This is a genomic window from Acetobacter syzygii (assembly GCF_000964225.1).
Classification (GTDB): Bacteria; Pseudomonadota; Alphaproteobacteria; order Acetobacterales; family Acetobacteraceae; genus Acetobacter; species Acetobacter syzygii.
This window is the reverse complement of record NZ_BAMZ01000009.1, coordinates 114824-172494: the sequence shown is the minus strand read 5'-3', so window position 1 is coordinate 172494 and position 57671 is coordinate 114824. Positions and strand designations below refer to the sequence as shown.

Annotated in this window: 54 protein-coding genes and 1 tRNA gene (2 of these 55 running past the window's edge); 44 read left to right on the top strand and 11 right to left on the bottom strand. The window is 56.3% G+C overall.

The features are described 5' to 3' along the window. From Absy_RS04635 to Absy_RS04620, 4 genes are all read left to right on the top strand, one after another. Positions 1-681, top strand: the 3' portion of a protein-coding gene (locus tag Absy_RS04635) for a HesA/MoeB/ThiF family protein (protein ID WP_048853551.1). Its footprint begins 87 nt before the window's first position; the window shows 681 of its 768 coding nt (coding positions 88-768); its start codon lies off the left edge, out of view; its stop codon occupies positions 679-681. A 375-nt stretch (positions 682-1056) separates the two neighbouring features. Then, positions 1057-2079: an SH3 domain-containing protein gene (locus Absy_RS04630; RefSeq protein ID WP_048853550.1), complete on the top strand. Its 1023-nt coding sequence runs from the start codon at positions 1057-1059 to the stop codon at positions 2077-2079. A 33-nt stretch (positions 2080-2112) separates the two neighbouring features. Beyond that, a complete protein-coding gene (pyk, locus tag Absy_RS04625) occupies positions 2113-3573 on the top strand; it encodes a pyruvate kinase (protein ID WP_048853549.1) in 1461 nt (486 codons plus the stop codon). A 127-nt stretch (positions 3574-3700) separates the two neighbouring features. After that, positions 3701-4924, top strand: coding sequence for an SMP-30/gluconolactonase/LRE family protein (locus Absy_RS04620; RefSeq protein ID WP_048853548.1), 1224 nt, complete (start codon positions 3701-3703; stop codon positions 4922-4924). A gap of 72 nt (positions 4925-4996) precedes the next feature. Here Absy_RS04620 and Absy_RS04615 read toward each other — a convergent pair whose 3' ends face one another. Continuing rightward, a complete protein-coding gene (locus tag Absy_RS04615) occupies positions 4997-6154 on the bottom strand; it encodes an MFS transporter (RefSeq protein ID WP_048853547.1) in 1158 nt (385 codons plus the stop codon). A 251-nt stretch (positions 6155-6405) separates the two neighbouring features. Here Absy_RS04615 and typA point away from each other — a divergent pair, with 251 nt between their 5' ends. Both typA and Absy_RS04605 read left to right on the top strand, forming a co-directional pair. Then, positions 6406-8226, top strand: coding sequence for a translational GTPase TypA (typA, locus tag Absy_RS04610; protein ID WP_048853546.1), 1821 nt, complete (start codon positions 6406-6408; stop codon positions 8224-8226). A 368-nt stretch (positions 8227-8594) separates the two neighbouring features. Beyond that, positions 8595-8894, top strand: a complete 300-nt coding sequence (locus Absy_RS04605; protein WP_048853544.1) for a hypothetical protein — start codon at positions 8595-8597, stop codon at positions 8892-8894. A 108-nt stretch (positions 8895-9002) separates the two neighbouring features. Here the strand turns inward: Absy_RS04605 and Absy_RS04600 are convergent, their stop codons facing one another. The 6 genes from Absy_RS04600 to Absy_RS04575 form a co-directional block, all read right to left on the bottom strand. Continuing rightward, positions 9003-10265, bottom strand: coding sequence for a D-amino acid dehydrogenase (locus Absy_RS04600; RefSeq protein WP_048853543.1), 1263 nt, complete (start codon positions 10263-10265; stop codon positions 9003-9005). A 136-nt stretch (positions 10266-10401) separates the two neighbouring features. Continuing rightward, a complete protein-coding gene (locus Absy_RS04595; protein ID WP_048853542.1) occupies positions 10402-11421 on the bottom strand; it encodes an NAD(P)/FAD-dependent oxidoreductase in 1020 nt (339 codons plus the stop codon). 173 nt (positions 11422-11594) lie between these two features. Continuing rightward, entirely contained in the window at positions 11595-12815 is a 1221-nt protein-coding gene (locus Absy_RS04590; protein WP_048853541.1) for an NADP-dependent isocitrate dehydrogenase, read from the bottom strand. Positions 12816-13065: 250 nt separating this feature from the next. Further along, positions 13066-13509, bottom strand: a complete 444-nt coding sequence (locus Absy_RS04585) for a hypothetical protein (RefSeq protein ID WP_048853540.1) — start codon at positions 13507-13509, stop codon at positions 13066-13068. A gap of 165 nt (positions 13510-13674) precedes the next feature. Beyond that, a tRNA-His gene (locus tag Absy_RS04580) sits at positions 13675-13750 on the bottom strand. 79 nt (positions 13751-13829) lie between these two features. After that, entirely contained in the window at positions 13830-14990 is a 1161-nt protein-coding gene (locus tag Absy_RS04575; RefSeq protein ID WP_048853539.1) for an aminotransferase, read from the bottom strand. Between the two features lie 241 nt (positions 14991-15231). Here Absy_RS04575 and Absy_RS04570 point away from each other — a divergent pair, with 241 nt between their 5' ends. The 10 genes from Absy_RS04570 to Absy_RS04525 all read left to right on the top strand — a co-directional run bounded on the left by Absy_RS04570 (position 15232) and on the right by Absy_RS04525 (position 28554). After that, positions 15232-15570 (top strand): P-II family nitrogen regulator, encoded by a 339-nt coding sequence (locus tag Absy_RS04570; protein ID WP_025826259.1) that lies wholly within the window; start codon positions 15232-15234, stop codon positions 15568-15570. Positions 15571-15672: 102 nt separating this feature from the next. Continuing rightward, positions 15673-17118 (top strand): type I glutamate--ammonia ligase, encoded by a 1446-nt coding sequence (glnA, locus tag Absy_RS04565; protein ID WP_048853601.1) that lies wholly within the window; start codon positions 15673-15675, stop codon positions 17116-17118. A gap of 205 nt (positions 17119-17323) precedes the next feature. After that, positions 17324-19741, top strand: a complete 2418-nt coding sequence (locus Absy_RS04560; RefSeq protein ID WP_048853538.1) for a glucose/quinate/shikimate family membrane-bound PQQ-dependent dehydrogenase — start codon at positions 17324-17326, stop codon at positions 19739-19741. A gap of 60 nt (positions 19742-19801) precedes the next feature. Beyond that, positions 19802-20050: a hypothetical protein gene (locus Absy_RS04555; RefSeq protein WP_048853537.1), complete on the top strand. Its 249-nt coding sequence runs from the start codon at positions 19802-19804 to the stop codon at positions 20048-20050. After that, the gene (locus tag Absy_RS04550) at positions 20047-20700 is read left to right on the top strand and encodes a S24 family peptidase (RefSeq protein ID WP_048853536.1); all 654 of its coding nucleotides are present in this window, start codon (positions 20047-20049) and stop codon (positions 20698-20700) included. Before Absy_RS04555 ends, Absy_RS04550 begins: the two co-directional genes overlap by 4 nt. A gap of 176 nt (positions 20701-20876) precedes the next feature. Then, positions 20877-22916, top strand: a complete 2040-nt coding sequence (locus tag Absy_RS04545) for a putative bifunctional diguanylate cyclase/phosphodiesterase (protein ID WP_048853535.1) — start codon at positions 20877-20879, stop codon at positions 22914-22916. Between the two features lie 134 nt (positions 22917-23050). Next, complete coding sequence (lepA, locus tag Absy_RS04540) at positions 23051-24856, top strand: translation elongation factor 4 (protein ID WP_048853534.1); 1806 nt, start codon at positions 23051-23053, stop codon at positions 24854-24856. Positions 24857-24984: 128 nt separating this feature from the next. Next, positions 24985-26160, top strand: a complete 1176-nt coding sequence (gene metX / locus Absy_RS04535) for a homoserine O-acetyltransferase MetX (RefSeq protein ID WP_048853600.1) — start codon at positions 24985-24987, stop codon at positions 26158-26160. Then, the gene (metW, locus tag Absy_RS04530) at positions 26160-26759 is read left to right on the top strand and encodes a methionine biosynthesis protein MetW (RefSeq protein ID WP_048853533.1); all 600 of its coding nucleotides are present in this window, start codon (positions 26160-26162) and stop codon (positions 26757-26759) included. Before metX ends, metW begins: the two co-directional genes overlap by 1 nt. Before the next feature lie 496 nt (positions 26760-27255). Further along, a complete protein-coding gene (locus Absy_RS04525; protein WP_048853532.1) occupies positions 27256-28554 on the top strand; it encodes a DEAD/DEAH box helicase in 1299 nt (432 codons plus the stop codon). 55 nt (positions 28555-28609) lie between these two features. Here the strand turns inward: Absy_RS04525 and Absy_RS04520 are convergent, their stop codons facing one another. The 3 genes from Absy_RS04520 to Absy_RS04510 form a co-directional block, all read right to left on the bottom strand. Further along, entirely contained in the window at positions 28610-29440 is an 831-nt protein-coding gene (locus Absy_RS04520; protein ID WP_245614725.1) for an endonuclease/exonuclease/phosphatase family protein, read from the bottom strand. Between the two features lie 67 nt (positions 29441-29507). Further along, positions 29508-30206 carry a carbonic anhydrase gene (locus Absy_RS04515; RefSeq protein WP_048853530.1) on the bottom strand — a complete coding sequence of 233 codons (699 nt, stop codon included), beginning with the start codon at positions 30204-30206 and terminating at the stop codon, positions 29508-29510. 134 nt (positions 30207-30340) lie between these two features. Continuing rightward, complete coding sequence (locus tag Absy_RS04510; protein ID WP_048853529.1) at positions 30341-30958, bottom strand: LabA-like NYN domain-containing protein; 618 nt, start codon at positions 30956-30958, stop codon at positions 30341-30343. A gap of 176 nt (positions 30959-31134) precedes the next feature. Between Absy_RS04510 and folK the strand changes: the two genes are divergently transcribed. From folK to gloA, 20 genes are all read left to right on the top strand, one after another. Continuing rightward, on the top strand, positions 31135-31650 hold the full coding sequence (folK, locus tag Absy_RS04505; protein WP_048853528.1) for a 2-amino-4-hydroxy-6-hydroxymethyldihydropteridine diphosphokinase: 516 nt from the start codon (positions 31135-31137) through the stop codon (positions 31648-31650). A 92-nt stretch (positions 31651-31742) separates the two neighbouring features. Next, positions 31743-32114: a DNA-directed RNA polymerase subunit omega gene (gene rpoZ, locus Absy_RS04500; RefSeq protein WP_025826282.1), complete on the top strand. Its 372-nt coding sequence runs from the start codon at positions 31743-31745 to the stop codon at positions 32112-32114. A gap of 52 nt (positions 32115-32166) precedes the next feature. Continuing rightward, positions 32167-34458, top strand: a complete 2292-nt coding sequence (locus Absy_RS04495; RefSeq protein WP_095351201.1) for a RelA/SpoT family protein — start codon at positions 32167-32169, stop codon at positions 34456-34458. Then, entirely contained in the window at positions 34455-34862 is a 408-nt protein-coding gene (acpS, locus tag Absy_RS04490; protein WP_048853527.1) for a holo-ACP synthase, read from the top strand. Before Absy_RS04495 ends, acpS begins: the two co-directional genes overlap by 4 nt. A 76-nt stretch (positions 34863-34938) precedes the next feature. Beyond that, entirely contained in the window at positions 34939-35742 is an 804-nt protein-coding gene (gene lepB / locus Absy_RS04485) for a signal peptidase I (RefSeq protein WP_048853598.1), read from the top strand. After that, a complete protein-coding gene (gene rnc / locus Absy_RS04480; RefSeq protein WP_245614723.1) occupies positions 35742-36482 on the top strand; it encodes a ribonuclease III in 741 nt (246 codons plus the stop codon). The genes lepB and rnc overlap by 1 nt, the downstream gene beginning before the upstream one ends. 10 nt (positions 36483-36492) lie before the next feature. After that, positions 36493-37392 carry a GTPase Era gene (era, locus tag Absy_RS04475; protein ID WP_048853526.1) on the top strand — a complete coding sequence of 300 codons (900 nt, stop codon included), beginning with the start codon at positions 36493-36495 and terminating at the stop codon, positions 37390-37392. Between the two features lie 119 nt (positions 37393-37511). After that, entirely contained in the window at positions 37512-38249 is a 738-nt protein-coding gene (gene pyrH, locus Absy_RS04470) for a UMP kinase (RefSeq protein WP_048853525.1), read from the top strand. 139 nt (positions 38250-38388) lie between these two features. Continuing rightward, on the top strand, positions 38389-38910 hold the full coding sequence (gene frr / locus Absy_RS04465) for a ribosome recycling factor (protein ID WP_048853596.1): 522 nt from the start codon (positions 38389-38391) through the stop codon (positions 38908-38910). A 62-nt stretch (positions 38911-38972) separates the two neighbouring features. After that, positions 38973-39713: a polyprenyl diphosphate synthase gene (uppS, locus tag Absy_RS04460; RefSeq protein ID WP_048853524.1), complete on the top strand. Its 741-nt coding sequence runs from the start codon at positions 38973-38975 to the stop codon at positions 39711-39713. After that, positions 39710-40543, top strand: coding sequence for a phosphatidate cytidylyltransferase (locus Absy_RS04455; RefSeq protein WP_048853523.1), 834 nt, complete (start codon positions 39710-39712; stop codon positions 40541-40543). The genes uppS and Absy_RS04455 overlap by 4 nt, the downstream gene beginning before the upstream one ends. Positions 40544-40612: 69 nt before the next feature. Continuing rightward, positions 40613-41770: a 1-deoxy-D-xylulose-5-phosphate reductoisomerase gene (gene dxr, locus Absy_RS04450; protein ID WP_048853522.1), complete on the top strand. Its 1158-nt coding sequence runs from the start codon at positions 40613-40615 to the stop codon at positions 41768-41770. Between the two features lie 31 nt (positions 41771-41801). Then, on the top strand, positions 41802-42914 hold the full coding sequence (gene rseP / locus Absy_RS04445) for an RIP metalloprotease RseP (protein ID WP_084596886.1): 1113 nt from the start codon (positions 41802-41804) through the stop codon (positions 42912-42914). Between the two features lie 165 nt (positions 42915-43079). After that, positions 43080-45500, top strand: a complete 2421-nt coding sequence (bamA, locus tag Absy_RS04440; RefSeq protein ID WP_371263693.1) for an outer membrane protein assembly factor BamA — start codon at positions 43080-43082, stop codon at positions 45498-45500. Positions 45501-45504: 4 nt separating this feature from the next. Next, on the top strand, positions 45505-46377 hold the full coding sequence (locus Absy_RS04435; RefSeq protein ID WP_048853520.1) for an OmpH family outer membrane protein: 873 nt from the start codon (positions 45505-45507) through the stop codon (positions 46375-46377). A 2-nt stretch (positions 46378-46379) separates the two neighbouring features. Beyond that, positions 46380-47465, top strand: a complete 1086-nt coding sequence (gene lpxD / locus Absy_RS04430) for a UDP-3-O-(3-hydroxymyristoyl)glucosamine N-acyltransferase (protein ID WP_048853519.1) — start codon at positions 46380-46382, stop codon at positions 47463-47465. A 93-nt stretch (positions 47466-47558) separates the two neighbouring features. After that, entirely contained in the window at positions 47559-47987 is a 429-nt protein-coding gene (gene fabZ / locus Absy_RS04425) for a 3-hydroxyacyl-ACP dehydratase FabZ (RefSeq protein ID WP_306414338.1), read from the top strand. Positions 47988-48113: 126 nt separating this feature from the next. Next, complete coding sequence (lpxA, locus tag Absy_RS04420; RefSeq protein WP_048853593.1) at positions 48114-48971, top strand: acyl-ACP--UDP-N-acetylglucosamine O-acyltransferase; 858 nt, start codon at positions 48114-48116, stop codon at positions 48969-48971. Continuing rightward, entirely contained in the window at positions 48968-49822 is an 855-nt protein-coding gene (locus Absy_RS04415) for an LpxI family protein (RefSeq protein ID WP_048853518.1), read from the top strand. Before lpxA ends, Absy_RS04415 begins: the two co-directional genes overlap by 4 nt. Positions 49823-49862: 40 nt before the next feature. Next, a complete protein-coding gene (gene gloA / locus Absy_RS04410; RefSeq protein ID WP_048853517.1) occupies positions 49863-50252 on the top strand; it encodes a lactoylglutathione lyase in 390 nt (129 codons plus the stop codon). Between the two features lie 14 nt (positions 50253-50266). On the opposite strand, the gene Absy_RS04405 is transcribed toward gloA, so the two are convergent. After that, on the bottom strand, positions 50267-50722 hold the full coding sequence (locus Absy_RS04405) for a hypothetical protein (protein WP_245614722.1): 456 nt from the start codon (positions 50720-50722) through the stop codon (positions 50267-50269). Between the two features lie 102 nt (positions 50723-50824). On the opposite strand from Absy_RS04405, the gene rpmH reads away from it, so the two are divergent. The 8 genes from rpmH to Absy_RS04365 all read left to right on the top strand — a co-directional run. Beyond that, positions 50825-50959 carry a 50S ribosomal protein L34 gene (gene rpmH, locus Absy_RS04400; RefSeq protein WP_081774758.1) on the top strand — a complete coding sequence of 45 codons (135 nt, stop codon included), beginning with the start codon at positions 50825-50827 and terminating at the stop codon, positions 50957-50959. Between the two features lie 24 nt (positions 50960-50983). Continuing rightward, complete coding sequence (gene rnpA / locus Absy_RS04395; RefSeq protein ID WP_048853515.1) at positions 50984-51364, top strand: ribonuclease P protein component; 381 nt, start codon at positions 50984-50986, stop codon at positions 51362-51364. 129 nt (positions 51365-51493) lie between these two features. After that, positions 51494-53260 carry a membrane protein insertase YidC gene (gene yidC, locus Absy_RS04390; protein ID WP_048853514.1) on the top strand — a complete coding sequence of 589 codons (1767 nt, stop codon included), beginning with the start codon at positions 51494-51496 and terminating at the stop codon, positions 53258-53260. Next, on the top strand, positions 53260-53928 hold the full coding sequence (gene yihA, locus Absy_RS04385; protein ID WP_048853592.1) for a ribosome biogenesis GTP-binding protein YihA/YsxC: 669 nt from the start codon (positions 53260-53262) through the stop codon (positions 53926-53928). Before yidC ends, yihA begins: the two co-directional genes overlap by 1 nt. A 39-nt stretch (positions 53929-53967) precedes the next feature. Next, entirely contained in the window at positions 53968-54885 is a 918-nt protein-coding gene (argB, locus tag Absy_RS04380; protein WP_048853513.1) for an acetylglutamate kinase, read from the top strand. Positions 54886-55020: 135 nt separating this feature from the next. Continuing rightward, positions 55021-55869, top strand: coding sequence for a 2,3,4,5-tetrahydropyridine-2,6-dicarboxylate N-succinyltransferase (dapD, locus tag Absy_RS04375; protein WP_048853591.1), 849 nt, complete (start codon positions 55021-55023; stop codon positions 55867-55869). 31 nt (positions 55870-55900) lie between these two features. Further along, positions 55901-57076, top strand: a complete 1176-nt coding sequence (gene dapE / locus Absy_RS04370) for a succinyl-diaminopimelate desuccinylase (protein WP_048853512.1) — start codon at positions 55901-55903, stop codon at positions 57074-57076. Next, positions 57073-57671 carry the 5' portion of a hypothetical protein gene (locus tag Absy_RS04365; protein WP_048853511.1) on the top strand. It continues 25 nt past the right edge of the window, so only the first 599 of its 624 coding nucleotides appear in the window; it begins with the start codon at positions 57073-57075; the stop codon falls past the right edge of the window. The genes dapE and Absy_RS04365 overlap by 4 nt, the downstream gene beginning before the upstream one ends.

The window sequence follows — 57671 nt, the reverse complement described above, 5'->3', positions numbered from 1 at the left end:
TTAAAGAACGCCTCTGTTCTGGTTGTGGGGGCTGGCGGTCTGGGTGCGCCGGTTGCGCTTTATCTTGCTGCCGCCGGTGTGGGCCGAATCGGCCTTGTGGATGATGATGTGGTGGACCTCTCCAACCTCCAGCGGCAGGTGGTGCACACCACGCACTCCATCGGGCAAAAAAAAGTGGAGTCCGCCCGGCACCAGCTTGCGGCTCTGAACCCCGAAATTACGCTAGAAACATGGGACATGCGGCTGGATGGACCAACGGCTCAGGAACTTGTGGCCCGTTATGATCTGGTGTGTGACGGATGCGATAATTTTGCGACGCGCTATGCCGTGAATGCTGCGTGTGTGCGGGCGGGCAAAGTTCTGGTTTCTGCCGCAGTGCAACGGTTTGAGGGGCAGTTAGCCACGTTCAGCCCCGAGCGGGGAGGGGGCTGTTACAACTGCCTGTACCCCGCAACAGATGGTGAGACCACAAGCCTGAGCTGTGGTGAGGCCGGGGTTTTTGGTGCGGTTACAGGCGTAATGGGCACCTTGCAGGCAACGCAAGCCCTTAAGGAACTGCTGGGCATAGGTCAGTCGGGTGTTGGGCAACTGCTGATGTGGGATGCCCTGCGCATGAAGTTTACAACCATGGCGTTAAGCGCGGACCCGGCTTGCCCGGTTTGTGGCGGTGGGCATGGCTGAGTTTTTGGTAGGGCTGGAATAAGTCAGGCAGAGCTGGTGGCGCATCGTTGTGTGCGTGTCGGTCTTGGCAATCCGGAGGTATTGTGGCGCGTACTGGGTGTAAGGGGGAGCGTGGTTATGGTTTGCGACTCCGTGAGTAAATACGGTGTGTTCAACGTACAGGTGCCACTGCGGGTGCGTGCAGGGCTTGGCCTGTCCAGTTTTTTTGTTTGTGCGGTTTTGGCAGACAATGAGGATTGTAAACGTGTCCGGTAAAGGAAAAGCAGGGTTGCGCTTGGTTCTGGCACCTGCTTGTTCTGCTATGGAATGTAAACTGGTGAGCGAAGTGTGCGGAGCCTCTTGCCCCCGCGTCGCTCTCTTGGCAGGGATGCAGCCATGATGTGCATTTGCTCTTCTTTCCGTTTTCGTCTGCTTGCCTGCGCGGTGGGTGGCATGGCTGTTTTTTCTGGCATAACGGCGCCTGCCGGTCTTGCGGCCCAGACCACTCCGTCCGCCGTGCATAAACACCACAAGCACAGTGCGGCGGAGGCTCATGCGGCTACCGGGCATAAAGCTGGTAGTGGCAAGTCTGCCGCCAAAACCAAAGCTGGTACAGCTACGGCAAAGAACGGCAAAAAAACCGCGCATCATAAAAAACATGCGCATGAACATGCTGTGGCGCAGGGCACCACACCACACCACGTGCCAGTAAAGCACCATGGTGCGGCGGTTGCCGCTGGAGCCGCAGCTGCCGGTGCGGCTGCAGGTGCAGCAGGCGTGGCCAATGCCGCCCCGGCTGCATCGCCCGATATGGCGGCCCCAGATGCGGGCGTGCAGACAGACCCGACAAAAGGGAGCGTAACGGGCCTGCCCTTGCCCCGTTATGCGGCCCTGCGTTCGGATGAAGTGAATATGCGTGCCGGGCCGGGGCAGCGTTTTCCCATTTTGTGGGTCTATCATCGTCGCGGAATGCCTGTTCGCGTGGAACGGGAGTTTGATGTCTGGCGTTTGGTAGAAGATCAGACCGGGCAAAAAGGCTGGATGCAGCAGGCCACACTGGCCGGTGGGCGTGATTTTCTGGTCCCCGGTGAACCCGCCGGGGATGAAACTCCCATTCCCACACAGGCTGGTAAGGATGGCGAGAAAGTTGCCCCCGCAGGCCATATGGATGCACGGGTAACGGCGAACATAAGCACGCTGGAAGACGTAAAAAAAATACCTGGAGCGGTGTTGATGCGTGCCAGTGCCGCAGACGATGCGGGGGTTGTTGCCGTATTGCGCCCCGGTACGGTTGGGTCGATCAAGGAATGTGCAGCAGGCTCGGCCTGGTGCAAGGTATCGGTCAAACAATATAACGGATGGGTGCCCCGCCGGGCCATCTGGGGTGTGGATGCGGAGGACGCAATCAGCCCGTCCTGATTTTACCGGCGGATTGTAAGGAGAAACGGATTTATGTCTCTTGTCACAACGCCGGATGTTAAAAAAAACGACTCTGTAGCGTGCCGCACCAAAATTGTGGCTACGCTTGGTCCAGCCTCGTCCGATTATGCAACCATCCGTGACCTTGCTCTGGCAGGGGCGGATGTGTTCCGCTTTAATTTTTCCCACGGGACTCATGCAGACCACGCCAGCCGCCACGCTCTGGTGCGGCAGGTTGAGCACGAGCTTGGGCGCCCCATTGGTATTCTGGCGGATATGCAGGGGCCAAAGCTCCGCGTGGGGCGGTTTGAAAATGGCAGGGTCGTACTGGCTGCTGGCGCCCTTTTCCGCTTTGATCTGTCGGATGCGTTAGGGGATGCAACACGCGTGCAACTCCCCCACCCCGAAATCATCAAGGTTGCTACTCCGGGTAGTCGCCTGCTGATGGATGATGGCAAGCTGTCCGTTATTGTAGAACACACCGGGCCAGACTGGCTGGAAACGCGGGTGGAAACCGGCGGCCCACTCTCCGACCATAAAGGTGTGAATGTGCCAGATGTGGCATTGCCCATTCCCGCCCTGACAGAAAAAGACAAGGTTGATCTGGCCTATGCACTGGAACTGGGGGTGGATTATATTGCCCTGTCCTTTGTCCAGCGGCCCGAAGATCTGGTTCAGGCCCGTGCTCTTGTGGGCGAACGGGCTGCCTTGCTGGCCAAACTGGAAAAGCCACAGGCCGTGGATAATCTGGCGGCCATACTGGAACTGAGCGATGCCGTTATGGTCGCCCGGGGTGATCTGGGCGTGGAACTGCCGCCAGAGAGTGTGCCCCTTATTCAAAAACGCATTATTCGTGAAGCACGTCGGCTGGGTAAGCCTGTTGTTGTGGCGACCCAGATGCTTGAAAGCATGATTTCCGCTCCTACACCCACGCGCGCAGAAGCGTCGGATGTGGCTGCCGCGGTGTTTGATGGGGCCGATGCGGTCATGCTTTCTGCGGAATCGGCTGCTGGCCAGTACCCACGGCAGGCGGTGCAGATTATGAACCGTATTTTGTGGCGGGTGGAGCAGGATGCAGGCTGGCAGGCCCATATGGCCGCAGCCCGTATGGCCCCGGAAGACTATGTGGCGGATGCCATCGCCAGTGCAGTACAGCAGGTTGCTGCCACACTCCATGCACCTGCCATTGTGGCCTATACCCACAGGGGAGCAACCGCGCTGCGGATTGCGCGTGAACGTCCAACATGCCCGGTTCTGGGGGTTACACCCACGGCACAGGCCGCGCGGCGGTTGGCTCTGGTATGGGGGGTACGGGCGTTTGTAAGTGCACCGCATACGCTCTCCACCACAGTGGAACAGATGGTAGCGGATGCGCTGGATGTTGTGGGGCGTGCGCAGGTTGGCGCTCCAGGCGACTCTGTTGTAATTGCGGCGGGTGTGCCGTTTGGTGTCAGTGGTTCAACCAACCTGCTCAGGGTTGCCAAAATTCCCTGAGCGTTATGCGGCTGTCCTTTATATGCCTGTGGTGACAGCCCCCCTGCGGCACGGTATGTGCGGGAGTGGAAGCGGGCGATGGCCGTATTGGCGGCGCATCGACATGCCAAGGCAGTAAGGGGCACAAATGGTCACCTCATTACGGAACAGATTGCTCAGACGGAATGTGCTCAAGGGCCTGTCTGCCGGGTTGGTGCTGCCGTATGCTGCCGCAGCGCGGTCCGCATGGGCGGCGGACCCGAACGCCGCCATAACGGCTTTTCCACCGGATGTGACCACCCAGCCACCACGGCAATGGGGGCCGGATGCTCCACCATCCTACACACCAGACCCCGATGTGGTGGTCATCGACCGCTCGTTCCGCGATCTGGTCAGTGGCAATGCCACCATCCAGCGTGTGTGGAACCATGGCGCATGGATAGAAGGTCCGGCATGGTCAGCGGAGGGGCGTTACCTGTTGTTCAGTGATACGGTAACAAGCCGCCAGTATCGCTATTTGTGGGAAACGGGGGACGTTACGGTTTTTCGCCCCGAATCCTATCATTCTAATGGTAATACGTTTGATTATGTGGGCCGCCAGATCTCGTGCGAACATTTTTTGCGCAGGGTTGTGCGGTGGGAGCACGACGGTTCCGTACACGTTGTTGCGGATCATTTTGAAGGCAAACCCCTGAATTCCCCCAATGATGTAATTGCCCACCCCGATGGGAGCATCTGGTTTACCGATCCGGGATATGGGGACACGGTGGCCGAAGGCCACGCCGATGCAGCTGGGGGAGCCACCAACCCCGATGGTCGCATCCGCTGGCGGGTAGGGGAGGAACTGATAGGCGCTGTGGGCGGGATGCATAAGCAGCCCGACCATACGTTCCGGGTAGATCCTTCCGGCCGGATCGATGTCGTGTTGACGCAGGAGCAACTCCCCAACCCGAACGGACTGTGTTTTTCGCCCGATTTTTCGCGCCTGTACGTTATTTCATCTGGGCGTCAGAGTGGCGCGGGCGGGCATGATGGGGATTTGTCCGTGCATGTTTTTGACCTGCACAAACAGGAACTGCCTCTTTCTAATCCGCGTTTGTTTACAAACATGCGCTTTGAAGGCGTGCAGATGGCTCCCGATGGCCTAAAGGCCGATATTTATGGCAACCTCTGGTGTGGGGTTGGCGGACCATTAGGTTTGTGTGGCGTGTTTGTTTTTAACCCCGATGGGCATTTAATCGGGCGTATCCGGCTGCCACATGGTGTTTCCAACCTGACTTTTGGCGGCCCCAAGCGGGACTGGCTGTTTATGTGCGCTGGAGAATCGCTGTACAGGTTGCAGGTCAATACTCAGGGTGCTGGCCCTGCATAACACCGCACACAGGGCGCGCCTGTTCATTTGCATGGAGCCAATACACAGGCTGGCGTGTTCGACTGTTGCGGGTCAGACGCTTTTTTTCAGCACCAGGGGCAGGAGTGCAAACAGCCCGCAGAGCGTTGCAGCAAACAGGGCCAGTCCATGTGGGCTGGCCTGCATGGCGGCAGCGCTTATGGCAGGGCCAGTAAAGCTGCCAATCCCCCATGCCAGAGAACACAGCGCGTAAATGGCAATCAGGTCACCATCGCGGTAGCGGTTGCCTGCTGCTGCCATGGCAACGGAATACATGCTGGCAAACGCGCCATCCCATACAAAAAGCAGCGGGTAGGCCAAGGCGGGCTGATGAATGGCCACCGGCCAGAGCAACGCTCCCCCACAGGTAAGAAAACCCAAGGTAATAAGCAGATAACGGCGGTTGGTCCGGTCGCTGATCCAGCCAATGGGAACCTGCATAAAGGTAGCACCCAGCAGCATGATGCTGAGCAGCAGGGTTGCGGCTCGCTCGGTCCAGCCGGACTGGATGGCATAAAGCGCCAAAAAGGATGTGGCCGCACCATCCAGCATGGCAATCAGCAGCGTTGCGGCAATGGCAATGGGGGCTAACCACAGGTAGCGCAGCAGCCTTTGCTGCGTTGGTGCAACCGGAGGGGGGCTGGTCATCCATGGTGCCATGATTGCCGCCCCCGCCAGAAACAGAAAGGCAGCCGTACCCCAAAAAGGCAGGTTGCCTTGCCGTCCGGTCAGGGTGAGCAGCGCAGGACCAAGGGCAATGCCAATGGAAAGCAGGGTGCTATACAGCCCCATAACGCGACCACGGGCATGGTTGTCGGTAATCTGGTTCAACCAGCTTTCGGACAGGACCAGAATAACCTCGCAAAAAGCTCCGAGCAGGATACGCAGCGGAAACCATGGCCATATGGAATGGCTTAACGGAAAAAGCAGCAGCGTAGTCGCGCCCCCCATCAAAGCCAGAAAAATGGCCCGTTTGGGTCCAAAACGCAGGGCAAGGCGGGGCATAAACGGGGCAATGGCCAGCGCACCGACTGCGTGCATCATGCTATTGGCCGCGACCATGCCCGCGCCATAGCCCCGGTCGGTCAGGTCAAGCGTAAACAGGGGTGCGCCCAAACCCATGACCAGCCCAAAAACCAGTCCAAGAGCGGCAAGGGTTGCCGTGGGCAAAAATTGAACGCGCGTATTCAATGGTGAGGCGAGACCCGGCATAGGGTTCTTTCAGGCGGAGTCGTAAAGGGAGTGCCGCTTGGCTGGAGCAGAAAGGAGGTGTTTTGAGGCTCTGGTTCTGACGCAGGAATGGCGCAGGTCAACCCCTATGTGGCGCGGACATAAGAATTTTACGTGCATTCTGGTGCTGGGAGGGCTATTTGTGCGGCCACGCAAACACCACAGCGATCGCTGCCCGCCCTTCCAAGCATGGAAGAGGCGGTACGGCGCGCAGGAGCAATCAGGCCGACTTCATGGATATCCGCAATATCGCCATCATTGCACACGTCGATCATGGCAAGACCACTCTCGTTGACGAACTGCTGAAACAGTCAGGCTCCTTCCACGAGCATCAGCATGTTGCTGAACGCGCCATGGACAGCAATGATCTGGAACGTGAGCGTGGTATTACCATTCTGGCGAAATGCACGTCTGTTGTGTGGAAAGACACCCGCATCAACATTATCGACACACCCGGACACGCCGACTTTGGCGGGGAAGTGGAACGTATTCTGAGCATGGTGGACGGCGCGGTTGTGCTGGTCGACTCTGCGGAAGGCGCTCTGCCCCAGACAAAGTTTGTGGTGGGTAAGGCTCTGGCCCGCGGGCTTAAGCCGATTGTCGTTGTGAACAAGATCGACCGTGGCGATGCCCGCCCGGACGAAGTTCATAACGAAGTGTTCGACCTGTTCGCAGCTCTTGGCGCCAATGACGAACAGCTCGACTTCCCCATGCTCTACGCATCTGGCCGTCAGGGCTGGGCTGACCTGGAACTGGATGGGGCCCGTAAGGACCTTAGCCCCATGTTTGACCTGATTCTCAAACATGTTCCAGCACCTGCACTGGACAAGGAAAAGCCGTTCGCAATGACGGCTACAATCCTTGAAAACGACAACTTCCTCGGTCGTGTGCTGACCGGGCGTGTGGAACAGGGCCGTGCCCGTGTGAACATGCCTGTTAAAGTGCTGCGTGCAGATGGTTCGGTGGTGGAAACAGGCCGTCTGACCAAGCTGCTCTCCTTCCGTGGCCTTGACCGCGTTGCGGTTGAAGAAGTGGAAGCAGGGGACATTGTGGCTGTGGCTGGTCTGTCCGAAGCGACTATTCCAGATACGATTGCCGCACCAGAAATTACCGCACCGCTGGAAGCTATTCCAGTTGACCCGCCAACCCTGTCCATGACCTTCCGTCTGAACGATGGCCCTCTGGGTGGTCGTGAAGGCAAAAAGGTAACGTCTCGCCAGATTCGTGACCGTTTGTTCAAGGAAACCGAAAGCAATATTGCTATTCGTGTGACCGACAGCCCCGAAAGCGAAGCGTTTGAAGTGGCCGGTCGTGGGGAACTTCAGCTGGGTGTGCTGATCGAAACCATGCGCCGTGAAGGGTTTGAGCTGACCATTGGTCGTCCGCGAGTGCTGTTCCGCACGAACGAAGAGACTGGTGAACGCGAAGAACCGTACGAAGAAGTCACCATTGATGTGGACGAACCCTATTCCGGCGTGGTCGTGGAGAAAATGTCTCTGCGTAAAGGCCAGATGCAGGATATGCGCCCCTCCGGTGGCGATAAGGTCCGCCTGACGTTCATCATCCCCTCACGCGGGCTGATCGGCTACCACGGCGAATTCCTGACCGACACGCGCGGTACAGGGATTATGAACCGCCTTTTCTTTGGTTATCAGCCTTATGCTGGCACCATTGAAGGGCGTCGCAACGGGTCGCTGATCTCCGCTGAAGATGGCAACACCACAACATACTCGCTGTTCTCCTTGCAGGACCGTGGCACACTGTTCGTGGATGCTGGCGAAAAAGTTTATGTTGGCATGATCATTGGTGAGCATTCCCGCGAAAACGATCTGGAAGTGAACCCGGTCCGTGAAAAGAAGCTGACCAACATGCGTGCATCCGGCAAAGACGAAGCTCTGATGCTGACTCCCCCGCGCCGCATGTCCCTCGAACAGGCTATTGCTTACATTGAAGACGATGAGCTGGTGGAAGTAACACCGTCTGCCATTCGTCTGCGTAAGCGTTATCTTGATCCGAACGAACGCAAGAAGCGCTCCAAAAGCCGCGAAGGCTGATTGGAACAAGGGGCCACGTGTAAACGTGGCCCCTGTTTTTTTGTGCGCATGGCAAGTCTGGCAATATGTGGCACAGATCACTTTTTTACTGCGCTGCTTTGCCTCAAAAATGTTAAGATTACTGCAACTACCAAGGAAAACCGCCCATTCCGGGTGGTTTTTTGTTGGTGGCATATGCAAATATGGCAAAAATACGGCAGTAGTGCGTTGGACACATAATATGTGCTAATATTGCGCAAATTTTAAACGCAGACGGCCAGTTTATGCCGTGATATGCATTAAGTCAGAAACCGGCCTATCGGGTCTACACATCGTTTTCCGAAGTAGAACCCAAAGCATTCTGGTCGGTTGTATTGGAGATTTAAGACATGATTTCTCGTCGTCTGCTCGCAGCTCTTTCCACTGTTGCCCTGATGGGCGTTGCAGCTCCTTCTTTTGCTCAGGAAGCTGCTGCTCCTGCTGCACCGGCAGCTGCCGCACCGACCGCTGCTGCACCCGCCGCTCCTGCTGCTCCGGAAGCCGCTGCACCTGCAGCAGCCACGGAAGAAAGCAAGAAAGCTGAAAAGCACGCCAAGCACGCTGGCAAGCACGGCAAGCACCACGGCAAGCACGCTAAAAAAGCTGCCGAAGGTGAAGCTGCTGCACCGACTGCTGAATCCGCACAGTAATTCTTCCGAACTGAAAAGCAGGGTTGCATAAGCGACCCTGCTACAGAACGGAGGCATAAGTGCCTTAAGTTAAAAGGGCCAGAGAGCTTAAGCTTTCTGGCCCTTTTGCTATGGTCGGTTGTAGCGGTTTAGCGCCAGGTCAAGGGTAGGAATATCGGTTTTGCGGCCGTCAATCATATCAGCAATCAGGCGGCCAGACCCACAGGCCATTGTCCAGCCCAATGTGCCGTGGCCGGTATTCAGCCACAAATTGCCAAACGGCATGGCTGGCCCAATGACTGGGGTACCATCTGGTGTGCAGGGGCGCAGGCCGGTCCAGTACGTGGCGGCACTCAGGTCGCCTCCACCATAAAGTTCGGAAAATGAGAGTTCGAGTGTTTCCCGCCGATCTGGACTGAGTTTGAGGTTGTAACCCGTTAACTCTGCCGTGCCGCCAACCCGAATTCTGTTTCCCAGCCGTGTAATGGAGACCTTGTAGGTTGCATCATTAATGGTGGCGAGCGGGGCGTGGCTCTCGTCCGTTAATGGTAAGGTCAGGGAGTAGCCTTTAACGGGGTAAACCGGCAGATGCAGCCCAAGTGGGCGGAGGAGGCGGGGGCTATAACTGCCTAAAGCCACAATATAGGCATCTGCGCTTAGGTGCCCAGCGCTGGTGCGGACGGACATAATCCGGCTGGCTGTGGCATCCAGCCCCTGAATGGTTGTGTTGTACAGAAAACGCACACCCTTGGCCTGTGCCATGCGGGCTAACCGCTGGGTAAAAATATGGGCATCTCCAGACTGGTCTTTGGGCAGGAAAAGGCCACCTTTAAGCAGGTGGGCAGAATGCCGTAATCCCGGTTCATGCTCCAGAATATCATCCACATTCAGGAGCTGGTGGGGCACACCACATTCGGCCAGCAAACGTATGTCCCGTTCGCTTTTGCTGATCTGCCTGTCGGTACGGAAAAGCTGGATCAGCCCCTGCTGGCGGTCATCGTAGGTCATGCCCGTTTCTTCCCGCAGGGCGTCAAGGCAGTCGCGGCTGTATTCGGCAACGCGTAACATGCGGGTTTTGTTGAGCGCGTAGGACTGGGCATTGCAGTTTTTAAGAAGCTGCTGAATCCAGCGCAGCATTCCTATGTCCAGCCGTTTGCGAATAACCAGCGGGCTATGGCGTGGGTGCAGCATCCACTTCATGGCCTGCCATGGCAGCCCCGGAGCAGCCCAGGGGGACGCATAACCGGGTGAAACCTGCCCCGCATTGGCAAAGGATGTTTCCTGCGCAGGGGCGGGTTGGCGGTCAATGACGGTCACGTCATACCCCAGAGCGTTGAGGTACCAAGCAGACGTAACGCCTACAACACCTGCGCCAAGAATAATGACTTGCACGGCTTCATCCTTATGAGAGGATGGGAGAGGCCCACCCGCCTGAATGGCACTGGAAACTGCTGGTCTTTACCCTTTGGTGGCTTACCCGCAAAAAAGGGGGGTATTATGGCAGATGACCAGCAGATCGGGTTAAAAGCTATGCAGCAGGCACGCCTTTGCTGGTCGAGTATTCAAAATGCAGGGCCTGGTCGGGGTAAATAATGGGGTGAATGGCATGGGCCGTCATGGCCGCTTCGCTGAATCCCTGGAGGATCAGTTTTAGCTTGCCGGGGTAGGTGGCTACGTCCCCAATGGCAAAAACGCCGGGCAGGCTGGTTTCGCAGTTGGATGGGGTTACGGGAATGGTAGAGCGTTGCGTGTCCATGCCCCAGCGGGCTACCGGACCAAGGTCGGTGGCCAGACCAAAGAAGGGGAGCAGCACATCGGCTTCCAGTGTGCGTGTGGCGCCATCCATATCAATAACATCCACACCGGTCAGGGCTCCCTGATTTCCGCGCAGGGCATGAAGCTGGTATGGAACGACTTTTTCAATCCGCCCTGCTGCTACAGCCTCGTCGAGCTGGCGCAGGCTTTCCGGTGCACCACGGAAGCGGTCGCGGCGATGCACCAGATAAAGTTTTGCAGCCAGATCCTTAAGCGAGAGTGCCCAGTCCAGTGCAGAATCGCCCCCACCGGCAATGACGATGCGCTTGTTCTGAAAATCGGCTTTACGGCGGACATAATATTGCACCGCGCCGGTTTCCTCATACGTATCCAGCCCATCCAGAGGGGGACGGTTGGGGCCAAATGCGCCAGCACCTGCTGCAATAATAACCGCTTTGGCGTGCAGGCTGCGCCCTTGGTCCGTAACGAGCGTAAAGTCCCCGCGTTGCCCGCTCAGGCTTTCCACCCGATGTTTGAGCAGGCGAGGGATGCTGAACGGGGCAATCTGGCGTTCCAGATTGCCAATCAGTTCGGCCCCTTCTACCGCTGGGCAGGCGGGAATGTCATATATCGGTTTTTCCGGGTACAGGGCTGCGCACTGCCCGCCAACTTCGGGCAGGACGTCTATAAGCACGCAACGCAGGCGCAGCATGGCGCATTGGAAAGCGGCAAACAGCCCGGCCGGGCCAGCCCCGATAATGGCAACGTCTGTGTCTGCGGGTGTGTCTGACATACGCAGGTTCCTGCTCTTTTGGTTATGCTAAGATACAAAGCCCTGTTTTGCGTCAGCACTGGTTTGGACGCAATGGTAAATGGCTTGTTCGCAAGCATATTTGGCAGGGTCTGTGGGCGTTATGCCAGAGGGTGCAAAAGCAGGCCCGTGGCGTACGGGCCTGCAAGAGTTGCTTAGGCTTTTGCCAGTTCTTTTTTAAGGCGTTCGTCCAACACATCCAGAAAAGGCTGGGTATCCAGCCACTGGGCGTCTTTGCCGACCAGCAGCGCCAGATCTTTGGTCATCTGGCCGCTTTCCACTGTATCAATACAGACTTTTTCCAGTGTGTTGGCAAAATGCACCACGTCGGGTGTGTTGTCGAACCTGCCCCGGTAAGCCAGCCCGCGAGTCCATGCAAAAATGGAAGCTATGGGGTTGGTGCTGGTCGGGCGACCCTTCTGATGTTCGCGGTAATGGCGGGTTACGGTGCCGTGTGCGGCTTCGGCCTCCACCACATCCCCCGATGGGCTGAGCAGGACGGATGTCATCAGACCAAGGCTGCCAAAACCTTGGGCAACAATGTCACTTTCCACATCGCCATCGTAGTTTTTGCAGGCCCATACGTAGCCACCGGGCCATTTGAGCGCGCAGGCAACCATATCATCAATCAGGCGGTGTTCGTAGGTCAGGCCCAGTTTTTCAAATTCGGCCTTGAACTCTTCCTCATACACTTTTGCAAACACATCCTTGAACATGCCGTCGTAGGCTTTGAGGATGGTGTTCTTGGTGGAAAGGTAAACGGGGAGCTTGCGGTCCCGCCCGTAGGAGAGGGAGGCACGGGCAAACCCTTCAATGGAAGCCTGGGTATTGTGCATTCCCAGTGTAACTCCGGGGCCCTGGAAGTCATGCACATCCAGTGTAATGGGTTCGCCTCCATCGTCGGGTACGTAGTTCAGGGTGACTTTGCCGGGACCGGGAATTTTTGTTTCCGCAGCACGGTAGATGTCCCCGTAAGCATGGCGGCCAATGACAATGGGCTTGGTCCAGTGTGGTACCAGACGCGGCACATTGGAGCAGATAATGGGTTCACGAAAAATGGTGCCATCCAGAATGTTACGGATGGTGCCGTTGGGAGAACGATACATTCTTTTAAGACCGAACTCCGCCACCCGCGCCTCGTCCGGTGTAATGGTCGCGCATTTGACCGCCACCCCGTAGCGCTTTGTGGCTTCGGCAGCATCAACCGTAACCTGATCATTGGTGGCGTCGCGGTGTTCAATACCCAGATCGTAGTATTTGAGGTCAATATCCAGATAAGGCAGGATCAGCCGTTCGCGGATGAAGTGCCAGATAATACGGGTCATTTCATCCCCGTCCATTTCCACAACCGGGTTTTTGACCTTGATTTTAGCCATGCTTAACAATCCATTTCCGACATGTTTTTTTTGTTGTTCGCATTGAATGCTGCGCAATATGTATGAGCGTCATGCACTGTATGGATTGAGCAACTTAAAGCACTGGTAAACAGGGCTCCGCATCACATTCCGGACAGGAATGGTCGGTTTAAAATAGATACAGGCCAAAAAGTAGCTTTTATGCCGGGTGGACCGGGTGATCACATTCCGGTCAACTGGAAGTGGGGGGCTTGGTCTGACCCGTGCCCTGCTAATGGGTGGTGTTGGCAGGAACTGGTTGCAAAATAGGATCGAGGGGTGCGTTGATCTGCGCTTTTTTTTGCTGGATTGCCGAATTCTCCTGCTCCTGAATGAGCCCGATCTCACTTCCAAACTGGTCGGGGGTATATAGTCCTTCACGCAGGTGTTGTGCGGCTTCCACGCCTTTGGACGCACCTTCCATGTAAATGGGAGCATAGGGGCCGTAAGCCTGTCGGCCATATTTTTGGGTGGCTCTGGCAAGGCAGTTCATCAGCTTGCCCATATTGTTTGCCGCAACCTGACCGGGGCGTGTCTGGTAAGTGTCCAGACATGTCTGTTTAGCCTGATAGAGTGCCGATTCAGCCTGAGGCGTATTGGGAGGTGGCGCGGAAGCAGCGCAGGCTGTGAGCACGAAGAGCGGGAGCAGGCTTAGGGAAGGGAACGTGCTTTGCATGATCCGTTCTTATGCCATGGTCCGGGTGCAGGAGAACACACCATACAGGGAGTCTGGCCTGATCAACGCAGTTATCTGCATTCATCGGCGCACGTCTGCCAGTGTATCTGGCCCGGATTCATCTGAGCCGTGTGGAATAAATGATTTTTAAGGGAAAACACATGCTGGGGCGAACGACGGGGATCGAACCCGCGACAACCGGTACCACAAACCGGCGCTCTACCAACTGAGCTACGTCCGCCGCACAGCAAGCGGACGTTTAGAGAAAAGCAGGGAAGCCGTCAATCAGATAATTGCAGAAGATGATGGAAAAAACCGTTTTACCGGTTTTTCCATGCTTCCATGCGGTTCAACGCCTCTATCAGCACCTCTGCACGTTTGCAAAAAGCAAAGCGAATAAGATTGCGCGGTGGGTTTGCATCGTAAAAAGCGGAAGCGGGGATGGCGGTCACACGGGCCTGTTCGGTAAGCAGGCGTGTAAATGCCACGTCGTCCAACCCATTGGCGAGGGGGGTAATATCCACCATAACAAAGTAGCTCCCCTGATAAGGCAGCACGTCAAAGCCCAACCGCTGGAGGCCGGATGCAAGGATGGTTCCCTGTGTGGCCATGTCCTGCGCAAGGGTGGTAAAATAGTCCGTATCCTTGCGTAGGCCAAAAGCTACGGCGCGTTGCAGGTTGGGTGGCGTGGCAAACACAAGGTTCTGGTGGGCTTTGGCAATGACTGTGGCAAGGGGGGCAGGGGCGGTTACGTAGCCCACCTTCCAGCCGGTCAGGGAAAAGCTTTTACCAGCACTGCCAATACGCACGCAGCGATTGCGCAGGCCCGGCAGGGACATGAGCGAAATGTGCGGGGTGTTGAAGACGAGATGTTCGTAAACCTCGTCGCAAATGGCAAAGGTATCGTGCTGCTGAACAAGTGAGGCGATAAATGCCAGCTCTTCAGCCGTAAACACCTTGCCGGTTGGATTCATGGGGGAGTTGAGAATAATGGCCTTGGTACGGGCGGAAAAAGCCTGCGCCAGCTCCTGCCGTGGCAAAGCCCAGTCGGGTGCCTGCAGGCGTACAATCCTGGGAATACCGCCTAACTGGCGCACAACAGGCAAATATGTGTCGTAGAGAGGTTCCATCAACACAACCTCATCCCCCGGTTCGATCAGGGCCATAAGGGAGGCTGCCAGTGCTTCCGTGGCACCGGATGTGACCACAACTTCCGAATCGGCCTGCACTGTAATGCCCTGAAAACGCAGGTTAGCTTCCGCTATGGCGGAACGCAGTTCGGGTAGTCCTGTGAGGGGTGCATACTGGTTCTGCCCGTCAAGCAGGGCATCGGCTGCAAGGCGAATCATGTCCTGCGGACCTTCCTGATCAGGGAAACCCTGCCCAAGATTAATCGCATCGTGCTGGCGGGCGAGAGCGGACATGACCGTAAAAATTGTGACAGGAAGGTCGGCAATCTGCCTGTTAAATGCTTTTGTCATTGCAAATTCCCTTGCCCCGCAGGCGGGAAAAGAAGAGGTTATGGACACAACCGGAACAGTCAGGGCGAAAGTTCGGTTTAATGCTTTACCGATACAAATTCGCACCTACCCGATTGCCCGAAGGGGCAAGCCGTGCAAGTGTGTGCGGGTCCGGTCCGTAAGGTTTGTAACGGGCTGGATATAAAAACAAGAGAGTACAGGCCCCCACGTGGGTCCAGCAATGGTGTGTTGACGACGCGAGATGAAAAAGATCGAGGCCATTATAAAGCCCTTCAAGCTTGATGAAGTGAAGGAAGCCCTTCACGAGCTCGGGCTACAGGGTATTACCGTGATCGAAGCCAAGGGTTTCGGACGCCAGAAAGGCCATACAGAGCTTTATCGCGGCGCGGAGTACATTGTTGACTTTCTTCCAAAGATGAAAATTGAGGTTGTCTGTCCTGCTTCCATGGTGGAGCGTGCTGTGGAGGCTATTTCCACAGCGGCGCGTACCGGACGGATCGGTGATGGCAAAATTTTCGTGATTCCGGTGGATGACGTAGTGCGCATCCGTACGGGGGAGCGAGGGGAAGACGCGATCTGACATCCGCCGCATGGTGGCAGACCCAGGCAGGCGCGCACTCCACAATTCCACAGCATGTTTCCGCAAGGTGCGGAACACAACAGGCTTTTAGGTGAAGAGAGCATGGTGAAGAAAACAGCTTCGGCGGGCGACAGCAAGGCTGCTGCAATTGCCAAGGTTTTTGACCTGATTCAGGAACATTCGGTCGAACTGGTTGACCTGCGGTTTACGGACACGCACGGCAAGTGGCACCATACGTGCCAGCACGTCAGCACCATTGAGGAAGACAGCTTTACCGACGGCTTCATGTTCGACGGGTCTTCCATCGCAGGGTGGAAAGCCATTAACGAAAGCGACATGGTTCTGCTGCCTGACGCAACGTCCGCTGTAATGGACCCGTTTTCTGCCCGTCCGCAGCTGATCCTGTTCTGCGATATTATTGAGCCGTCCACCGGACAGCCCTATAACCGCGACCCACGCTCCACCGCCAAGCTGGCCGAGCAGTACCTCAAGTCCTCCGGTCTGGGCGATACGGCCTTTTTTGGCCCTGAAGCCGAGTTCTTTATTTTCGATAACGTCCAGTTTGGTACAGGCCCCAACTACGGCACCTACCAGCTTGACAGCATTGAAGGCCCCGATGCCTCGCTTAAAGACTACCCCGAAGGCAACATGGGCCATCGTCCGGGTGTAAAGGGCGGCTACTTCCCCGTTGCTCCGGTTGACAGCGAAAGCGACCTGCGCGCTGAAATGCTGGCAACAATGGGCGAAATGGGTCTGGCCATTGAAAAGCACCACCACGAAGTTGCGCAGTCCCAGCATGAACTTGGCACCAAGTTTGAAACGCTGGTCCGCTCTGCCGACTTTATGCAGATTTATAAATACTGTGTGCACAACGTGGCGCACTCCTATGGCAAGACCGCCACGTTCATGCCGAAGCCGATCTATGGCGATAACGGCTCGGGGATGCACGTTCACCAGTCCATCTGGAAAGACGGCAAGCCGACATTCGCTGGTAATGGCTATGCAGACCTGTCCGATACGGCCCTGTATTACATTGGCGGTATCATCAAACATGCCAAGGCCCTGAACGCCTTTACCAACCCGTCCACCAACTCCTACAAGCGCCTGATTCCGGGCTTTGAAGCCCCTGTGCTGCTGGCTTATTCCGCCCGCAACCGTTCCGCTTCCTGCCGTATTCCGTATGCGACCAGCCCCAAGGCCAAGCGCGTTGAAGTGCGGTTCCCCGACCCCACGGCAAACCCCTACCTGTCATTCGCTGCCATGCTGATGGCTGGTCTGGACGGGATCAAGAACAAGATCCACCCTGGCGATGCCATGGACAAGGATCTGTATGATCTGCCCCCCGAAGAACTGAAGCAGATCCCAACAGTTGCAGGCTCCCTGCGCGAAGCACTGGAAGCACTTGCCGCTGACCATGAGTTCCTGCTGGCTGGTGGCGTTTTCACCAAAGACCAGATTGAAAGCTACATCACCCTGAAGTGGGATGATGTGTACCGCTTTGAACACACGCCGCACCCGGTTGAGTTCGAAATGTACTACTCCGTCTAATGATAATCCCTTAAGGGGTTTAATGGACGACAAAAACGCGGCTTCCATTTGGGAGCCGCGTTTTTTTGTTTTGGAATAGGAAATGGAAACTTATTCATTTTCTATGTATAAGGTGGTATATTTGTTCGTAAATAATATTGATTGATCCCGGATGATCGTTCTTTTCTAATGGAACGGTGTTTGTAGCTTGAGGAGAGTATCGGTCATGCAAGGCGACCGTTCCAATGTTCTGTCAAAAACCACGGCATTGATCTGCATCGTGCTTGGCATTGTTCTGGCGGGAGCGGGCAGTTGGCTGGCCATACTCGGTGGTTCCGGTTTTTACGTTATTTGCGGTCTGGCGCTTTTGGTAACGGGCGTTTTGTTCTGGCGGGGGCGGCGCGAGGCTCTGTGGCTTTACGCCGCCATAGCAGCTTGCACGCTGCTTTGGTCTGTTATGGAAGCAGGGTTTGACTTCTGGGCGCTTGCACCACGGGGGGATGTGGTGTTGCCGCTGGGGTTGTGGCTGCTGTTGCCTTTTGTTTCTGGCGCGTTGCGGCCGGTATCGGTCTGGAACCGGGTGCCCCTTCTGGTTGTGATTCTGGCTGGAATAGGTGTGTATGGCTACGCGCTGACGCAGGACCCGCAGGATATGGCTGGTGTGCTCCCTCGTGCGCAGGTTGCCTATAATGGCGTGGCCCTTCCGGGAGAGACTTCATCCGTACCGGCGCAGGATTGGCCTGCTTACGGGCGTACGCAGGCAGGGGACCGCTATTCCCCCCTAAACCAGATTACAACAGGTAATGTGAGCCAGCTTAAGGTGGCGTGGATGTTCAGAACCCACGACCTGCGTGGCCCGGATGATCCGGTGGAAACCACGGATGAGGCCACACCGATCAAGGTTGGTAATAAGCTTTATCTGTGCTCCCCCCATCAGTGGGTTTTTGCGCTCGATGCTGCTACGGGCAAGCAGATCTGGCGCTTTGACCCCAAGCTGCTTGTTAATCCGACTTTCCAGCACCTGACCTGCCGTGGTGTCTCCTACGCAGCAACGCCTCCGCTTGTGACGGAGAGTGCGGAAAACACTGCGGGAGTGCCGTCCAGCCAGTGCGCAGAGCGTATTTTTCTGCCAACGAATGATGGACGGCTGATTGCGCTGGATGCTTCCACAGGGAAGGTTTGCCCGGCATTTGGCCATAATGGAGAGGTCGATCTGACCGATGGGATGCCAATGCGCACCTTGGGGTTTTATGAACCCACATCCCCCCCGGTCATCACTGACAAGCTGGTTATTATTTCTGCTGCGGTAACGGACAACTACTCCACGCACGAGCCATCCGGCGTCATACGTGCCTATGACCTGTATAATGGCACGCTGGTCTGGGCGTTTGATCCGGGTAACCCGGACCCCAACCAGCTTCCATCCAAGACGCATCTGTTTACCCCTAATTCGCCCAATTCGTGGATTGTCTCTGCCTACGATGCCAAGCTGAACCAGATTTACATTCCCACAGGCGTGGCAACCCCGGACATATGGGGTGGCAAACGCACGGATCTGCAGGAGCGTTATGCATCGGGCATTCTGGCGCTGGATGCTTCTACAGGCCGTAAGGTCTGGTTTTACCAGACTGTTCATCACGACCTGTGGGACATGGACGTGCCAGCCCAGCCCAGCCTGATCGATTTTAAGCGCGAGGATGGCACGGTCGTACCGGCATTGTATGCGCCAGCCAAAACGGGCAATATTTTTGTGCTGGATCGCAGGAATGGGCAGTTGCTGGTGCCTGCTCCCGAACAGGCGGTGCCACAGGGAGCTGCACAGGGGGATCATGTGTCGCCCACTCAACCGTTCTCGCAGCTGACCTTCCGGCCCAAAACCAAACTAACGGATAAAGATATGTGGGGTGCAACCATGCTGGACCAGCTGGTGTGCCGGATCATGTTCAAAAAACTGCGTTACGAGGGGCCGTTTACGCCGCCGTCCGTGCAGGGAACGCTGGTGTTTCCTGGTAATCTGGGCATGTTCGAATGGGGTGGGCTGGCTGTGGACCCTGTGCGGCAGGTGGCATTTGCCAACCCGATTGCCATTCCATTCGTGTCCCGCCTTGTGCCGCGTTCTACAGACAATCAGGTTATCCCTCCCATGGGGCACGATATTGCCGCAGCAGGAGGGGAGAACGGGTTGCAGCCCCAGTTTGGTACGCCTTTTGGGGTGGAGCTTAACGCATTTCTTTCTCCCTTGGGGATTCCCTGCAAGCAGCCTGGGTGGGGGTATGTGGCGGGCGTGGACCTGAAGACCAACACTATTCTTTGGCAGCATCGGAATGGCACAACGCGGGATAGTTCCCCCCTGCCGTTTGGCTTCAAGGTGGGTATTCCCTCTCTTGGCGGGCCAATCATCACTGCGGGCGGGGTCGCGTTCCTGACCTCCACGGCGGATTATTACATTCGTGCATATGATGTGACGGATGGAAAGATGTTGTGGCAGGACCGCCTTCCCGCAGGTGGTCAGTCCACCCCCATGACGTACGAGGCAAATGGCCGTCAATACGTTGTCACGGTTGATGGGGGGCATGGGTCCTTTGGCACCAAAGAAGGTGATTATATTGTGGCTTACGCCTTGCCAGATGCCGCCCGTAAATAACGGGGCAGAGGTCTGGCGTAAGGCTTGCAGTTCCATGCAGGATCGGTGATCCTGTATGGAATGTGGAATGAGCCTTACCTGGAAACATGCTGCCGTGCTGCCCTTCACAGGGTTTACCTTGCCGGTCAGGGCGGGCGCCCGTGCGGCTTAAAGGATGATCCATGCCTTGAGCGGCTGGAGCGCAAGGGGCTGGTTGGCCGTAATGCGCAAGGTCGGTTTGTTGCAACGGACGAAGGCTTGGCCCGCCATGCCCATGAAGTACTGAAGCAGAAGCGCTCGGCTGCTGTGCCTATATCTTCCAAACCATGATTCCGCAGCCGCAAACCATCTGGCAGACGGTGGATGCACTGGCCCGGGAGCAGGGGTTTACTTCATCGTCTCTGGCTAAAGCGGCGGGGCTGGATGCTACGGCCCTTAATCCGTCACGCAGGGTGGTGGCCAGTGGCGCCATGCGGTGGCCATCCCTGCCAACGTTGCTGCGTGTGCTGGATGTTCTGCAGGTGCCACTTGGGGTTTTTGCCCAGCACATTGCCAACGCCGGTCCATGTCGCATTGTGCCGGACGAGAAGGGGCGGCTGCTCCGTGCCCTTCCGTTTTCCATGCTTGGGCAGAATGGTGTGTTTGATCAGCAGGGGCTGCCGTGTGGTCCGGTGTGGGAGCGGGAAGTCTCCCCCGGTCAATGGTGGACCGAACCAGATGCCTATGTTGTGCGCATGGATGGTGACGGCATGGAGCCGGTTGTGCGGGATGGTGGGTCTGTAGTTGTTGTTCCCTCTCTTCCATTGCGGGAGGGAGACCGGGTTTTGGTGCATGGTCCCGGCCATACACCGATAATGGGGCTACTGCTGGAAATGGGAGCCGGTTTGAACTTCTGCTCTTTTAGGGGAGGGGAGGTGCAACCGCTTGATGCGCTGGGCGAAGGCGTGTGGCTGCACAGGATTGTTATGATGACGGTATGAGCAGCCGCTTAGCGTAAGCCCGTTCTGGGGAAATCAGATTATAAAATAATGTTTTTAAGACTGTGGCAAAATTTCGTTCCTTTGGAGGACAGTTTTGGATACCTTGGAGCAAATTAAAGTAGAATTTTAAGAATATATTGTTTTTTCAGTAAGTTGGGTTGTGGGAAGCGCTTCTGATGATGGTTGTAAGGTGCATTCTTGGCCAGCATAACCTGTGGCTGGTCTGTGTAGCTGCCTTGCTATGCTGTTGTGGTTCTGGTGTTACCGCATCCCTGTTCCGCCATGCCCTGCGCGCCAAAACCAACCAGTGGTATGCGTGGCTTTTTTTGACAGCATTATCGAGTGGCGTTGCAATCTGGTGCACCCACTTTGTGGCCATGCTGGGGTATGGCACAGGTGCGCCCGCCCGGTTTGACCCTTTGTTAACCAGTATATCCCTGCTTATAGCCGTGTTTGGCAGCACCATAGGGTTTACGCTCGCCACCTGCCGTTTTGCCCGGTTTTTGCCCGAAATTGGTGGTGCCATTGTTGGGCTGGCCATTGTTGCCATGCACTACACCGGCATGTTGGCCTACCGTGTGCAGGGCCAGACGACGTGGAATATGCCCTGTCTGGTTATTTCTGTTCTGGCGGCAGTCGTGCTGTGTGTGCTCGCGGTACGTATGGGCGTTAAGGGAGGGCGGCGCGCCACGGCATCTATGGCGGCGGTTCTGGCACTGGCCGTGCTGTCTGTTCATTTTATTGGCATGGCTGCATACCATGTGCAGGTCACATCTCATGCGGCGGCCATTGCAGGCCAGGGGGATGATTCCATTGTGCTGGCGGCAGCGATTGCCATCATGTCTTTCCTGATCGTGGGGGGCGGTCTGGTCAGTGGCATGATTGATGACAGTTCCCGTGCGGACTCGGTGGAAAAGCTGCGGCGTATGGCGCTGAATGATCCTTTGACCGGCCTGCCCAACCGCATGAACTTCCATCAACGTCTTGATCTGGAACTGGACTGGGCGCGGGAGACCAACGGCAAGCTCGCTCTGGTCGGGATTGACCTTAACCGGTTTAAGGAAATTAACGACCTGCGCGGCCACAAGGCGGGGGATGAGGTTCTGCGTATTCTTGGGCGACGGCTGCGTGCCGTGTTGCAGGATAATAGCAGCGAATTTATCGCCAGAACGGGTGGAGATGAGTTTCAGGCCCTTTGCCGCATGACCTCTGCTGAACAGATCAAGGTGTTTTTGCACAGGCTGGAAGAGGTTCTGTTTAAACCCATTCGTTTTGAAGATTCGGAAGTCCAGTCCGGGGCCAGTCTGGGGGTTGCCATATGGCCCGATCATGCATCTGATAAGGAAGCCCTGATCAATAATGCCGATCTGGCCATGTATCGCGCCAAGGCAGATCCGGGGCGTCATCCCTGTTTTTATGAACCGTCAATGGACGAAAAAGTACGCAACCGTCGCAAGCTGGCAGCCGACCTGCGCGATGCGGTCAAGGCCGGGCAGCTTACGGTCTGCTATCAGGTGCAAAGAGTTGTTGCGACTGGAGAAATCCGGGGGTTTGAGGCTCTGGTACGCTGGCAGCACCCTACACGGGGTACTATTATGCCCGATGATTTTATTCCCCTGGCTGAAGAGAGCGATCTGATCCTGCAAATAGGGGAATGGGTGCTTAGGTCTGTGTGCGCAGAGGCAGTGTTGTGGCAGCAACCTTACAAGGTTGCCGTCAACTTGTCGGGCATACAGTTTGTTCATACGGACATTGCGCGTGTTGTGGCCAATGTGCTGGAACAGACAGGGCTGCCACCAGAGCGGCTGGAACTGGAACTGACAGAATCGACCATTATTGCCGATCAGCCCCGCGCCTTGCAGGTGCTGCGCCAGATCAAGAGCATGGGTGTCAGTCTGGCGTTGGATGATTTTGGTACGGGATATTCGTCGCTGGATACGCTGCGCCGCTTTTCTTTCGATCGTATAAAAATTGACCGGTCCTTTTTTGGTGCCGTGCAGGCGAGCGATCAGACGCTGGCGGTTGTCCATGCCGTGCTGGCGCTGGGTAAGGCGTTTGATATTCCGGTCATGGCGGAAGGGATCGAGACAGCCGACCAGCTGAATATGCTCCACGAGGTCGGGTGTGAAGAGGCTCAGGGATTTTTGCTGGGTCGCCCCGCGTGCCTGGATGATGTTGTTAAAAATGGGCAGATCACCATGAATCGGGTTGCCTAAACAGGCGCTTTTTACCCCAAAATAAAGGGGTGCTGGCAGGGCAATGCACCTGTGCGTGAAAAAAGTGTGGGAAAGTGCAGCCCGGAGCATAGGAACAGGCTGACTTTTCTCTTCATTTCCCGTAAAGGGGCATCATGACCGATGTACCCCTTTCGCTCATCCGCAATTTTTCCATCATCGCACATATCGATCATGGAAAGTCCACTCTGGCCGACCGCCTGATTCAGGCGTGTGGAGCCCTGACTGCCCGCGAGATGACCAATCAGGTTCTTGATAACATGGATCTGGAGCGCGAGCGTGGTATTACCATCAAAGCGCAGACTGTCCGGCTGACGTATCCGGCCAAGGACGGCAAGACCTATGTCCTGAATTTGATGGACACCCCCGGACATGTTGACTTTGCATACGAAGTCAGCCGCTCCCTTGCCGCGTGCGAGGGATCGCTTCTGGTGGTCGATGCCTCTCAGGGCGTGGAAGCCCAGACACTGGCCAACGTCTATCAGGCCATTGATGCCAACCACGAGATTGTGCCCGTGCTCAACAAGGTCGATCTGCCTGCGGCAGAGCCAGAGCGTGTTAAGGCACAGATCGAGGAAGTCATTGGCATTCCGGCTGATGATGCTGTTGAGATTTCAGCCAAGACGGGGCTGAATATCGAGGGCGTGCTGGAAGCCGTTGTCACCCGTCTGCCCCCACCTCAGGGTGATGCTGAAAAACCCTTGCAGGCCATGCTGGTAGATAGCTGGTACGATCCCTATCTGGGTGTAATCGTGCTGGTGCGGATTAAGGAAGGCCGCCTGAAAAAAGGCATGAAAGTTCGCATGATGTCATCGGGTGCAGTGCATCAGGTGGATCAGGTGGGCGTGTTCGCTCCACGGATGACGGCTGTGGAAAGCCTTGGTCCGGGAGAAATGGGGTTCATTAACGCGGCAATCAAAACCGTTGCAGACTGTAACGTGGGGGATACGATCACGGATGATCGTCGGCCTGCGGCAACCCCTCTGCCCGGTTTTAAACCCTCCATTCCCGTGGTGTGGTGTGGGCTGTACCCCATTGTCGCTGATGATTTTGAAAAACTGCGGGACAGTCTGGCCAAACTGCGGCTGAACGATGCCTCGTTCCATTATGAAGCAGAAACATCCGCAGCCCTTGGGTTTGGTTTCCGTTGTGGCTTCCTTGGGTTGCTGCATCTGGAAATTATTCAGGAACGGCTGTCCCGCGAGTTCGATCTTGATCTGATCGCTACCGCGCCGTCCGTGGTGTATAAAATCTATCGCACCAATGGGGAGATGGAAGAACTCCATAACCCGGCCGATATGCCCGATGGTTCCTTGATTGAAAAAATTGAGGAACCGTGGATCAAGGCCAACATTATGGTGCCCGATGAATATCTGGGTGCTGTGCTCACACTCTGCACAGAGCGGCGTGGCGTGCAGATCGATCTGACCTATGTTGGCAACCGGGCTATGGCCGTCTATCGTCTGCCTCTGAACGAGGTGGTGTTTGACTTCTACGACCGGCTCAAATCGCTAACCCGTGGTTATGCGAGTTTTGATTACCAGATGGATGGATACGAAGAGAGCGATCTTGTGCGTATTTCCATTCTGGTCAATCAGGAACCTGTGGATGCGCTGTGCTTTATTGCGCATCGCTCTGCAGCAGAAACGCGCGGTCGTTCCATTTGTGCGCGGCTTAAGGAGCTTATTCCACGCCAGTTGTTTAAAATTGCCATTCAGGCCGCTATTGGCAGCCGCGTTATTGCACGAGAAACCATAGGGGCTCTCTCCAAGGACGTAACAGCCAAGTGCTATGGTGGCGATATTTCGCGTAAGCGCAAACTGCTGGAAAAGCAGAAAGAGGGTAAAAAGCGAATGCGGCAGTTTGGTAAGGTGGAAATCCCCCAAAGCGCCTTCCTTGCCGCGCTTAAAATGGAACACTAACAGGGTATTGCCGGACCGGCTTCTGCCAGAATGTGGCCGGGATAAAACCCGGTCTGGCAATGCCAGTGCAACCGGGGCTGACACTGGTTTTTGCCCGGCCTGCCCGGGTTGGAGAATGCAGCGGTTTTATGAACAGTACAGCGCCCCTTCATATCGGTAATCATCCCCATGTCAGTTTTCCCGAAGGGGTGGAACTGGACTGTGGGGTTACTTTGGCCCCGGTGGATATTGCGTATTGTACGTATGGTCGGCTTTCGCCCCAAAAAGACAATGCCATTCTTATCTGCCATGCCTTTACTGGTGACCAGTATGTGGCGGAAACCCACCCGCTGACTGGTAAACCCGGTTGGTGGGGGCGCATGGTCGGGCCGGGCAAGCCGATCGATACAGACCGTTTTTTTGTGATCTGCTCCAATGTTCTGGGTGGATGTATGGGGAGCACAGGTCCACGCTCCTTGCGGACTGATGGACAGGGTGCTCCAGACGAATTGTGGGGAACTGCGTTCCCGCCCATTACCATCCGCGACATGGTGCGCGCCCAGTACAAGCTGGTACGTAGCTTGGGGATAGACCGCCTGTTTGCCGTGGTTGGCGGGTCCATGGGGGGGATGCAGGTGCTCGAATGGGCTGTAACCTACCCGCAGATGATGCTGGCCGTTATGCCCATTGCCACGGCCCCTTTCCACTCCGCCCAGAATATTGCGTTTAACGAGGTTGGGCGTCAGGCCATTATTGCTGACCCGGACTGGCGGGGAGGGCGGTATTGGGAAGCGGATGTTGTGCCCGCGCGTGGATTGGCTGTGGCACGTATGATGGCCCATATCACCTATCTGTCGGAGGAGGCCCTGACCCGCAAGTTCGGGCGGCGGATGCGCAGCGGACCAGCCGGAGGGCAGGGGCCGGAGGGGCCTGTTTCCATGTTTGGTGATATTTTTGAGGTGGAATCCTACCTGCGTTATCAAGGCTCCAGCTTTGTCCGCCGGTTTGATGCCAACTCTTACCTGAGCATCACGCGGGCGATGGACTGGTTTGATATTGCCGCCGACCACGATGGTGAACTGACCTCGGCATTTGTTGGTACGGCGGTCCGGTTTTGTGTTGTTTCATTTTCCTCGGACTGGCTGTTCCCCACATCTGCCGCCCGAACACTTGCGCGGGCTTTAAACCGGGCTGCGGCCAACGTCTCGTTTGTCGAGATCGAGACCGATAAAGGTCATGATGCCTTTTTGCTGGATGAGCCGGACTTTGACCGGACCGTGCGTGGTTTTCTGTGCGGTGTTGCTGAACATGCGGGATTGTCCTGATGCGTCTAGACCAACGCCTGATTGCAGACATGATCGAACCCCGCACACGCGTGCTGGATATTGGCAGCGGGGATGGCACGTTGATCGGCCATTTATACCGTGAGCGTGGGTGTGATGCGCGTGGTATTGAACTGAATATGGAACTGGTCACGCGCTCCGTGGCGCACGGTCTCCCCGTTGTGCATGGGGATGCCGACCACGATCTGGCCTATTACCCCGACCATTCGTTTGATTACGTGGTGCTCCAGCGTACTTTGCAGGCGGTCGAACGCCCAAGGGAGGTGCTCCGGCAGATGCTGCGCATTGGGCGGTATGCCATTGTTTCTTTCCCTAATTTTGGGCACTGGCAACTGCGTCTGCGCCTTTTGCTAGGCGGACGTATGCCCATGACGGCAGTGTGGCACACCCCTTGGTACGAAACGCCCAATATTCACCCCTGCACGATTCGGGATTTTCTCGAACTCTGTCGTCAGGACGGATATATTGTGGAAAAATGGATGGCTGTGGATGAAGAAGGGGAGCGCGCACCTTGGCGGCGCTCCATTCGTTTGGCCAATCTGTTTGGTGAGCAGGCTCTGTTTTTATTACGGCGACGTTAATTTTATATGGTGATTGGTGTTGCGCAAATGTCCGGCTTGATGGGCAGTTCTTAACAGAAGCCTAAAAAATAAGTTAGATTTGAAAAACAGCAATGCAGCCAAACAGGGGCTGCTCTGTGGCGTGGTGTGCAAAAAATATATTAAAAATACTAGTTATATGATAAAAAACATGTATATATCAGATGTCTGATGATCGTGATTTGCAGATGTTGTAACAGTTCTGCGGGCTGCTTATTTTCGGACCAATATGGTACGGAACCCTTGCGGGGCGCTCAGACTGCTTTTATATAATTCTTCCAAGACAGTATGCGCGGGATGCATGATTCCGAAAATTTCTTATTCTGTCTGTAATGTAATAAAATTCATGCTGACCTGTCCGTCTGGTCTGGCTTAGAGACGGTTCTGCTCTGTCATCTATAATTTGGTTTGGTAGTGCGTGACTGACGTTAAGTGTGGATGTGACTGATTTTCAGGTGCATGGAGAGGTTGCCCCTAAATGACTACTTTTTCGGATCTGAAACTTGCCGCTCCCCTGTTGCAGGCGTTGACGGATCAAGGGTACGAAATACCTACCCCCATTCAGGCGGGTTCCATTCCGCATCTGCTTGAAGGGCGTGATCTGTTAGGGCTTGCCCAGACAGGAACAGGCAAGACCGCATCTTTTGCGCTGCCTATTCTGCAACATCTGCACAACAACCCCAAAGCAGCCGCTCCCAAACAGCCGCGTGTTCTGGTGCTGGCACCAACGCGTGAACTGGTTGCCCAGATCAGCGATAGTTTTAAAGCCTACGCACGTTACATGAAGTTCTCGCAGGCTGTTGTGTTTGGTGGTGTAGGGCAAGGGCGGCAGGTTGAGGCCATGCGCCGCGGCGTGGATGTGCTGGTAGCTGCACCTGGCCGTTTGCTGGACCTGATCGGTCAGGGCTACATTGACCTCTCCGGGCTTGAAGTTCTGGTGCTCGACGAGGCTGATCGTATGCTCGATATGGGCTTTGTGCGCGATATCCGCCGGATTATGAGCTACGTTCCCGCCCAGCGGCAGACCTTGCTGTTCTCGGCCACCATGCCCAAGAGCATTGAAGATCTGGCGGCATCCCTGCTGAGCAATCCGGCCCGCGTGGAAGTTGCGCCACCATCCAGCACGGTCGACCGTATTCAGCAGGCCATTATGTTTGTGAATGGCACATCCGATAAACGCGATGCGCTGCTGACCATGGTGGAATCTGATAAGGTTGCCCGCGCTGTTGTGTTTACGCTGATGAAGCATGAAGCCAACAAGGTTGCTGAGTTCCTGAACAAGAACAGTGTGACGGCAGAAGCCATCCACGGCAACAAGTCTCAGGGTGCGCGTGAGCGGGCTATGAAGGGCTTCCGGGCTGGCTCGGTTAAAGTGCTTGTTGCGACTGATATTGCTGCCCGTGGTATTGACGTGGATGAAGTTAGCCACGTGTTCAACTATGACCTGCCGAATGTGCCCGAAAGCTACGTGCACCGTATTGGCCGTACTGCGCGTGCAGGGCGTGATGGTTGGGCTGTTTCTTTCTGCGATGCGGAGCAGCGCGCATGGTTGAAGGATATTGAAAAAACAATCGGGAAATCCATCCCTGTTGTGCGTGATCATCCCTGGCATTCAGAAGAAGCGGAATTTTCCACGCAGCGTCCACCAGTGCTGGGTGGCGGTGGTCGTGGTCGTGGTGGGCCGCCCCGCAATGGTGGCGGTGGTGGTCGTGGTGGCCCCCCCCGTCGTTCCGGTGGGCGTCCGGGTTCTTCCCACAGGGCGGGTGCTCACGCCTGATCGGTGTGACCAAGAAGACCAAAAGGGCCGCTACGGTTTTCGTAGCGGTCTTTTTTTATGGTTGCGGTATGCGCAGGGTAACGGAGACCGGGCAATGGTCACTTAAAGTTCTGGCGCTGTTTTGCGGAATGATCATAACGCGTAAAGAGTCTGGCTGGAGCCATTGTGCCGCAGCACCTCCAAGCAAAATATGGTCAATAAAAAAGCTCCCATTCTGGCAAGGGCTGGCCTGACCACTGGTGACCAGTGTAAGGGGCGTTATATGATTCAAGCCTGTAAAAAGAGGGTCAGTGCGCGTCAGGCGGCGGTTAAAATCGCCTAGTATGGCAAAAGCTTCTTCATTTTGTGCTCTGTCTGATATCCAGTTCTGCAAAGCTTGGAACTGCTGGAACAGAACGGGGCAAGCATGGTGGATTTCCGATAAAGGATTATCCCAGCAGCCGGTTTTGAAATGAACAACCAGAACACGTAAATCCCTGCTGCCCAATTGGAGCGTTATGTCCAGTCCGCTGCGGAGTGGATGGTGTTCGGGTCGGGTTTTAAGCGCTAATGCCGTTACGTCCGGGTTGCGCTGAATATGCAGCCCTTGCCGTGCAGCCAGGGCGGTATGTTGTGGAATATCATCGTGAGATACAAAAATTTGGTATTTGGAGCGGGGGAACAGGCGTGCCAGCGTTGCTGAATCTCCAACCTCCTGCAAGCCGATCAGGTCGGGGCGCAAGCGGGTGGCATATGCGGCCAGTTTTGTGAAATCCTGTGTATTTCTATGGGGAATATCCGTTGGTACACTGGGAGCATTCTGTGCCTGCTCATCCAGTAGCCAGTCCATGTTCCAGGTGCTGAGTCTGAGTGTTTGTGCCGGAGCAGCCCAACTTGCCTGGGCCAAAAAAAAGCCGGTTCCCGCAACGGCCATAAGACCGAGGCGGAGAACCGACCTGCAAAAACCAGATGCTTTATGCGGTTTCCTGTTCCGCCTGTTCTTGGAGTTTTTCAATAACACCACTGATCGGTACGCTCGTACGGGTCTGTTCATCCAGCACCGAAATTTCCCCGGTGCCAATATCGTAGAACCATCCTTGCAGGAACAGCGTGTTACGCGCCAGCCCTGCGGCTACTGCGGGGTGGGTACGCAGATGAGCCAACTGGAGCAATACGTTCTGTTCGGCAAGGCAGCGCACGGTTGCTGGCCCGGCATCTTCTGAACGGAGCGTGTTAAGGGTGGCAGCGCGTGCGGCCTCCGCATTGCGCAACCAACTACGGACTGTGGGCATTTTGTCCAGTCCGTTCTTTTCCGGTTCCAGCAGGGCTTTCATGGCGCCACAGTCGGAGTGACCGCAAACAATAATGGAGGACACCCCAAGCCCCAGAACCGCATATTCAATGGCGGAGGAAACGCCTCCAAGCATTTCGCCGTAGGCGGGGACCAGATTGCCAATGTTGCGCAGAATAAACAGATCACCCGGTTCTGTCTGGGTGATCAGGTTGGGGTTAATGCGACTGTCAGCACAGGCGATAAACAGCGCACCGGGTGCCTGCCCTTTGGCCAGACTGGCAAACAGGGCTTCCTTAGCGGGGAAAACTTCGGTGTTGAAGTGTTCAACACCATGCAGGAGCGAAAGCAGGTTGCTTCTGGCTTCGGAACATGTCGGCATCAGTGAACTCCGGAAAACCTTTACGTTTGGTCTGTGTGGGCTGGCAGCCCACAGCAGGTCTGTATTGATCCAAACGCATGAGGAACAGATACGTTACTGTAGAAAAAGCAAAATTCTGTTTTGTCATATTCCACTTAGCTTAGTGGATCATCCTCAGGTTCGCTCAGCTGGTCCGCCGGGTGGCGGATGGGAGCCGGGTTTGCGCGGGGCCGGCTGGGTTCGGTCTGGCGGCGGGTAAAGTTGGTACCCAAAGATGCCAGCTCAAGGAACTGGTCAGCCTGCCGGCGCAGGTCATCACCGATAAGAGGGGGGGTGGAGCGCATGGACGACACAACGGACACACGGGTTCCCTGCCGCTGCACGGCTTCCACCACGCGGCGGAAATCTGAATCGCCACTGAACAGGATGGCATGGTCGATGTGAGGTGCCATTTCCATCATGTCCACCGCAATTTCGATGTCCATGTTGCCTTTTACGCGGCGCTTTCCAGTCGAGTCTGTAAATTCCCGTGCGGGTTTGGTGACCAGAAAGTAACCATTGTAGGACAGCCAGTCTGTAAGAGGCTTAAGCGGGGAGTAATCCTCCGTGTCCAGAATGGCGGCATAATAATACGCGCGGATCACATGCGTTTTGGCAGCAAAAAATTCCAGCAGCTTTTTGTAGTCAACGTCAAAGCCCAGACTGCGGGATGTTGAATACAGGCTTGATCCGTCAATAAAAAGACAGGTTTTTTCATCTTTTTTCAGGTTCATGAGCGTGGTCCTCTAAATAAATTTGAGGGTGATGTTTTTGAGTTTTGATTATGTAAAAATGAAATTTTTCTCATGTGTTTGAAAAACGGCCTCTCTGTTTGTTTGGCGGGCATTCTTATAAAAGAAGCTCCGATTGTGTTCAAAACAAGATATTCCACCCAAGTGTGAGGCAAACCATGGCGGAAGAGACAAATCATACCAGATCGGTACTGATAGCAATAGGTGCAAATCTTCCTCAGGGGGAGCAAAGTGCGCATAAAAGCTGCGAACAGGCCGTAGCCGCGTTACGCTGCGTACCGGGGTTGAGCATAGAGGCTGTCTCCCGTTGGTACGAGAGTGCGCCTATGCCACCATCGGGGCAGCCCCCTTATGTGAATGGTGTTGTGCGTGGCGTAACGAGTCTGTCTCCTCTGGCATTGCTTGACTGCCTTCAGCAGATTGAAACGCAGCAGGGGCGTGTTCGTTCCGTGCCCAATGCGGCCCGCACGCTTGATTTGGATATTATTGACATGGACGGGGTGTGCGAGAAGACGGAACGCCTGTGCCTGCCGCACCCCCGCGCGCAGGAGCGGGCTTTTGTGTTGCTGCCCGTGCGGGATGTTGCGCCGCAATGGGTGCATCCGCTGACCGGGCAGGGGCTGGAGCAGATGGTCAATGCCGTGCAAGGGCAGGAAATCAGGGTGATCAGGTAATAAACCTTTCCTGCTGAGGGGGGATGCGGTAATATGCCCTTTCTGTCTTTATTTATTGTACCTTGTGCTGAACTGTCTGGAGGCTCTTCGTAATGGCCCGCGTCACCGTCGAAGACTGCGTTGAAAAGGTTCCAAACCGCTTTGAACTGGTGGTGTACGCCGCGCAGCGCGCCCGCAACATCTCCCGTGGTGAGGAGCTGACCATTGACCGCGACAACGACAAAAATCCTGTCGTTGCCCTGCGTGAAATTGCGGATGAAACCGTGCAACTTCCCGCTCTGCGGAGCGATCTGATCCGTTCTCAGGCCCGTGAGCCCGAACCCGAACCTGTGGAAGAAGAAGTGCAGGATCTGGTGCCAACCGAACAGAATATTTTTGGTTTGCAGGAAGTTTCCGCTGAAGAAGAAGCTGCGGATGACGTGCGCGCCATTGAGGCGGCTCTGACCGGTCGCGCACGGCGGTAAAAGGCGCGTGGACCAACCGGGCGGCGATATTCCCGTTCACACCTCCTCCCCCATGCGGGAGGGGGAAGGTCCGGTTGAGGCACTGGTTGGTGCGCCTGTTCCCACAGGTCGTGTGAACGAGATTAGCTGTGAGCGTCTGGTTGCCAAGGTGCTCAGCTACGCGCCGCAGGCGGATGTACAATCGATCCGTCGGGCGTTTGATGTGGCCTACAAGGCCCATCAGACCCAGATGCGCGATAATGGTGACCCCTACATAACCCACCCTCTGGCTGTTGCCATGATTCTGGCACGCTTCAGGCTGGATGTGCAGTCTATCTGTACGGCTTTGCTCCATGATACCATTGAAGATACAGGCGTTACCTACGATACGCTAAAGGCCGACTTCGGGCCTGTCGTGGCCGACCTGGTCGATGGTGTTACCAAGCTGACGCGGCTGGAATTACAGTCCGACCGTACCAAGCAGGCCGAAAATTTTCGCAAGCTGGTGCTGGCCATGTCCAAGGACATTCGTGTCCTTCTGGTCAAGCTGGCAGACCGTTTGCACAATATGCGCACGCTCCATTTTGTGGAGCGGCAGGACCGCAGGCAGCGCATTGCGCGGGAAACGCTCGATATTTACGCGCCACTGGCCGAGCGGATTGGTATGGATCGGGTCAAGACCGAACTCCAGAACCTGTCCTTTGCGCAACTGGAACCTGAGGCCGATACGACAATCCGCACACGCCTGAATTACCTGCGGGGGCAGGGGGCGGATGTTATTGAGGATGTGCGCAGGGAACTGCTGCGTTTGTGCCATGAGGCCGGGCTGAAGGATGCTCAGGTCTCTGGTCGCGAAAAATCGCCGTATTCCATATGGGAAAAAATGCAGCGCCGGAATGTGGCGTTCGAGCAGTTGTCCGACATTATGGCTTTCCGCATGATCGTGGATACGCGCGAGGACTGCTATATGGCGTTGGGGGCTGTCCACGCGGCGTACCCTATGATCGCCGGTCGGTTTAAGGATTATATTTCCACCCCCAAAGCCAACGGATACCAGAGCCTGCACACCGGTGTAACGCTCCGGTCCCCCCGTAATCAGAAGATCGAGGTGCAGATCCGTACGCAGGCCATGCATGATGTGGCCGAGAACGGTGTGGCTGCGCATTGGGTCTACAAGGAAGGTGGGAGCACCAGCCCCGAAGAAGGGGGATATGGTGGTGTGCGGCGTCCGCGCTGGGTGCAGGACCTGCTGGAAATTCTGGAGGCGTCATCTGCGCCCGATGAGTTTTTGGAAAATACCAAGCTTGAACTGTATCAGGATCAGGTTTTCTGTTTTTCCCCCAAGGGGCAACTGATCTCGCTCCCCCGTGGTGCAACCCCGGTGGATTTTGCCTACGCGGTACATAGCCAGATTGGCGATACCTGCGTTGGCGCCAAGGTGAATGGTCGCCTCATGCCCCTGCGGCATGAGCTGGAAAATGGCGATCAGGTCGAAATTATGACGGCTCGTGGCGGAGCCCCTTCGCCATCGTGGGAGCGGTTTGTTGTTACGGGTAAGGCGCGCGCGCGTATTCGCCGGTATGTGGCGCAGCAGCAGCGGCAGGTCTCGCTCGATAACGGGCGTGCGGCACTGGCCAAGGCTTTCCGTCAGGAAGGTGTGGATGGTTCCGAAAAAATTATGGAGACCACACTCAAGGCGCTCAAACAGAGTTCCTTGCAGGATCTGTATGTTGCTGTTGGCACGAGCAACCTGAATGCGCGTGATGTGGTCCATGCGGCTTACCCGGAATTGCGGCGTGTGCAGCGTGTGCCCCGTATGCTGGCGGGTTTGCCGGGTGTGCTGGGTACGGCTGGGCCTCGGCCACGGGGGGCGTCCACCATGCGGCGGCCCTCGGGTGGGGCGGTTCCGCTGGTTGGGCTTGGGGCTGGTGTGGCCGTGCATTACGCAGCGTGTTGCCACCCGTTGCCAGGTGACCGGATTGTGGGGGTGGTTGCAACCGGCAAAGGCGTGACCGTGCATACGCGGAGCTGCCAGACGCTGGAAAGTTTTGCCGCCACACCCGAACGCTTTTTGGATGTTGACTGGGATTATGATGCCATGGCCCGTGCCGGTGGCACCGGGCAAATGCGTGTTGGCCGCATTAGTATTGTAGCGGAAAACGAAGGGTCTGTTCTGGCCTCCATTACCAACACCATTTCCAAATGCGATGCGGCGATGGTCAACCTCAAGATTGTGCACCGGCAACTCGACTTTACCGAAATCCTGCTGGATGTGGAGGTGCGGGACCTGCGCCATCTGTCTTCCGTTATTGCCGGACTGCGGGCTGTTTCGGGCATTACGCAGGCAGACAGGGCCAAATCATGACCCTGCTGGCAACAGGTGTGGATCTGTGCGACATGCGGCGTATTGAGCGGACAATAGAGCGGTTTGGTGAGCGGTTTCTGGACCGGGTATTTACGCCATATGAACGCAACAAGGCTGAAGGTCGGTCCGGGCCTGCCAGAGTAGGCACATATGCCAAACGCTGGGCTGCCAAGGAGGCCTGCGCCAAGGCGTTGGGCACGGGTTTTGCCCAAGGGGTTACGCAAAGCCAGATTGGGGTGGAAAACCTTGCAACCGGGCAACCCATACTGGTGTTAACCGGAGCAGCGGCCCTTAGGCTGGCGCAACTTGTACCCGCAGGGTATGAACCGGACCTGATGCTGAGCATGACTGACGAGCCACCTTACGCGTTTGCGCAGGTGTTTATCTCGGTTCGTGCGGGTTGACATCGCATCGGGCGCACGGCTTGATCCGGCATATTTTATTTTTCAGTCATGAGTTATGGGAGCAGATGGGCAGCGCATGAGTAAACCGGAGACTTCTCCTACTGGAGCGCAGCACTCTGTTACCATCAGACATGCTGTGGTTGAATATGTGCGGACAATTCTGACGGTCGTGATCGTTGTTGTTTTTGTCCGGACTTTTTTGTTTGAATCCTTTGTTATTCCTTCCGGCTCCATGATCCCGACCTTACAGGTGGGGGATTACATCTGGGTTTCCAAGTACAGCTATGGTTATTCCCGGTTTTCGCTGCCGTTTTCTCCCGACCTGTTCAATGGTCGTGTGTGGGCGGGGCAGCCTCATCGTGGGGATGTGGCGGTGTTCCGTTTCACCAAGGATACATCGATAGATTACATCAAGCGCGTTATTGGTCTGCCGGGTGACCATATTCAGGTTATTGGTGGCAAGCTGTACCTCAATGGTGCGCGTGTTCCCTGTGTGCAACCCCATCCCTACGTAGCAGAAGATGAAACGCGGATGCCCATGGAAGGGGAAGCCTGCACGGAGGAGCTGCCAATGCGGGCGGAAGGTGGTGTTGTCCGGCATGAAATTCTCAAACTGACCAATGATGGTCCGCAGAACGATACGCCAGAGTATGTTGTGCCCCCCGGTTACTTTTTTGCCATGGGCGATAACCGGGATGATAGCGCAGACAGCCGCTTTATGGGGGATGGTCCCAAAGATCTTGGGTTTGTACCCATGGAAAACCTTGTGGGTAAGGCGCAGCGGATTTTCTTCTCCGTGGAAGCGGCGCATCCCATCTGGCAGGTCTGGTACTGGCCGACGGAAATTCGCTGGGCACGTCTGCTAAAAGGCGTGATGTAATGCATGATGCCCACAATACCCCGCAATATCTGGCATCCATGGCGTTGCAGGAGCGTTTGGGCTACCGGTTTGCCAATCCCTCCCTGTTACAGGAGGCGCTGACCCACCGTTCCGCTGCACACCAGAAGGCAGGGGGGCGCAGGCGGAACAAAACCAAAGGGGCGGGTTCCAACGAACGTCTGGAATTTATAGGGGACCGCGTTCTGGGCCTGCTTATGGCGGAGCTGTTGCTGGAGCGGTATCCGGGGGAGCAGGAAGGGGCTTTGGGCTCCAGGCTTGCCCATCTGGTTTCACGTGCAACTTTGGCGGATATTGCCGAACAGCTGGGTTTGGCCGAAGCGCTGTCCGTGGCTGAGCACGAAGCGCGGGCAGGTGTGCAGACTGCTGCCAATGTTGTGGCCGATGGGCTGGAGGCCGTGCTGGGAGCGGTTTTTCTGGATGGTGGGTTGGCTCCGGCGCGCAAGATTGTTCGCTCATGCTGGAAGCGCATACTCGATGCACAGGCATTGCCACCCAAGGACCCCAAGACCGCCTTGCAGGAGTGGGTTCTGGGGCGCGGGCAGGGCCTGCCTTTTTACGAAACAATAGGGGCCGATGGTCCATCCCATGCGCCAGTGTTTGTGGTGCGCGTGAGTGCGGGTGGCTACTCGGCAGAAGGATGTGCAGGGAGTAAACGGGGGGCGGAAAGCGCCGCTGCCGCAACCTTGCTGGAAAAACTCGGAGGCAGCCATCAGGGCTGAAGCAACAGGCATGACACAAACAACACGTTGTGGCTTTGCTGCGCTGGTGGGTGCACCAAACGCAGGCAAATCAACGCTACTTAACCGTATGGCGGGTGCCAAACTCTCCATTGTTTCGCCCAAGGCGCAAACAACGCGCTTTAGGGTGCTGGGTATTCTTATGCGTGGGGCCAGCCAGATTCTGCTGGTGGATACTCCCGGCATTTTCCGCCCGCGCCGCAAGCTGGACCGTGCCATGGTCGCAGCCGCATGGAACGGGTCGGATGATGCGGACATAACCTTGCTGCTGGTCGATGCACGAACAGGTCTGACCGAAGCCGTGCAGGAAATTATTGACCGGCTGGCCCAGACCGGCCGCACAACATGGCTGGTCCTGAACAAGACTGATCTTGTTCCTGCGTCCGCCCTGCTGCCACTAACGGCAGCCATTACCGAAAAACTGCCAGTCGAGCACGTGTTTATGGTGAGTGCGCGCACTGGGGGTGGGGTGGATGACCTGTTGGACAAGCTGGCGTCCAGCCTGCCCGAAGGGCCCTACCTGTATCCCGAGGATGATCTGACCGATCTGCCTGACCGTCTGCTGGCGGCTGAACTGGTGCGGGAGCAGATTTTTATGCAAACGCATGAAGAGGTGCCCTATGGCACCACGGCCGAGACAGAGAGTTTTCAGGAACGTCCCGATGGGTCTGTTCGGATCGAGGTAACCATTTACGTTGGACGCACAGGGCATAAAGCCATTCTGATCGGGAATGGCGGCCAGAAGATCAAACAGATTGGTGAGAGGGCGCGCAAGCAGCTCGCCGGTCTGCTTGAACGGCCATGCCACCTGTTTTTGAACGTCAAGGAACGCTCGGGCTGGGATGAGGAACGGGCACGTTTGCGCGCAATCGGGCTGGATGACGTGCCATAAAGCGTGGCTTGGCGCTTGTGACGATGCGCCTTGGAGGATAAGAGAGAGCGATCTTACACGCTGCGCATCTGCGCGGCGGAGGTCTGTTTTTTTTCGGACTTTTGCATGATTGAGGGCCTATGACTGCTTCTGTCGCTGAAACGCCAAGCCGTAAACGTGTATTGCTCAAGGTGTCTGGCGAAGCCCTGATGGGTGAGGGTGCCTTTGGAGTGGAGCAGAAGACGGTCGAGCGGATTGCCAAGGATGTTGCAGAGGTCGTTCGCAACGGCACGGAAGTGTGCCTTGTTGTGGGTGGCGGCAATATTTTTCGGGGGGTAGCCGCTGCTGCCAAGGGTATGGACCGCGCGCAGGGTGACTACGCGGGGATGCTGGCAACAGTTATCAATGCCCTGTTGCTCCAGAATGCGCTTGAGCGCGAGCAGATAACAACGCGGGTTATGTCTGCCATCCACATGTCATCCGTTGCCGAACCCTATATCCGTCGGCGGGCTGTGCGGCATATGGAAAAAGGGCGCGTGGTCATTTTTGCCGCAGGCACCGGTAACCCCTTCTTTACCACGGATACGGCAGCAGCCCTGCGTGCGGCGGAAATGGAATGCGATATTCTGCTTAAGGGGACGCAGGTCGATGGTGTGTATTCCGCAGACCCCAAGCAGGACTCTTCTGCCACCCGGTATGATGAGCTGACCTACCAGACCGTTCTGGCCAACCAGCTAAGCGTTATGGATGCCGCAGCTATTAGCCTCGCGCGGGAAAACAAGCTGCCGATCATCGTGTTCAATATTGGCGAGGAAGGCTCCTTCGGGCGCGTTATGCGTGGCGAAGGCGCTTTTACGCGCATTATTGAAGCAACCTGACACCATGCAAGTTCCTGCCCGCTAAGGCAGGGCGTGGAATGAACGAGGTTGGGGGTGTGGTCTCGTGCACCCCCGAGAATAAACGGGAGAACCCACCGTGTCTGACTTGAATGCCCTGCTTGATGACATCAAGCGTCGTATGGAGAGCGCTCTGGAAAGCCTGCGCCGTGATTTTTCCGGTCTGCGTTCCGGGCGTGCCAGCCCGGCTCTGCTGGAACCGGTACGCGTGGAAGCTTACGGTGGCGAGGTTCCGCTGACTCAGGTGGCGTCCATTGCCGTACCTGAAGCGCGTATGATTACCGTACAGGTGTGGGACCGCGTGCTGGCTGGTGCAGTGGAGCGTGCCATTCGCGATGCAGGGCTGGGCCTTAATCCGGCGGGGGAAGGCCAGACCATTCGGGTTCCCATTCCGCAGTTGACCGAAGAGCGGCGTAACGAACTGGCCAAAGCTGCTGCACGTTATGCCGAAGGCGCAAAAATTGCCGTGCGTGGTGTGCGCCGGGATGGCATGGACAAAGCCAAGGCCTTTGAAAAGAAAGGCGACATCAGTCAGGATGATGTCAAGACATGGTCTGACGCCATTCAGAAAACGACTGATCAGTATGTTAAAAAAGTTGATGACATGCTTGTGGAAAAAGAGAAGGAAATCAAGCAGGTCTAAAGACCCCCAGAGTGTGGGCAGTCTTGCTGCGCTGAATTGAATACGGTGGATTCTCTCCTGCAATGTCTTCCTTGCTAGCCGATAAAAAAGCGGTCGTGCCCACACATGTTGCCATTATTATGGATGGCAACGGACGGTGGGCAAGCGAGCGGGGGTTGCCACGCCTTGCGGGGCATCGTGCTGGGGCGGATGCCGTGGCGCGGTGCATCAAGGCGGCGATTCAGCGCGGTGTTTCCTACCTTACCCTTTATGCGTTTTCCTCCGAAAACTGGTCGCGTGGCCCCAAGGAAGTTTCCGATCTGACAGGTCTGCTGCGCTATTATCTGCGGCATAAGGTCAAGGAACTTCATGCCGAGGGCGTGCAGCTTCGGTTTATTGGTGATCTGGGGCGGTTCGATACCTCTTTGAGAGAGGAGCTGGAACGTGCCGAAGCCCTGACACGTAACAACAAACGCCTTGTTCTGCTGCTGGCCCTTTCCTACGGCGGACGCGGCGATATTATGCAGGCAGTGCGGCGGGTTGCGCAGGAAGTGCGTGATGGCTGGTTAACCCCCGACCAGATTAGCGAGGAGCTGTTTACCAACCATCTGTGGACGGCAGGCGTGCCAGACCCGGATGTGGTGGTCAGAACCAGTGGGGAGTACCGACTTTCCAATTTTCTGCTCTGGCAAAGCGCGTATGCTGAACTTGTTTTTCTCGATACGTTCTGGCCCGATTTCAATGAAGGACATTTTGCAACGGTGCTCGAACTTTATGCCCGTCGCGAACGACGGTTTGGCGCCCGGCCAACAGCAACCGTATGACAACTGCCAAAAAAACGACCGCATGGCGTGACCTGCGCCCCCGTGTTCTGTCTGCCATGGTCATGGTGGTTGTGGCTGGTGCCTGCATTGGTCTGGGGGGCATAGCCTATATTCTTATGGTTTTACTGGCCATGGGGGGGATGGCTGCTGAGGCCAGCCAGCTTTTCCGGCAACCTGTGCGGAGCTGGCGGGGTGGCCTTTATGTGCTTTGGGCTGTGTGCGCGGGGCTTTCCGCTGCCTGTGGGCATTGGAGCTATTTTATCCTGTTTTGCGTTAGCGCGTGCGTGTTTGGCGCGCCGCTTTGTGCGGTTATGTGTGTTATCATCATGGCTGGTACGGCATTGCTGTGGCTTCGGCAGGAGAGTTTTTGGCCGGTGCTGTTTGTGGTGGCGGTTGTGGTGGCGAGCGATACATCCGCCTATATGGCAGGGCGTCTGATCGGTGGGCCAAAGCTGGCTCCGCGCATATCTCCCGGTAAAACCCGTTCAGGGGCTGCTGGTGGCCTGGTGGGCGCTGTGCTGATGGGGGGAGGCATTGCTTACCTGTCCGGCTTGAGTGGTGCTTCTCAGGCGTTGCTGTGGGGTGGAGTGCTGGGTCTGTCCGCGCAGTTGGGTGATCTGGCGGAAAGTGCGCTGAAGAGGGCTTTGGGGGTCAAGGATTCCGGCACATTGCTCCCCGGTCATGGTGGCTTGCTGGACCGGTTTGATGGTCTGGTTGTTGCAGCACCCATTGCTGCTGCCGTTTCGCTTGCAGTGCCACCGTTGGTGCCATTCTGGACTGCGGGTCTGCATGACCTTGTGCACGTTCTGGGTGCTGCGGTGCCGGGCTAGTTCAAACTATTGCCCCACGGCCTAAGGTGGTCGTGGGATTTGTTATTTTTCGGGTGTGGAAGATAAAGCATGAGAACCGTAACCGTTCTGGGGACAACCGGCAGCATTGGCTGTTCCACTGTGGATCTGCTGGAGCAGGCGCGTGACCAGTTTCGGGTGCGGGCGCTTGTTGGCGGTAAAAATGCAGCCAAGCTGGCGGAACAGGCCCGCAGCCTTAAGGCGGAACTGGCCGTTCTGGCAGATGAGAGTGCTTATGCCGAACTCAAGGAACGTCTGGCTGGCACTGGTGTTGAGGTTGCCTGTGGTCGCAAGGCGGTCATAGAGGCCGCAGGACTGCCAGCAGACTGGACCATGGCGGCCATTACCGGGGCTGCTGGTCTGGAGCCGACTTTGGCAGCGGTCAAGAATGGCAAAAGCATTGCTCTGGCCAATAAGGAAGCCCTTGTCTGCGCTGGGGATGTGATGCTCCGGGCGGTGCAGGAGGCTGGTGCCACGCTGTTGCCTGTCGATTCCGAGCATAATGCGGTCTTTCAGTCCATGGCTGACCGGCAGGCAGATCAGGTTGAAAAAATTATTCTCACGGCGTCAGGCGGTCCATTCCGCAATGCGTCGCTGGATGTTATGCGCGCAGCAACCCCGGCACAGGCGCTTAAGCACCCCACATGGAGCATGGGTGCCAAAATCAGCATCGATTCTGCGACCATGTTCAACAAGGGGCTGGAAGTTATTGAGGCAGCCCGTATTTTTGGCCTGACGGAAGACCGGATTGATGTGCTGGTGCACCCGCAATCGGTTGTGCATGGCATGGTGCAGTACACGGATGGTAGCCTGATCGCCCAGATGGGCTCTGCTGATATGCGCATCCCCATTGCGCACACACTGGCATGGCCGAAGCGTATGGCCACCACATCCAGCCGACTGGACCTCGCGGCATTTGGAACGCTGGAATTCATTGCGCCGGACGAGGTGCGTTTTCCGGCTTTGCGTCTGGCGCGTCAGGCTCTGCGGGCAGGGCGGGCTGTTCCGGCCATTCTGTCTGCTGCCAATGAAATTGCGGTTGAAGCTTTTCTTAAAGAGCAGATTGGCTTTCTCGATATTGCGCGGGTGGTTGAAGAGAGCATGGACGCTCTGGGCGCGCCTGCTGCCGATACTCTGGACGCTGTTCTTCATTGGGATGCAGAAGCCCGGCGCGTTGCCACGCAACTGATTTCTGCCGTAGTCGCTTGAGAAAACCCGCATTAGCACCGATATCGGAGGAATGATGATACACGATTATCTGCGCACCCTGATTTCCTTCGTGTTTGTGTTGGGCGTTCTGGTGACCTTTCACGAACTTGGGCATTATCTTGCTGCACGCTGGCGTGGTGTGCATGTGGAGGTCTTTTCGCTCGGCTTTGGTCCGGCCCTGTTCAAATGGAAGGACAAAACCGGCACGGAGTGGCGCATCTGCCCGATTCCATTGGGCGGGTATGTACGCCCGCACGGGTTTGATGACCCCGAAGATGCGACAGAAGAGCAAAAAGCCGCATGGATTCCGGGGCGGACATTCCACGATAAATCGGTCTGGTCCCGGGCTATCGTTATTCTGGCTGGACCAGTTTTTAACTTCATTCTGGCGTTTTTTCTGTTTGTGCTGCTGTTTGCCACGGCAGGTCAGCCGCATGTGCGGAACGAGGTTGCTTCCGTTATGCCCGGCAGCGCCGCCCAGAGTGCGAGCCTGCAGAAGGGCGATGTTATCCTGCGCATAGGCACACATGACGTAGCGGGTGTGGAGGATGCGCAGGCAACTGTTTCCCAGTCTCCGGGGCAGAAAACAACACTTCTGATCCGCCGTAATGATCAGCAGGTGGAGCTCCCCATTACCATTGGTTCCACGCAGGACTCGCATGGTGGAGCGGCCCATGGCCTGCTGGGTGTGGTGTTTGCCGTTGAGCCGGGTAAAGCCCTGTCGCTGCCGCAGGCCGTTGTGGCTGGTGCCAAAGCTACGTGGAACACGGTTGTGCAGACGCTGGATGGTGTGTGGCAGATTTTTAGCGGGCAGCATACAGCGCGGGATTTGGGTGGTCCGCTCAAGATTGCGCAGCTCTCCGGGCAGGTCGCACAATATGGCTTTGCCAGTCTGCTTTCCTTCATGGCGCTGTTGTCGGTTAACCTTGGTCTTATCAATCTCTTCCCTGTTCCACTTCTTGATGGTGGACGTCTGGTTTTTTATGCCATAGAGGCAATAAGAGGACGCCCGGTTTCCAAGCGGGTGCAAGAGGTTAGTTTTCAGACCGGGTTTGCCTTGCTGGCAGGTCTGTTCTTGTTTTCGACGTTCAACGATCTGTCCAGCTTTGGTCTGTTCAGGTGGGTTGCATCGCTCGCTGGATGATAGTGAACTGAACTGGAAGGGAAGGCTTGCGTGACAAGGGTAATTTCGGATACGTCCCTTGCGGGCGAGACAGGAACGGGAGATAGGCTTCCGTGCTAAACCGACCCGGATGGAGGGAGGCAGATCTTGACGGGTAAACGTTCAGCCCTGTTCGTTTCTGTCTGCATGTTGCCTTTTTTCATGGTTCAGGGACGGGTGGCTATGGCCGCTCAGGACCTGGATGCACAGGCACCAGCAGCTATTGAGGCATCGCCGGAGAGTGATGCCGGGAGTGCTGGGCAACAACAGCCGGATGCTCCGCCCGCGCAACCCGCTATTGTGGGCGTGATTGATGACATCCGTGTCTCAGGCAATACCCGTATCGAGACCAATACGGTCTTGTCCTATATGGTTGTCCGCCCCGGTGACCCATTTACGCAGGACGACCTCGATCGTTCCTTGAAGACCCTTTACGCAACAGGGCTGTTCAAGGATGTAACCTTGCGGCGCGAGGGCAGCACGCTGCTCGTCAAGCTCAAGGAGAACCCGATCGTCAACCGGATCGTGTTTGAGGGGAACCATGCTGCCAAGGATGAGGACCTGCGCAAGGTTCTTTCCCTGCGTCCGCGCGCTGTGTTTTCGGCAGAAACAACGGCGGATGACCGGCAGCGCATTCTGGAAGTCTATGCCCAGAAATCCCGCTTTGCCGCTGTGGTCACACCCCAGATTGTTCGTCTGGCGCACAACCGTGTGGATGTGATTTTTCAGATCAATGAAGGGCCGAATACCAAAATTCGCAAGATCGCGTTTGTTGGTAACAAGGCATACAGCGAAGCACAGCTTGAAGGGGCGATCTCGTCCAAGGAATCAGCATGGTACCATTTTCTGGGATCGTCTGATGAATATAATCCCGAGCGTGTAAAGTATGATGGCGAACTGCTGCGGCGGTTTTACCTCCACAACGGGTATGTGGATTTCCAGATCAAGGACGTAAAGGGCGAACTGTCACCAGATCGCAAATCTTTTTACATCACCTTTACCATGGATGAAGGTATTCGTTACCGTTTAGGTAAGGTGGATATCCGCTCCAGTCTGCGGCATGTGCCTGCCAAATCCCTGCGTAAGTATGTCGAGTTGTTCCCTCACCAGTGGTACGATGGCAAGGCTGTTCAGGATAATGCGACCGACATAGAAGAACTTCTTCAGTCGGAAGGGCATCCTTTTGCAGTCGTGCGTCCGACCATTGCGCGCAACCCGGAAAAACGCATTGTCAACCTGCTGTTTGACGTAAGCGAAGGGCCGCGGCGCTACATTGAGCGGATTGATATTAACGGCAATACGATTACGCAGGATAACGTCATTCGTCGCCAGCTGCCGTTTGCAGAGGGTGACCCCTACACCACAAGCTACAAAAAATATGCCAAGGAAGGCGTTCAGGATCTGGGCTACTTCAAAACAGTTAACGTAACCGATACGCCGGGTTCTTCCCCCGACCGGACCAACGTTGCTGTGAACGTGGTGGAAAAACCGACAGGTGAATTCTCGCTTGGGGGTGGTTACTCAACGGACGTTGGGATTATTGGTAACGTTGGGCTCAAGCAGCATAACCTGCTGGGTACGGGTATCGATGCCGGTTTGTCCGGCACTGTTTCGTATTACCAGAAGCAGGCCGATCTTTCCGTTACCGATCCAGTCTTTTTGGGGCGTAACCTTGTTGTCGGGGCAGATATTTTCTTTGTTGAAAATAACTACCAGACATACCAGAACTACTCGGAAGGTCGTTACGGGATTACCCTGCGTATGGGGTATTCATATAACCGCTATCTCTCCCAGTCTTGGAATTACAGCCTGATCCGCCGCTGGGTCGGGGATATGTGGAGTGAGTCCTCGCCTTACGTGCGGGACCAGAAGGGTAAGTCGCTTCTGTCCCAGATCAGCACAACAATTATGTATGACCGGCGCGATAACCGGATGGCGCCGCATAGCGGTTATTTTGTGTCGATCGGGGGGGATTTTGCCGGGATTGGTGGGGACGAAAACTACGTTCGCGGCAAAATCAACGGCGCTTATTACATTCCGCTGGATGACCTGACCAACAGCCATAACTGGACGCTCGCATTCCGGGCCGGTGCCGGTTATCTGGCAGACTGGGGCAGCAACGGTCGCCACGACATTATCGATAACTTCTATCTGGGTGGTTCAAACCTGCGTGGCTTCCTTGATGGTGGCGCAGGTCCGCGAAGCGTTGGTAACTCCTACCATTGGTCTGAAGATCTGATCGGTGGGCGCTTTATGTACAATGGTTCTGCCCAGTTGAACTTCCCCATTCCCTTCCTGACGGATATGGGTGTGGGTGGTCGTGCATTTGTGGATATGGGGACTGTGGCCGGTCTGCGCGTGAAGCGCCTTTATACCAACCCGGTTACTGATGGCACAAACTACACGCCCATTTCGGGTAATATGTATAGTCCACGTGTAAGTGCTGGTGCTGGCTTTTCGTGGAAAAGTCCTTTTGGCCTGTTGAATATTGACCTTGGTGTGCCGATCAGACGCAGTTATAATGACCGCACACAGCTCCTTCGCTTCGGCTTCGGCCAGCAATTCTGAGGTAATGATGCGTTTCAGTTCAAAAGCTGCCCTTTTGGGGGCTGTTTGCCTTTCTTTTTCTGCTGCTCTTATTCCTGCTGCTCAGGCCGAAGGTGGAAATGGCTGGTTTGTGCCAAAAAGCCAGCCAGCAGCTCAGGCTCCGCATCCTGCCGCACGTAATGCGGCCCCTGCTCCTGTTGCGCTTCCTGCTCCTGCTGCAGATAGTCAGGAAGCCGCAGACCAGGCTCCTCCGGTTCTGCCATTGCCTCCTATCCCCAGTGCGCCAGAAATTGCCAAGGAAGCACCTCCGCCCACAACCATTATTGGTGTGATCAGTGTTTCCGGCGTTATGCGTCAGGCTTCTGCTGCTATGCAGGTCGAGCGCGTACTTGGTGGCCGCCGCGATGCTCTGGCTCAGGATTTGCAGCGCGAACAGGCTGGCTGGCGTGATGAGCAGCAGACATTGCAGGCTCAGGCCAAATCCCTGACTTCCGACCAGATCCAGACCCGCGAGCGTAGCTTGCAGGCCAAGGTGATGAAGGCACAGCGTGATTTCCGTAATCGCAACCGTATCATTCAGGAAGCTGCACAGGTTTCCCTGGGGCAGATTGAGCGTGAGCTGGTTCAGGTTATCCAGAAAGTCGCTTCCGCTCATGGCATGAACCTTGTGCTGCATAGCGAACAGGTTGCCCTGCATGTGGATGGTCAGGATATTACCAACGAAGTCGCGGTGAACCTCAACAAGGTTTTGCCCAGCGTCTTTATCCCGGAAGCAAATGTGGATCCTGAAGAGCTGGCAAAATCTGGCAAAATGCCAACAACAGCAGAAGGTGACCAGCAGGTGGCGGCGTCTGGCCCGGCTCCCGCTGTGACTCCGGCTTCTGCTGGGAAAAAATAAGAATGCAGGACCGCAGGGCTTCATCTGGCCCGGCTGACCCGCGTTTTTTTGCGCGGGTGGGGCCGTTTGATGCGGCTGCACTGGCAGAAGCCGCCGGTGCTGACTTGCGCCTGCCCCGGCAAGGGGGAGTCCCGCAGGATGGTTATGTTGGCATTGCTCCCTTGCAGGCGGCTGGTCCACGGGATGTCAGTTTTCTGGATAACCGGCGTTATGCTCATTTGCTTGAGCACACAAAGGCAGGGCTTGTTATTGTTGCGCCCGCTTTTGCGGAAAAGGTGCCAGAACACTCTGCGGCTCTTGTTACAGCCACGCCCTATCTGGTGTGGTCACGGATTGCCCGGCTCTTTCATCCACGGTCTGTTAGCAAGGCTGGTATCCATCCATCCGCAGTGATAGATTCGTCAGCAGTAGTTGACCCTACAGCGGAAGTTGGTCCTTTTGCTGTTATTGGTGCCGGTGTGGAAGTGGGGCCGGGGAGCATTATTGGTTCCCATACGGTTCTGGGGCATGGTGTTCAGCTTGGTGCAGACTGCCGGGTTGGTGCCATGGTCACGCTCTCTCACACTCTGGTGGGGGACCGTGTGACCATTTTGCCGGGTGCGCGCATAGGGCAGGATGGTTTTGGGTTTGCTGTCGGGCCTGATGGGTTCGAGAGTGTGCCGCAGCTGGGACGTGTTCTGATCGAGCATGATGTGGAAATTGGTGCCAACAGCACCATTGACCGCGGCTCGGTGAATGACACGGTGATTGGTGCTGGCTCACGGCTCGATAATCTGGTTCAGATCGGGCACAATGCCCAACTGGGGCGTTGCTGCATTGTTGTGTCTCAGGCTGGTATTTCCGGCTCAACAGTGCTGGAAGACTACGTAACGGTTGCAGCGCAGGCTGGGCTTATCGGCCATATTCGTATTGGTGCCAAGGCGCGCATTGGTGCGCAATGTGGTGTTATGTCGGATGTGGAAAGTGGCGCGGATGTTATTGGTAGTCCCGCCATGCCATTCCGGGAGTTCTTCCGTAACGTGGCGGTGCTGCGCAAGTTGGCAAAAAAAGCGTCTGGATCGGCCAAAGGTGATTCAGACAAAGTATGAACTTATTTCCGGACAGGTTCCGGTACAGAGGGTGGTTTAGGGGACGTGGAGACAAAACAAGAATCCCGGCAGGACGGCCAGACAATCGCACGTATTGATGTCAACCGTATCATGCAGGCGATTCCTCACAGGTATCCTTTTCTTCTGATCGACAGGATGGAAGATATTGTCCTGGGGGAAGAAGCAACAGGTATCAAAAATGTCTCGGTCAACGAACCGTTTTTTCCGGGGCATTTTCCCGGACGGCCCGTTATGCCCGGCGTCCTTATTGTGGAAGCCATGGCCCAGACAGCCGCTACGCTTGTGGTGCTGACCTTGGGCGAGGCCTTTGAAGGCAAGCTCGTTTATTTCATGACCATCGAAGGCGCAAAGTTTCGGCGTCCGGTAGAGCCGGGCGATCAGTTGCGTATTCATGTTGTCAAGGAACGGCACCGTTCAAACGTGTGGAAGTTCCGTGGGGAAGCACGGGTTGATGGCGTTACTGTGGCAGAAGCTACTTTTAGCGCCATGATTATGGGCTGAATTTTTGCGCTTGGTGGGGCTGTGAGGCCAATATATGCTCCAACTTTGCGTTGTATTGGCAAGGCCACTTTACGCGGGAATCCACGCCCTCAATCATGGGCAAGCGGAAGATAAGGAACTGAAGTGGTGCACGCTGTAGGGGAAGCTAGGCAAACGCTTGTTCATCCAACGGCTTTGGTTGCTCCGGGCGCACGGCTCGGGCAGGGCGTGGTTATTGGCCCTTGGTGTTCCGTTGGGCCAAACGTTGTTGTGGATGATGGTGTTGAACTGATCTCCCACGTTGTTGTGGATGGTCACACCCATCTGGGTGCGCATTCGCGTTATTTTCCGTTCTGCACGGTGGGGATGGCCCCACAGGACCTGAAATACAAAGGCGAGCCAACACGGTGTGAGGTGGGTGCGCGTACGGTTGTGCGTGAACATGCAACCATTCACCGGGGAACTGCCACGGGGTCTGGAATAACACGGGTTGGTCAGGATGTGCTCATCATGGCTAATGCCCATGTTGCGCATGACTGTGTGCTGGGTGACAGGGTGATTATTGTCAATAACGTGGTCATGGGTGGCCATGTGACGATTGGCAATGATGCGCGGATTATGGGCTCTGCCGCCATCCATCAGTTTGTGCGTATTGGTCATGCAGCACTGGTTGGCGGAGTGGCCGGGGTCGAGGCGGATGTTATTCCCTATGGGAGTGTGCTGGGTAACCGTGCCCGGCTGATTGGTCTGCACTGGATTTGGTTGCGTCGTAATGGCGTGCAGTCGGCTGAAATTCATCGGATGCGCAAAGCCTTTTTTACGCTTTACCCTAAAGTCAGTGGGGGCGCGTCTTTTCAGGTCCGGCTGGAGCAGGTTCGGCAGGAATGCAGCAGCGATGTGCGGATACAGGAAATCCTGAATTTTATTGATGCCCCCTCTCACAGAGGTTTGGTGCGTCCCGCACGGGGTGGTGCCGCAGATCAGGCGGAAACCGAAGGCGCGTGAACGCAGTGCCAGCGGCTGCTGTTGGCATTTTGGCAGGCGGTGGCCCCTTACCTGCCAAAGTGGCGGAGGCCGCTAAAGCCGCCGGTCAGCCGGTTTTTATTATCGGGTTTGAAGGGTTTGCCGAACCCGATGTGATTGCTCCGTGGCCGCATGAGTGCGTTCGCCTTGGTGCTGCCGGGCGTATGCTCAGCCTTTTGCGGGCGCACGGTTGCACGGAACTGGTTTTGATTGGTCCAATCCGCCGCCCTTCGCTGCGGAGCCTATGCCCCGATTCCGAAGGGGCGCGTATTCTGGCCCGCCTTGGCAAAGCTCTTTTTGCCGGGGATGATGGGCTCTTGGCGGCTCTGGTGCGCATTCTGGGCGAGGAGGGTTTTCATGTGCGCGGCGCGCATGAGTTTCTGTCCCATTCCGTGGTAAAATCCGGTGTTCTTGGGCGGTACGTCCCAGATGCGCACGCACAGGCCGATATTCGCCATGGTGTGATGGTTGCTCAGGCTTTAGGGCGGCTGGATATTGGGCAGGGGTGCGTTGTGCAAAATGGTGTTGTGCTTGCTGTGGAGGCCATGGAAGGCACGGATGCCATGCTGGCCCGTTCTGGTGCGTGTCGCCAGCCGGGAGAAGGTGGTGTACTGGTCAAACTGCTGAAGCCGGGGCAGGAAAAAAGAGCCGATATGCCAACTCTGGGTCCGGTTACGGTACGTAATGCCCATGCTGCGGGCTTACGTGGTATTGCGTTTGAAGCGGGCAATACTCTGCTGACGGACAGAAGCGAATGCCAGGCCGAGGCTGACCGCCTTGGCATGTTCCTGATTGCCATAGACCCGGCGACATATGGGGCAACACCAGCATAAGAGCCGCGTAAAAACATTCAGAATTCACGGGGGATACGTCATGCCGAGTTATTTGCACACAATGGTGCGCGTTCGGAATCTGGAGCAGAGTCTGGCGTTTTATCGCCTGCTGGGAATGCACGAGTTACGTCGGAAGGACGTGCCAGAAGGTAAATATACTCTGGTTTTTATCGGGTTTGCGGATAATGCCTCCGGTCAGGCCGAAATTGAACTGACCTACAACTGGGGGCAGGATGATGGTTACGATGTGGGCACCGGCTTTGGGCATTTTGCCGTAGGTGTGCCGGACCTTGCCGCAGTCGTGGAGCGTATTCGTGCAGGCGGTGGCAAGGTGACGCGAGAGGCTGGTCCAGTCAAGTTTGGCACTACGGTCATTGCTTTTGTGGAAGACCCGGATGGCTACAAGGTGGAATTGATCGAGCTGTCATAAACACAGGGCCACGCTTAAAGTGGTGGTCGCTGTTTGAGGCGGGCGGTCAGCCGGTCTAGCGAATCATTAATTGTTTCTGCCGCTTTTTGTACGGTGGGGTCCTGCATTAGCGAGAGTTGCTCGGCGGCCAGCATGGCGGGGGAAATAATACCGCGTATGTCGTGCCGTAGTTTGGGGTCTGGCTGGGGAGCGGTCGCGGTAGGTGTGACCGGTTTGTCCGCAACAGGTGCTGCAACGGGTTGCGGGGAGGGGGTATAAGCCACTATCCCCGCCGCGCAGGCTGCCGCAAGCCCTACCAGAACGGTTGTTATGGGGAGCGAGGCTCCTATGCCCACAGCAAGCAGGCAGGCGAGAACAGGCAGGCCAATAATGGCCAGAAGACTGCGAAGGGGTATGGAGGCAGGGAGCATTGCGTCTTTGTCACCATGCGGATGATCTTGCGGGAATAGTCGTGCGACTCTGCGCTGCACATTGACGTTCTTCTATCTGAACTTTATAAGCCGCGACTTCAAGAGAGTGTGGCGCTTACGCAGCCACAGGCGAAGCATATTCAAACTGAAGGGAGTGCAGCCATGAAGCGCACTTATCAACCGTCCCGGCTGGTCCGCAAGCGTCGTCACGGGTTCCGCACCCGTTCGGCTACCGTTGGCGGCCGTCGTATCCTTGCAAACCGTCGTTCCAAGGGCCGCAAGCGCCTTTCCGCGTAAGCGCTGTCCGGCAGTCCGGCTTTGATGGACTGGTCTGAAGGTCAGGAGCAGCCAGCGGCAGGGACGCATGTGTCTTTGCGGCTTAAAAAGAGAAAGGAATTTCTCTTTATGGCGGCCAAGGGGCGTAAAGCTCCGGTGTCTGGTCTTGTCCTTCAGCTTTACAGGCGGCCCGATTCGGACCCCGCTCGTGTTGGCTTCACGGTGACTAAAAAAGTCGGTAATGCCGTGGTGCGTAACCGGGTGCGCCGTAGGCTGCGTGAGGTCGTACGGAGAGTGGAAGCCGATACACCGCTGAGCGGTTTTGATCTGGTGCTTATAGGGCGTGGTGCAACGCGTGACCGTGCCTTTGATGCGCTGGTGGCAGATTTTCGCAAAGCGTTGAAGCTCTGTATGCGGGATTTATAAGTGTCCCGCCTTGCATTCCTGTCGATCCTGCGCTGGAACACGGTTGTGCCGGGCAAGCCCCTGTGGTTTTTGCTCGGTTGTTGAGTTTTCCATTTTTGTTATGTGCAGGGGGCCAGTAGGCCAGAGCTCATGGATTCAAAACGTCTCATACTGGCAACATTGTTGTCAGCTCTGGTTCTTATTGGGTTTGATTATTTCTTTCCTCAGGCTCCAGCACACCAGCCTGCGGCACAGGTTGCGCAGACTGCTGCCAGCCCATCCACGGCTGCCCAGCCTTCTGCCGCTGGGCCAGCCGTAGCAGGCCAAACATCCGCAACCGCTACCGACGATGCGTCTGATGGGCCAGATACGCGCCTCGCCATTAATGCGCCGTCCGTGCAGGGCAGCATTAATCTGCGTGGCGCCCGTTTGGATGATCTGGTGCTCAAACAGTACCGTGAGACCGTAAAGCCCGACAGCCCGGATGTACGCGTGCTCAGCCCTGTTGGCACCAAACGTGCGGATTATGTGGATTTTGGCTGGCGCGCTGCAACGTCTGACGTGCCTGTGGCCCTGCCCAATGCCCGCACAGTCTGGAAGGCATCCGGCACACAGCTTGATGCTGAACACCCGATTACATTGAGCTGGGATAATGCTCAGGGACTGACGTTCGAAATCGCTCTTGGAGTGGACAAGGACTACATGTTCACCGTGACCCAGCGCGTGCACAATGCAACGGGGCAGAGCGTGGCGCTGTATCCTTACTACCGGGTCAATCGTGGTTACACCCCGGAGGAAACCGGCGGAATGCTGGTGCATGAAGGCCCGATTTCCGTTATTGATGGGCGCCTGAACGAAGGATCCTACAAGTCTGTTCGGAATGATGGTGTCCCGCCTGAAAATGTGGCCTGGAGCCATCAGGGTACAGGTGGCTGGGCAGGTATTACGGACAAATACTGGCTGATGGCCATTGTGCCGGATCAGGCATCCAGCGTGGTTGGTACGTATGCGTGGCAAGCGGCCCAGACCCAGTATCAGGTCGGGTTTACCGCTACGGCCCCTGTGCAGGTGCCTGCCGGGCAGACGGTCTCCACACAGGCGCATGTGTTTGCCGGTGCCAAAGAAGTGCGGCTGCTTGAGCAGTACGAGCACGACCTGCACATTCCCATGTTCTGGAAGGCTGTGGACTTCGGGTGGCTTTCGTTCCTGACGCGCCCGGTGTTCTTTGTGCTGGATTGGCTGAACAGCCATCTGGGTAGCTTTGGTCTGGCTCTGCTGACCTTTACAGTTATTGTTAAGGTTGCGTTCCTGCCGTTGACCATCAAGCAGATGCGCATGACGTGGAAAACATCCCGGCTGAAACCACAGGTCGATCTGATCCGTGCGCGCCACAAGGATGACCCAATGGTCATGCAGCAGCAGATTATGGCGCTGTACCGCAAGGAAAACGTAAGCCTGTTTGGCGGATTTTTGCCGCTGTTCATTCAGGCTCCGGTTTTCTGGTGCCTGTACAAGGACCTGTATGTCACGATTGAAATGCGGCAGGCTCCGTTTATTGGCTGGGTCAAAGATCTTTCTGCGCAGGACCCTACGAATATTTTCAACCTGTTCGGACTGATCCCCTTTGACCCGGCGCAGTATGTGCCGCTGCTTACGCTGGGTGCATGGCCCATCCTGTATGGTGCAACCATGTTTGTTATGCAGAAGGTCAGCGCCAGCTCGACCAGCATGGACCCGGCCCAGCAGAAGGTGATGATGTTCATTCCGCTGCTGTTTACCTTCTTTATGGCGCGGCAGCCGGTTGGTCTGGTCATCTACTACTGCTGGAGCAATGTGCTGACTGCCATACAGCAGCTTATTATCATGGGTCGTCTCAAGGCAGCCGACGCCAAGCCTCAACTGGTTGCTAAAAAATGATGCATCAAGAGCCTTCTTTTCGTGAACTGAAGGACGAAGCAGATATCGCCGCCGCTCTGGAAGAAGGGCGGCGGCTTTTTGCCGGTTCATGTGATTTTGTTTTTGGTGCGCAAAAGCTGGGTCAGCTCCCGCCACAGACCTTGCCAGAAATTGCGTTTGCTGGTCGCTCCAATGTGGGTAAGTCCAGCCTGATCAATGCGTTAACCGGGCGTAAAACGTTGGCGCGTGCCTCGTCCGAGCCGGGGCGTACCAAACAGCTCAACTTTTTTGATCTTGCCCAGCGCCTCATGCTGGTGGACATGCCGGGCTACGGTTTTGCCCGTGCCGCCAAGTCCGTTAAGGAAGACTGGCAGGAAATGATGTTTGACTACCTGCGTGGTCGGCCAAGCCTGCGCAGGGTTGTTCTGCTGCTGGACGCACGGGTGGAAATCAAGACCCATGATCAGGAGGTCATGAAGCTGCTTGACCGTGCGGCTGTCAGCTTTCAGGTCGTGCTGACCAAGTGTGATGATGTTAAACCTACCGCACTGGCGCGCAAGCAGGCCGATGTGGAGGCCGAGATAGCGCGCCATGCGGCGGCTTTTCCCCACCTTTCTCTTACCAGCAGCCAGACCGGGCAGGGCATTGAGGCGTTGCGGGCGGAACTGGCAGAGTTTGCCCTGTCTTGATCAGGGAAAATGGACAGACGACGGCAGGACTTTCAGAGCATGACTGAATCGAGACTTTCTTCTTCCGGTGCCAAGCACGATGCCGTGCATGAGGCCGCCGTGCTGGCAAATGCCCTGCCGTACCTGCGGCGCTACGCGGGCGATACCATTGTGGTCAAGTATGGTGGCCACGCAATGGGGGATGTTGGTCTGGCCAAAACGTTCGGGCGGGATATTGCTCTGCTCAAACAGGTAGGGATTAACCCTGTTGTGGTGCATGGGGGTGGTCCGCAGATCAACCAGATGCTCAAACGGCTGGATATTCCCTCCCATTTTATTGATGGCCTGCGCGTAACAGACGCCAATGTGGTGGATGTGATCGAAATGGTGCTGGCTGGTTCCGTGAACAAACAGGTCGCGGAACTGATCTGCGAAGCAGGGGCTCTTGCGGTCGGGATTTCTGGCAAGGATGGCAAGCTGATTACCGCGCGCAAGCTGCGCCGTACCGTGCGGGATATGGATAGCCAGATAGAACGCGTTCTGGATCTGGGTTTTGTGGGGGAGCCGGTCAAGGTTGACCCGCGTGTGATCTACGCTTTGTCCGGGTCAGGGCTTATTCCGGTTATTGCTCCTGTGGGACTGGGTGAGGATGGCGAGACCTATAACATTAACGCTGATACCGCAGCCGGAGCCGTAGCGGGTGCCGTACATGCCACACGCCTGCTGATGCTGACGGATGTTCCCGGTGTGCTGGATGCGCAGGGGAAGCTCATTCCCGAACTGACAGCCGCACAGGCCCGTCAGGCCATTGAGGAAGGGGTGATTACCGGCGGGATGATTCCCAAGGTGGAAACCTGCATTCAGGCTGTGCAGGGCGGGGCAAGTGGTGCCGTCATTATTGATGGCCGTATGCCCCATGCCTGCCTGCTTGAACTTTTTACAGCCTCAGGCTCGGGCACGCTCATCCGCGCGGAATAAGCCCGCGCGGAACAGAGGGCACAGAACAAGACCCGCGTTGACAGGACAGGCCCCTGTCCGCATGGTCTTTTCCTCTTTTGTTGCCGGGTGGGCCTGTTGCCCGGCCTGTATTTCATTGTTTCTGATCGGTGTGACATGACAGACGAAACCCTCCGCGCTCATATTGAAACCCTGTGGGAAAGCCGCGATGGCATTTCTTCCGCGACGGTAGGCAAAGACCGCGATGCCATTGAAACTGCGCTGGAAGGACTGGATTCCGGTCGTCTGCGTGTTGCTGCACCGCAGGAAGATGGATGGGTTGTGCACGAATGGCTGAAAAAAGCGGTTCTGCTGTCTTTCCGCCTGAATGATAGCGTGGTTATGCCCGGTGGCGCTGCTGGTGCCCCTGCATATGACAAGGTGCCGCTTAAGTTTGCCGGCTGGGATCAGGCCCGTTTTGACAAGGCTGGTTTTCGCGTAGTGCCCGGTGCGGTTGTGCGCCGCTCTGCCTTTATTGCACCTGGTGCGGTGCTGATGCCCAGCTTTGTAAATGTTGGTGCACGGGTGGATAGCGGCACCATGGTGGATACATGGGCCACCGTTGGGAGCTGCGCCCAGATTGGTAAAAACTGCCATATTAGCGGTGGTGCAGGCATTGGTGGTGTGCTGGAACCGTTGCAGGCCGCCCCTGTCATTATTGAAGACAACTGCTTTATTGGTGCGCGTTCGGAAGTCGCTGAAGGCGTTATTGTGGAGCGGGGTTCCGTGCTGTCCATGGGTGTGTTCCTTGGGGCATCCACCAAAATTGTGGATCGCGCTACGGGCGAAATCTACATGGGTCGCGTTCCGGCCTATTCCGTGGTGGTGCCGGGCACCATGCCTTCTTCCAACCCGGTTGGTCCGGATGGTCGCCCCAATCCCGCATTGGCCTGCGCAGTGATTGTGAAGCGTGTTGACGAGCGGACCCGCTCCAAAACATCCATCAACGAACTGCTGCGTGACTGAACTCCCAGACTGTAAAGAACGAGACTGACGTATGATAACTGGCACACCTGCCTCTCTTCCCGCTGATCTGGCGCTGACAGACCCGGTGGGTGTGGCCCGGTTGCTCATCCGCCAGCCTTCAGTTTCGCCCGATCCGGGGGAGTCCCAGCGTTTGCTGGGTGCTATGCTGGAACAGCTTGGTTTTGAAGTAACACATCTGCCTTTTGGTGATGGGCCCGCGTGTACCCCCAATTTTTTTGCCCGTCTTGGCAAAGGGGCTCCGCACATCTGCTACGCAGGGCACACGGATGTGGTGCCTGCTGGGAATGAGGCAGACTGGACACACCCGCCATACGCTGCGGATGTGGTGGACGGTGTTCTTTATGGCCGTGGTGCGTGCGACATGAAAGGTGGCATAGCGGCCTGTCTGGCCGCTATTGCCCGCCGTGTACGGGCAGGCATGGGGGAAGGGTCGATCAGCCTGCTGATTACAGGGGATGAGGAAGGCCCGGCAACCTATGGCACCCAGAAGGTGCTGGAGTGGATGGCCGCACGGGGCGAAATTCCCGATTACTGTCTGGTAGGTGAGCCTACAAACCCCCATACGTTGGGGGAAATGGTCAAGGTTGGCCGCCGTGGGAGCCTGAACGCCCATATTGTGGTTGAGGGAACGCAGGGGCATGTGGCTTACCCACACCGTGCGGATAACCCGGTTCATCGCCTGCTGGCGGTGTTGGATGCCCTGCTGGCTACACCGCTGGATCATGGGTCCGAGTATTTTGAACCCTCCAGCCTGCAGGTCACCAGTCTGGACGTAGGCAATATGGCCACCAACCTGATTCCAGCCCGGGCAGAAGCACGGCTGAACATACGGTTTAATGACCTGCATACCGGCACAGGCCTTGCTGGGTGGATACAAACACTCTGCCGCCAGTATGCACCTCGGTCACATGTTACCATCAGCATAAGTGGTGAGTCTTTTTTTGCTCCACCGGGTAAGGAAATGGCGGTGCTGCAACAGGCCATTACAAGTGTTACGGGGCTTACGCCCAAGCTGGATACGGGGGGGGGCACGTCTGATGCGCGTTTTATTGCACGTTATTGCCCCGTAGCGGAGTTTGGGCTGGTCGGGGCAAGTATTCATAAAGTGGATGAACATGCAGCCATTGCTGACATGGAAAAACTGACCCAGATTTATGAAGCCTTCTTTAAAGGGGTAGGGGTGTGATTCCAGATACAGGCAAGTTGGGCGCGGCTCGCCGCATTTTGCAGGGTATGATGCTGCTGGCGGGTGGCAAGCGGGAAGGGCTGGCTTTTTTTGAGGGCACGCCAGATGCTTTTGGCGCAGCACTTGCGCCGCAAATGGCCTGCATACTGGTGGGCGGGATTCAGATATTCCTGCTGCCAGACAAACTCATGTCGGCCACCAAGCTGCTTCTGTCTTTTTGTGTGCTGCTGCTGCCTGCTGTGGTCTCGCATTTTTATGCTCATCGCTGGGGGCGTGGTGCGCTCTGGCTGCGCTATATTACGGCTGCAACGTGGTGCGGCTGGGTTGTTGTGTTAATTTCTCTGGCCTGTGCGGTCATTGCCGCAGTGATTACGCCTGATGTCGCCCGCCAGCCCGCTTTTATTGGTGCTCTGGCATTTTGTGCGGCAGCATACGAACTGTGGCTGCAATGGTTTGTTGCCAAGGTAGGGTTAGGCATTTCCGGTGGCCGTGCAGCGCTGCTCTACCTGTCTATTCTGGTCGCGTCGATTGCCCTGTATGCTTCGGCCGCTCTTTTGCCGCCGCATTACATGGTGTTGAACGACCTGCTACAGCC

Excerpts from the sequence above, each read along its gene's own strand:
- Absy_RS04630 (WP_048853550.1), top strand. The coding sequence starts at position 1,057 with ATGATGTGCATTTGCTCTTCTTTCCGTTTTCGTCTGCTTGCCTGCGCG.
- pyk (WP_048853549.1), top strand. The coding sequence starts at position 2,113 with ATGTCTCTTGTCACAACGCCGGATGTTAAAAAAAACGACTCTGTAGCG.
- Absy_RS04620 (WP_048853548.1), top strand. The coding sequence starts at position 3,701 with ATGGTCACCTCATTACGGAACAGATTGCTCAGACGGAATGTGCTCAAG.
- Absy_RS04615 (WP_048853547.1), bottom strand. The coding sequence starts at position 6,154 with ATGCCGGGTCTCGCCTCACCATTGAATACGCGCGTTCAATTTTTGCCC.
- typA (WP_048853546.1), top strand. The coding sequence starts at position 6,406 with ATGGATATCCGCAATATCGCCATCATTGCACACGTCGATCATGGCAAG.
- Absy_RS04605 (WP_048853544.1), top strand. The coding sequence starts at position 8,595 with ATGATTTCTCGTCGTCTGCTCGCAGCTCTTTCCACTGTTGCCCTGATG.
- Absy_RS04595 (WP_048853542.1), bottom strand. The coding sequence starts at position 11,421 with ATGTCAGACACACCCGCAGACACAGACGTTGCCATTATCGGGGCTGGC.
- Absy_RS04590 (WP_048853541.1), bottom strand. The coding sequence starts at position 12,815 with ATGGCTAAAATCAAGGTCAAAAACCCGGTTGTGGAAATGGACGGGGAT.
- Absy_RS04585 (WP_048853540.1), bottom strand. The coding sequence starts at position 13,509 with ATGCAAAGCACGTTCCCTTCCCTAAGCCTGCTCCCGCTCTTCGTGCTC.
- Absy_RS04575 (WP_048853539.1), bottom strand. The coding sequence starts at position 14,990 with ATGACAAAAGCATTTAACAGGCAGATTGCCGACCTTCCTGTCACAATT.
- Absy_RS04570 (WP_025826259.1), top strand. The coding sequence starts at position 15,232 with ATGAAAAAGATCGAGGCCATTATAAAGCCCTTCAAGCTTGATGAAGTG.
- glnA (WP_048853601.1), top strand. The coding sequence starts at position 15,673 with ATGGTGAAGAAAACAGCTTCGGCGGGCGACAGCAAGGCTGCTGCAATT.
- Absy_RS04560 (WP_048853538.1), top strand. The coding sequence starts at position 17,324 with ATGCAAGGCGACCGTTCCAATGTTCTGTCAAAAACCACGGCATTGATC.
- Absy_RS04555 (WP_048853537.1), top strand. The coding sequence starts at position 19,802 with ATGTGGAATGAGCCTTACCTGGAAACATGCTGCCGTGCTGCCCTTCAC.
- Absy_RS04550 (WP_048853536.1), top strand. The coding sequence starts at position 20,047 with ATGATTCCGCAGCCGCAAACCATCTGGCAGACGGTGGATGCACTGGCC.
- Absy_RS04545 (WP_048853535.1), top strand. The coding sequence starts at position 20,877 with ATGATGGTTGTAAGGTGCATTCTTGGCCAGCATAACCTGTGGCTGGTC.
- lepA (WP_048853534.1), top strand. The coding sequence starts at position 23,051 with ATGACCGATGTACCCCTTTCGCTCATCCGCAATTTTTCCATCATCGCA.
- metX (WP_048853600.1), top strand. The coding sequence starts at position 24,985 with ATGAACAGTACAGCGCCCCTTCATATCGGTAATCATCCCCATGTCAGT.
- metW (WP_048853533.1), top strand. The coding sequence starts at position 26,160 with ATGCGTCTAGACCAACGCCTGATTGCAGACATGATCGAACCCCGCACA.
- Absy_RS04525 (WP_048853532.1), top strand. The coding sequence starts at position 27,256 with ATGACTACTTTTTCGGATCTGAAACTTGCCGCTCCCCTGTTGCAGGCG.
- Absy_RS04515 (WP_048853530.1), bottom strand. The coding sequence starts at position 30,206 with ATGCCGACATGTTCCGAAGCCAGAAGCAACCTGCTTTCGCTCCTGCAT.
- Absy_RS04510 (WP_048853529.1), bottom strand. The coding sequence starts at position 30,958 with ATGAACCTGAAAAAAGATGAAAAAACCTGTCTTTTTATTGACGGATCA.
- folK (WP_048853528.1), top strand. The coding sequence starts at position 31,135 with ATGGCGGAAGAGACAAATCATACCAGATCGGTACTGATAGCAATAGGT.
- rpoZ (WP_025826282.1), top strand. The coding sequence starts at position 31,743 with ATGGCCCGCGTCACCGTCGAAGACTGCGTTGAAAAGGTTCCAAACCGC.
- Absy_RS04495 (WP_095351201.1), top strand. The coding sequence starts at position 32,167 with ATGCGGGAGGGGGAAGGTCCGGTTGAGGCACTGGTTGGTGCGCCTGTT.
- acpS (WP_048853527.1), top strand. The coding sequence starts at position 34,455 with ATGACCCTGCTGGCAACAGGTGTGGATCTGTGCGACATGCGGCGTATT.
- lepB (WP_048853598.1), top strand. The coding sequence starts at position 34,939 with ATGAGTAAACCGGAGACTTCTCCTACTGGAGCGCAGCACTCTGTTACC.
- rnc (WP_245614723.1), top strand. The coding sequence starts at position 35,742 with ATGCATGATGCCCACAATACCCCGCAATATCTGGCATCCATGGCGTTG.
- era (WP_048853526.1), top strand. The coding sequence starts at position 36,493 with ATGACACAAACAACACGTTGTGGCTTTGCTGCGCTGGTGGGTGCACCA.
- pyrH (WP_048853525.1), top strand. The coding sequence starts at position 37,512 with ATGACTGCTTCTGTCGCTGAAACGCCAAGCCGTAAACGTGTATTGCTC.
- frr (WP_048853596.1), top strand. The coding sequence starts at position 38,389 with ATGGAGAGCGCTCTGGAAAGCCTGCGCCGTGATTTTTCCGGTCTGCGT.
- uppS (WP_048853524.1), top strand. The coding sequence starts at position 38,973 with ATGTCTTCCTTGCTAGCCGATAAAAAAGCGGTCGTGCCCACACATGTT.
- Absy_RS04455 (WP_048853523.1), top strand. The coding sequence starts at position 39,710 with ATGACAACTGCCAAAAAAACGACCGCATGGCGTGACCTGCGCCCCCGT.
- dxr (WP_048853522.1), top strand. The coding sequence starts at position 40,613 with ATGAGAACCGTAACCGTTCTGGGGACAACCGGCAGCATTGGCTGTTCC.
- rseP (WP_084596886.1), top strand. The coding sequence starts at position 41,802 with ATGATGATACACGATTATCTGCGCACCCTGATTTCCTTCGTGTTTGTG.
- bamA (WP_371263693.1), top strand. The coding sequence starts at position 43,080 with ATGTTGCCTTTTTTCATGGTTCAGGGACGGGTGGCTATGGCCGCTCAG.
- Absy_RS04435 (WP_048853520.1), top strand. The coding sequence starts at position 45,505 with ATGATGCGTTTCAGTTCAAAAGCTGCCCTTTTGGGGGCTGTTTGCCTT.
- lpxD (WP_048853519.1), top strand. The coding sequence starts at position 46,380 with ATGCAGGACCGCAGGGCTTCATCTGGCCCGGCTGACCCGCGTTTTTTT.
- gloA (WP_048853517.1), top strand. The coding sequence starts at position 49,863 with ATGCCGAGTTATTTGCACACAATGGTGCGCGTTCGGAATCTGGAGCAG.
- rpmH (WP_081774758.1), top strand. The coding sequence starts at position 50,825 with ATGAAGCGCACTTATCAACCGTCCCGGCTGGTCCGCAAGCGTCGTCAC.
- rnpA (WP_048853515.1), top strand. The coding sequence starts at position 50,984 with ATGGACTGGTCTGAAGGTCAGGAGCAGCCAGCGGCAGGGACGCATGTG.
- yidC (WP_048853514.1), top strand. The coding sequence starts at position 51,494 with ATGGATTCAAAACGTCTCATACTGGCAACATTGTTGTCAGCTCTGGTT.
- yihA (WP_048853592.1), top strand. The coding sequence starts at position 53,260 with ATGCATCAAGAGCCTTCTTTTCGTGAACTGAAGGACGAAGCAGATATC.
- argB (WP_048853513.1), top strand. The coding sequence starts at position 53,968 with ATGACTGAATCGAGACTTTCTTCTTCCGGTGCCAAGCACGATGCCGTG.
- dapD (WP_048853591.1), top strand. The coding sequence starts at position 55,021 with ATGACAGACGAAACCCTCCGCGCTCATATTGAAACCCTGTGGGAAAGC.
- dapE (WP_048853512.1), top strand. The coding sequence starts at position 55,901 with ATGATAACTGGCACACCTGCCTCTCTTCCCGCTGATCTGGCGCTGACA.